Origin of the sequence: Gordonibacter sp. RACS_AR68, assembly GCF_030418485.1 — a bacterium.
In the GTDB taxonomy this organism is placed as follows: Bacteria; Actinomycetota; Coriobacteriia; order Coriobacteriales; family Eggerthellaceae; genus Gordonibacter; species Gordonibacter urolithinfaciens.
In genome coordinates, this window is record NZ_JAIPUP010000003.1 from 399,075 (window position 1) to 449,362 (window position 50,288).

Sequence of the window (50,288 nt, forward strand, 5' to 3'; positions counted from 1 at the left end):
GGGCATCATGTGGCCCGAGAGCGAGGTGGACTCGGCTCGCAAGAACTTCTACTCGGTATGGTCGCATCTGCGCCGCGCGCTCTCGGGACCGTCGGGCGCTTGCCCCTACCTCGTGCGCCAGCAGAACGGCTGCCGGTTGGACGAGCGCCTGATCGTCACGGATGTCGCGCGGTTCGACGCCGTATGCCGCATGCTGCTGTTCGGCCAGCCCGGAGCCGACGGATGGGCCCAGCTCTATGCGGAGATCGACGAGGCGTTCGCCGACGACCTCATGCCGAGCGAGCAGGACAACGAGTTCGTCATGCAGGCGCGCAAGAACCGCCGCATGCAGCTCGTGGACGCGCTGGTGGCAGCCGCCGAGCGCCTCGTCGCGGCGGACGACGCGCAGGAGGGGCTGTGGTTCGCCCGCGCCGCGCTGCGCCGCGACCGTACTCGCGAGGACGCGTACACGGCCCTCATGCGCGCCCAGATCGCGGCCGGGCAGCGCACGGCCGCCCTCGAGACGTACTTCGAGTGCCGCCGCTTCCTGACCACCGAGTTGGGTATCGACCCGTCGCTGGCCACCATGGAGCTCTACCGCAGCATCATCGAGACGGAGGAGCCGCTGGACTGATGCGCGCGCGGCACCGCCCTTGTACAACAGGATGGTTACAAGGATTGAAAGGTGCTTTCATGGTATAGAAATTATATCGATAAGGGGTTATAATGGAATTCGAATATGACCCGCAGAAAAGCGCGCGGAATCTCGCGAAGCACGGAATAGGCTTCGGCGAGGCGCAGAGGTTGTGGGATGACGAACGCTGCATCGAGCTGGCCTCACCGTTCAGCTCGGAAGACCGCTACTTGGTGATCGGAATGATCGGCGACAAACATTGGACCGCGATCGTGACGTACCGGTCGGCTGCGGTGCGCATCATCTCGGTCCGCCGCTCAAGGAAGAAGGAGGCTGCGTGCTATGACGAAGCGAATCGACGCTGAAGAGCTCGACCGTCTGTTCGACGAGGGGAAGGAGGACATCCTCCAGTATTTCGATACCGAGCATCCCCGGATAGCTGGAACCGAGACCCGGCGCGTGAACGTGGACTTCCCCGCCTGGGTGGTGGAGGCGCTCGACCGCGAGGCGCGGCGCATCGGCATCGGCCGCCAGGCCGTCATAAAGACATGGATCGCCGAGCGCCTCGACGAGGAAGCATCCCGCCGCAGCGCCTAAGAGGCTGCGGGGCCTTCCTTCCAAGAGGGGGAAGGCCCCGCCCCTCGGCGAGGCTCGGTCCGGGGCTTAAGGTACCAGCCCCGCTACTCCCTGCCCAGGAGCTTGGCGATGCGGTCGGAGTATTCGAGCTCGGTGAGCCCCGCCTCCTCGGCCAGGTCGATGACCGGGGCGTCGTTCCACAGGGCCTCCAGACGGTAGTACTCGCGGGTCTCCGGCTGGAACACGTGCACCACGATGTCGCCGTAGTCCAGAAGCGACCACGTGCCGTCCTGCGTGCCCTCGCGGTGCAGCGGCTTGCAGCCGCCCTGCACGCGCTCGGCCTCCTCGATCTCGTCGACGATGGCCTCCACCTGGCGGTTGTTCGCCGCCGTGGCGATGACGAAGTAGTCCGTCACGCCGATGAGGTCGCGCACCTCCTGCACCATGATGTCGGTGGCCTTCTTCTCGTCGGCCGCGCGCGCCGCGATGAGGGCGCGCTCCCGCGAGGTCTTCTCTTCCATCTTCTTCGGTTCGCTCACGCTGTTCCTTTCCTCCCTTTTCGTTCGTCCGCCGCGTCGTGCGAGCGGGCGAGGTAGTAGTTCCATATCTCGATGCTCTGCGGATGGATCCGCTTGCGCCGCTCCACCAGGCTCAGGAACACGTGCCTGAACGTTGCCAGGTACAACTCCTCGAGCGGCACCCGACCTACAAGCGCGCGGATATCGTCGAGCCCCGCGTAGTCGCGCCCCGGCTCGAGGGCATCGGCCACGTAGACCACCATGTCGAGGCCGGTCATCCCCACCGCGCCGGCCGTGTGCCGCGCGATGGCCTGCACCACATCGCGCGGAAGGCATGGGAATGCGCGGGCGAGCGCCGCCGCGGCCGTGGGGCCGTGCAGCAGCCAGGGCATCTCCTCGAACACGTAGGGATCCACCGCCAGGCCCAGCTCCTCCACGCGGACGCGGATGCCGGCATCGTCGTAAGCCTTGTCCCAGTCGTGCAAAAGCCCCGCCAGCCGCGCCTTGCGCTCGTCCACGCCGTAGGTGCGTGCCAGGCGCGCGGCCGTGCCCGCCACGCCGAGCGTGTGCTCGAACCGGCGGCGCCCCAAGCGCTCGCGCAGGTCGCGCTCGCGCGCCTCGAGGAACGCGTCCGACAGCGCATCGGCGCAGCAGGCTGCCTCGTCCTCCCCGCTCATCGGCACACCCCCTCCCCGGCCTCCGGGGCGTACAGGCCGTGCGCGGCGATGTAGTCCAATACGCGCTGCATCACGAGGTAGCGGATCGAGCGACCTGCACGTACCCGCGCGCGCAGGTCGCTCGACGACACGGCCAGCGCCGTTACCTCGAGGTACGTCACGTCGAAGCGGCCGTGCTCCTCGATCTCGCGCTTCCGCTCGGCCGTGAGCGCGTAGCCCGGCCGCGTGACGGCGATGAGGCGCGCCAAGTCGGCGATGGCGGCGCTCTCCCGCCACTGCACGATGTGCGCCACGGCATCGGCCCCCGTGATGAAGAACAGCTCCACGTTTCCCGGGTAGTGGCCGCGCAGCTCGCGCAGCGTGTCCACCGTGTACGTGTCGCCGCCGCGCTCGATCTCCATCGCGCTCACGCAGAACGCCGGGTTGCTCGCCACGGCGAGGCGGCACATGGCCAGGCGGTCGGCCGCCGGCGTGACGGCGCGGTCCTTCTTGAACACGGGGTTGCCGGCCGGCACGAACACGACGGCGTCCAGCCCGAAGGCCTCGCGCGCCTGCTCGGCCGTGGCCAAATGCCCGATATGGATGGGGTCGAACGTGCCACCCATGATGCCGAGGCGGGCCGGAGCGCCGTCCTCCCCCAGGTCGTCGAACCGCTCGCAGACAACTGCCACTACGCGCGCACCTGCCCGTCGCCGCGCAGCACGTACTTGTACGACGTGAGCGCCTCGAGCGCAAACGGCCCGCGGGCGTGGAGCTTCTGCGTGGAGATGCCGATCTCGGCACCCAGGCCGAACTGGCCGCCGTCGGTGAACGCCGTGGAGGCGTTCGCGTACACGGCGGCCGCATCGACACGCGCGAGGAACGCCTCGATGGCCGCGGCGCCCGCCGGGTCGGCCGGGTCGGCCACGATGGCCTCGGAATGCTTCGTGCCGTAGCGGTTCACATGGTCCACGGCCTCGTCCACGCCGGAAACGCACCTCACGGCCAGCTCGGGCGCCAGGTACTCGGTCTCCCAGTCGTCCTCGGTCGCCGGCTCGGCCTCGATGCCGTGCGCCGCCGCCACGGCGCGGGCGCGCTCGTCGGCGTGCAGGACCACGCCCTGCTCGCGCAGGTCGGCCAGCACGGCGGGCAGGAGCGCCTCGGCCGCCGCCTCGTCCACGAGCAGCGTCTCGGCCGCGTTGCACACCCCGTAGCGGCGGCACTTCGCGTTCACCACGATGGCGCGGGCCCGCTCGAGGTCGGCGCTCCCGTGCAGGTACACGTGGCAGTTGCCCGTGCCCGTTTCGATGACCGGCACCTTCGACGTCTCCACGCAGTGGCGGATGAGCCCCGCGCCGCCGCGCGGGATGAGCACGTCCACCGTCCCATGCAGCCCCATGAGCTCGTCGGCCGCCGCGCGGTCGGTGGAGGCAACGAGGCCGATGCACCCCTGCGGCATGCCGGCTCCCTCGGCGGCGTCGGCGAGCACGCGGGCCACCGCCTCGTTCGAGCGGGCCGCCATGCTCCCGCCGCGCAGCACCGCCGCATTGCCGGACTTCAGGCAGATGCCCGCCGCGTCGGCCGTCACGTTGGGGCGCGCCTCGTACACCACGGCCACCACGCCGAGCGGCACGCTCACGCGCTCGAGCCCGATGCCGCTCTCGAGCGTGCGCGCGTCCTGCACCCGGCCGAGCGGGTCGGGCAGCACGGCCAGCTCCTCGAGCGCGGCCGCCATGTCCTCGATGCGCCCCTCGTCGAGCATAAGGCGGTCCACCAGGCTCTCCTTCGTGCCCGCCGCGCGCGCGGCCGCCACGTCCTCCGCGTTCGCCGCGACGATCTCCGCCGCATGCGCGCGCAAGGCCGCCGCCATGGCCGCCAGCGCCGCGTTGCGCTCCCCGGCGCTCGTCTGCCCTAGCGCCCCGCTCGAGGCCTTCGCCGCCTCGGCGATGCGCCGCACCTCCTCGCGCATGCTTTCGTCGCCCATGCGATCTCCTTTCCCTTGCGCTCCCGCGCTTCACGCGCAGCGCGAAAAACACCTTGCTGGTCCGCCAACGTCGGCGAGGGACGTTCCGGTGCCCAAGATTCACGGGAAGGCGGAGGCCAAGCGTACTTCAGTACGCGAGCCTTCGCATTCACGCGAAGATCGGGTGCCGGAACGTTCCGCAGCGTCGGCACGTTCCGCCGGCCGTCAGGCTGGCGGAACCATCACTCGAACACGATCAGCTCGTCGCGGTGGACGAGCGGCTTGTCGGCCAGGCTTGCGAGCAGCCGGTTGCCCTGCAGCTCGGCGCGCGTGCGGCCGATGGCGAGCGCGGCCTCGTCGCACGAGAACGCCGCCTTGCCGCGGGCGAACAGGTGCCCCGAGGCGTCCTTGATGTCCACGACATCGCCCGCCTCGAAACGTCCTTCCACCGCGCTCACGCCCACCGACAGAAGCGAGCTCCCCCGGCCGACGAGCGCCGCCTTCGCGCCGTCGTCGACCACGAGCGCGCCGCGTGCCGCGTCGCCGAGGGCGATCCAGAGCTTCTTCGGCGTGATCTCGTGGGGCTTCTTCGCGGCGACGAAGCGGGTGCCCACGTCCTCGCCGCGCGCGGCGGCCACGATAGCACCTGCGCGGCGCCCGTTGCACACGACCATGGGGATGCCCGCCACCATGAGCACGCGCGCGGCCTTGATCTTCGTTATCATGCCGCCCGAGCCCACGGTGGTGCCCGCCCCGCCCGCCACGGCCATGATCTCCGGGCCGATGGCCTCCACGCGACCGATCAGCTTCGCCTCGGGATCGAAGTGCGGGTTCGCGTCGAAAAGCCCTTCGATGTCCGAGAGGATGACCATGAGGTCGGCCTCCACCAGGCACGCGACGAGCGCCGCGAGCGTGTCGTTGTCGCCGAAGCGGATCTGCTCCACCGACACGGTGTCGTTCTCGTTCACGACGGGCACGACGCCCAAATCGAGCAGCCGGTCGAACGTGTCGCGCGCATGCAGGTACGCCTGGCGATCGGCCGTGTCGCGGCGCGTGAGCAGCACCGTGGAGGTCACGATGCCGTGGGCGGCGAACGCCTCGGCGTAGGCGGTCGAGAGCGCGCTCTGCCCCACCGACGCGGCCGCCTGCAGGCTCGGCATATCGTGCGGCCGCTTCTCTATGCCGAGGCGCTCGAGGCCGCAGGCGATGGCCGCCGACGTGACCACGACCGGATGCCATCCCGCCTCCTTGGCCTCGGCCATCTGCGCGGCCACCGCGGCCAGGTAGCCGTAGTCGATCTTGCTCTCCGACGTGGTGAGCGTCGACGAGCCTATCTTGATGACCAGGCGCTTTCCGCGCCCACCCTCTTCAGCCCTCATCACAGGTCGAGCTCCTTGAACATATCCTCCGCCGTGCGCGCCGACTCGAAGCCGAACGCGCGCCCGACGATGCGAATCTCGTCGCCGTCCACCGCGCCGGCGCGCTCGAGCGCCGTCTCCACGCCGAGGCGCTTCAAGCGGTGCTGCAGGAAGGCGATGGCCTCCTCGTTCTCCCAGTCGGTCTGCACCACCATGCGCTCAACCTGCGGGCCTGTGACGCGGAACACGCCGCCGCCCAGGTTCAACACCTCGAAGCGCTTGTCGCGCATCTCGCGCTTGTGCTCCCACACGTGGTCGTACTGCACGTCGGCACCCAGGTCGGCCCGCGCGGCCTCGCGCAGCTCGTGCACCTTCGTGGCGATGGCGGCCTTGAGGCCGTCGACCCCCTCGCCGGTGAGCGCGCTGATGCGGTAGAGCTTCGGGTCGACGGGGCTCGGGGCGAACTCGTCGCCGCCCGCGGCCGCGATGGAGTCCTCGCGCACGCGCGCCGCCAGCCTCTCGGCCGCCTCCTCGGTGCCGGGCACGTCTATCTTGTTCGCCACCACGATGCGCGGGCGCGCTGCCAGCTCGTCGGCGTAGAGCGCGAGCTCGCGGTTGATGATGTCGTAGTCTTCCAGCGGGTCGCGCCCCTCGTAGTCGCCCGTCAGGTCCACCACGTGCACGATGAGCGCCGTGCGCTCTATGTGGCGCAGGAATTCATGTCCCAGGCCGCGCCCCTCGTGCGCGCCCTCGATGAGGCCGGGGATGTCGGCCACGACGAAGCTGTAGTCGCCCGAGCGAGCCACGCCCAGGTTCGGCACGAGCGTGGTGAACGGGTAGTCGGCGATCTTCGGGCGCGCCGCGCTCATCTTCGCGATGAGCGACGACTTGCCCGCCGACGGCATGCCCACGAGGGCCGCGTCGGCCATGAGCTTCATCTCCAGTTCGATCCAGCCCTCCTGCGAAGGCTCGCCCAGCTCGGCGAACGCGGGCGCGCGCCGAGTCGGCGTCACGAAGTGGATGTTGCCGCGGCCGCCCATGCCGCCCTCGGCCACGGTGACGCGCTCGCCGTCGTGCGTGAGGTCGGCGATGAGCTCGCCCGTCTCCTTGGATTCCTCGAAGTACTCGCGCACCACCGTGCCCACGGGAACCTTGAGCACGAGGTCCTCGCCCGTGGCGCCGTGCATGCGGCTGCCCTTGCCGTGCGTGCCGCGGTCGGCCTTGAAGTGGTGCTTGAAGCGGTACTCGATGAGCGAGGACAGGCTGGCGTCGGCCTCCACCACCACGTTGCCGCCATGGCCGCCGTCGCCGCCGTCGGGCCCGCCCTTCGGCACATGGGCCTCGCGTCGGAACGACATGCAGCCCGCGCCGCCGTCGCCGCCCTTCACGTGTATGCGAACTTTGTCTATGAACACCTGGGTACCTCTATCTCCGTTCCGGCTCCGCATCAAGGGGAACCGGGGGACGGATTCCCTGATCTCGCAACTCGGATTGTATATGAAAAGTGCCCCCTGACGAGCAGGGGGCACGCGAAAACAGATAACGTTACGCAGTCGTGGAGCAGGTGGCTTTGCCCCTAAGCTTCGGGACGGACGTGCACCTTGTGCTTCGCGCCCTTCGTGAACTCGATCTTGCCGTCGCACAGGGCGAACAGCGTGTCGTCCTTGCCGCGGCCGACGTTCTCGCCCGGATGGATGTGCGTGCCGCGCTGGCGAACGATGACGTTGCCCGTGTGCACCTCCTGGCCGCCGAACAACTTCACGCCGAGACGCTGCGCGTGGGAATCGCGGCCGTTACGGCTGGAACCGAGACCCTTCTTGTGTGCCATGGTATTCCCTCCCTTGCTTTATTCGGCGTCGACGGACGCGGGCTCTTCGGCCTTCTCGGCCTTCTTCGGGGCGGCCTTCTTGGCAGCCTTCTTCTCGGCCTTGGCCGAGCCGACGGACTCGATCTCGACGCGCGTCAGCTGCTGGCGATGACCGCGCAGCTTCTTGTAGTTCTTGCGCTTCTTGAACTTGAACACGAGCTGCTTCTCGCCCTTGAACTGCTCGAGCACGATGGCCGTGACCTTCGTGGCAGCGGCCTTGGCCGGATCGGCCTCGACCTTCTCGCCGTCGACGATGCAGATGGCCTCGAGTTCGACCTTCGCGCCGACCTCGGCATCGAGCTTCTCGATGTTCAGCTTGTCTCCGGGGGCAACCTTATACTGCTTGCCGCCCGTCTTTACGATTGCGTACATGAGTGTCTCCTTGTATGAAATAAAACGCAAGGCGATAGCTTACCAGCGGGATCGTAGCAAGTCAAGGTGATCTTATGCACAATCTCCGCGTATCATCGCACTCTTTCCGATGCCGTGCCTCCACAAAGCACAACATTCATATGATAGCAGAAAATCATAGCCACACGCGGTGGCGTGGCATGTTTTTTCAGAATCTCACAGGTCCGACAAAGTCAGCGAGAAGCGCCGGGGTGTGACAGGGGGACGGAACCTCAGTGCGACTCCGCCCAGCTTGCCCCCCAGGACACGTCGGCCACGAGAGGGACGCGGAGCTCCGCGACGCCCTCCATCACTTCCCTCACCATAGCGGACAGCGCCTCGATCTCGGCCTCGAGCACGCTGAAGTCCAGCTCGTCGTGCACCTGCAAGAGCAGCCGGGCCTTGAAGCCCTCGGCCATGAGGCGGCGCTGCACCTCGGCCATGGCCAGCTTGATGATGTCGGCGGCGCTGCCCTGCATGGGGTGGTTCATGGCCGTGCGCTCGCCGAAGCCGCGCGTGGCGGCGTTCGACGCCTTGAGCTCGGGGATATGGCGCTTGCGGCCGAACATCGTCTCCGCATAGCCCTTCGCCTTCGCCTCCTCGATCGTGGCGTCCAGGTAGGAGCGCACGCCGGGATACGCCGCGAAGTAGCGCTCGATCATCTCCTTCGCCTCGCCGAACGGGATGCCCAGGCTCTGCGACAGGCCGAACGCCTGCTGGCCGTACACGATGCCGAAGTTCACGGCCTTCGCGCGGCTGCGCAGCTCCGGCGTCACCTCCTCCACCGGCACGTCGAACACGCGCGCAGCCGTGGCGGCGTGGAAGTCCGCGCCCGAGCAGAATGCGGCCACGAGATGCTCGTCGCCCGAGAGGTGCGCGAGCAGGCGCAGCTCGATCTGCGAGTAGTCGGCCGACAGGAACCGCTCGCCGGGCGCGAGCGGCACGAAGCTCTCGCGTATCTGGCGGCCGAACTCGGTGCGCACGGGGATGTTCTGCAGGTTAGGGTCGGACGAGGACAGACGGCCCGTGGTGGTAACCGTCTCGTTGAAGCAGGTGTGCACGCGCCCGTCGCCGGCGCGCATGCGGGGCAGCGCGTCGATGTAGGTGGACTTGATCTTCGCGAGCTCCCGGTAGCGCAGCACGAGGGCGGGCAGCTCGTGCACGGCGCACAGCTCCTTGAGCACCGCGGCGTCGGTGGAGTAGCCGCGCTGGTTCTTCTTGAGGGGCGTGAGCCCCAGCACCTCGAACAGGATGCGCGAGAGCTGCTTGGGGCTGTCGAGGTTGAACGTCTCCCCCGCCATGTCGAAGATGCGCGCCGAGAGCTCGTCGAGCTCGGCCTGCGTGCTGGCGCCGAGCTCCGCCAGGCGTTCGCAGTCGACCACCGCGCCCGTGCGCTCCATGATGGCGAGCACGCCCACGAGCGGCAGGTCGATGTCGAAGTAGGCGCGGGTGCTGCCATCGCGCTCGAGCGCCTCGGTGAGCGGGCTCACGAGCGCGCGAGCCGCGGCGGCCTGCGCGCAAGCCAGGTCGGCTTCGGCCTTCGTCTCGGGCAGCACGCCGCCGCAGTAGGCGTCGAGCAGCGCGTCGTAGGAGTACTCCGTCACCGACGAGTTCAGCACGTAGCCGGCCAGCCCCAGGTCAAATGCGCGCATGCCCATGAGGTCGTCGTCGGATGCGAGCGCAGGCTCGGACGTGTCGGCCGGGTAGACGCGGTGCACGGCGTGTTTCACGTCGAGCGCCGCGAACGAACCCGCGGCCACGATGCGCGCGAACGCTGCCGGGCCTCCCTCGTCCTCGTAGAGCGCCGTGCCCTGCGTGGTGGAAACGGCGCACGTCAGGTCCACGTTGAAGAGCGACGCCTGCTCGGGCTCCACGAACGCCACGCCCACCGTCTCGCCGCGCGCGATGGCCGCGTCCACGAGGGCTTCGGCCTCGGGCCCAGTGGCGACGGGCTCCCAGGCAAGCGGGGCCGCCTTCTTCTCCAGCTCGCGCCCCACCAGCTTGAGCACGCGGCTCAGGTGGGCGTTGAACTGCACCTTCTTGAACGCCTCCGTCACGCGCTCCGGGTCGAACGACGGGAAGCAGCACTCCTCGAGATCGAGAGGGAAGTCCAGGTCGCACACGATGGTGGCCACCTCGCGGGAGAGGAACGCCATGTCCTTGTTGTCGACCATCCTCTCCTTCTGCTTGCCCTTGAGGTCGTCCACGTGCTCGTAGATGCCCTCCAGGTTCCCATAGGCCTGCAGAAGCTTCGCGGCCGTCTTGTCGCCGATGCCGGGCACGCCGGGGATGTTGTCGGACGAGTCGCCCTTGAGGCCCAGGAAGTCGATGAACTGGTCGGGGCGCACGCCATAGCGCTCCTCCACCTCGGCGGGCCCATAGATAGCCACGTCGGTGATGCCCTTCTTCGTGGTGACGATGCGCGTCTTGTCGCTGGCCAGCTGGTAGGCGTCCTTGTCGCCCGTCACGAGCAGCGTCTCGAAGCCCAGCTCCTCGTCGCGCGCGGCCACCGTGCCCAGGATGTCGTCGCCCTCCCAGCCCTTGATGCGCACGACGGGCACGTCCATGGCCTCGAGCAGCTCCTCGATGATGGGGAACTGCACCTTCAGGTCGTCGTCCATGGGCGGGCGCTGGGCCTTGTACTGCTCGAGCGCCTTCATGCGGAAGGCGGGGCGGCCCGCGTCGAACGCGCAGATGATGGCGTCGGGGCTGGCCATGTCGATGAACTTGAGCAGCATGGCAAGAAAGCCGAACACGGCGTTCGTGGGCGTGCCGTCGGGGGCGTTCATCGTCTGCGGCACCGCATGGTAGGCGCGGTGCATGAGCGAGTTGCCGTCGATGACGGCGATCTTCTTCGGCATGGGCTTCCTCCGTCGCTTGAGTTTCAGATGGATTAGTATAGCGCATGCGGGCTGTCCGCTCCGGGGATGGGGCCGTGCCCAGTCGCTCGGGCAGTCCTGCTCGCGCAAAACGCCCACAGGGCGTTTTGGCTCGTGCGGAACTCGCTTGGTGGGCACGGCCCCATCCCCGGAGCTGCTTGCATCTCCTTGAAAGCATCATATGAAGCTGTATGCGAAAGGGAGGTTGCCGCTGACAGAAATCAACCAGGGAGGGGCAACTCGCTCGGTACCTTGGTGAGAGGTTCAACCTGCGAGGATCGGGTAGCTGCGAGAGTGCTTTGCCCTACGACACCGCCGCTGCTTCAACCACCGGCCCCTAGGCGCTCCAAAGATAGCCCACGCCTCGAACCGTTTCCAGGTGCTGCGCGAGGTCGGGGCCGAGCTTGGCACGGACGCGGCGGACGTGGACGTCCACGGTGCGGCTGCCGCCGTAGTAGTCGAAGCCCCACACGCGACGCAGCAGGGCGTCGCGGGAGTATGTGCGGCCGGGGTGGGTCACGAGGAAGGCGAGCAGGGCGTACTCCAGGTACGTGAGGTCCAGGGGCTCGCCGGCCACGTTCACCTGATAGGTGGCCAGGTTGATGGTCAGGGCGTCCACGGCGACGAAGTCCGACGCGGAGCTCTCGTTGCCGGGCCACAGCAGCTGGCGGATGCGCGCCGCGCACTCGTCCGGGGACGCGCCGTGCACCACGAAGTCGCTCTTCACCTGCACGGGCAGGCGAAGCTCGCCCAGCTGGTCCTCGCCCACGATCACGAGCAGGGCCGCCGAGCCGTCCTCCAGAAGCAGCGACTCGACCTGGGCCACCCTCCCCAGCGCCTCGCCGCGCGCCTCGTAGACGACCAGGTCGTAGCCGGGATGCTGCACCAGCAGGTTCTTCAGCTGCGCCGACGATCCGGCGGCCACCTCCACGTCGAGGCCCGAGAGCACCTGCTGAAACTTGTGGGCGTTGTCCAGGCTGTCCGCCACGAATATGACCGATTTCCTCACGCTATGGCCTCCACCCATCCGTCGCGTCCACGGCTACAGCACCGCCAGGTAGCGGTCGCGCTCCCACGCGCTCACGTTGCCCTGGTACTCGTTCCACTCGGCGCGCTTCGCGGCCACGAGGTAGGAGTGGATGTGCTCGCCCAGCGTCGCGCGCATGAGCGCGGACCCGGCGAACAGCTCCACGGCCTCGCCCAAGCTCTCGGGAAGCGTCTGGATGCCCTGGCGGCGCAGATCCTGGCGCGAGAGCGCGAACAGGTCCTGGTCCTCGGTGGGGGGCTGCAGCTCCAACCCCTCCTCGATGCCCGCGAGCCCCGCCGCCAGCATGGCGGCGAAGGCCAGGTAGGGGTTCGCGGCGGGGTCGGGGCTGCGCAGCTCGATGCGACAGGCGTCCTCGCGGTCGGGCCGGTAGCCGGGTATGCGCACGAGCGTGGAGCGGTTGCGGCTCGCCCACGACAGGTACGTGGGGGCCTCGCCCCCGCAGACGAGGCGCTTGTAAGAGTTCACGAACTGGTTCGTGACCAGGCAGAACTCGGGCGCGTACTTCAAGATGCCCGCGATATAGCGCTTCGCCACGTCCGACAGGCGGTAGCCCTGGGGGTCGTGCGCATCGAAGAACGCGTTGTTGCCGTCGAGGTCGAACAGGCTCTGGTGCACGTGCATGCCGCTGCCCGGCTCGCCCGCCATGGGCTTGGGCATGAACGAGGCGTACACGCCATGCTTCAGCGCTATCTCCTTCACCACCAGCTTGTACGTCATCACCGCGTCGGCCATGGACAGCGCATCGGCGAAGCGCAGATCTATCTCGTGCTGCGAGGGCCCGTTCTCGTGGTGGCTGTACTCCACGGGGATGCCCATCTTCTCCAGTGTGAGCACCGTGTCGCGGCGCAGGTCGGAGGCGTAGTCGAGGCTCGTGAGGTCGAAGTAGCCGCCGCGGTCGAGCACCTCGGTGCCCTCGGGCCCCTTGAAGTAGTAGAACTCCAGCTCGGGGCCCACGTTGAACACATAGCCCATCTCCCGAGCCTTCCCCACCGTGCGCGCCAGCACCTGGCGCGGATCGCCTTCGAACGGCAAGCCGTCGGGCGTGCGCACGTCGCAGAACATGCGGGCGACCGCGTTGGACTCGGGGCGCCAGGGCAGCACCTGGAACGTGGAGGCGTCGGGATACGCGAGCATGTCGGACTCCTGCGTGCGGCAGAATCCCTCGATGCAGCTGCCGTCGAAGCCCATGCCGTCGGCGAGCGCGTCCTCGAGCTCGCCCGGCACGACGGCGAACGACTTCATGGCGCCCAGCACGTCGGTGAACCAGAAGCGCACGAAGTGCACGTCGCGGCTCTTGATGGTCTTGAGGACGAAGTCCTGGTCGGGGTTCGCGGTCATGGGCGCATCCTTTCTCTCAAGGAACCATTATAACCCGCGATGTTTCGGTCTCGTTACGCAACGCCCCGGCCACGCGGCGAGGCGGCGGGAGTCCTTCGCCCCCTTGCCTGCCTTTCGCGAACCGGTCGGTAACGCGCGCGTGACGAATGGAAGGCGCGCCCCCTTCGCCATGCTGGAAGGTTATACTTTAGAATCTGCCTGCGGCCATCCGCCCCAGGCGGAGCAGGCACGCGAAACGAGAGGCAAAACAACCATGATGGCAGAATACGCGGAAGCGTTGAAAAGAAACGGCATTGACTACGACGGGCGATGGAGCGCTTCGGCGGCAACGCGGCGCTTTACGAGCGCCTTGCCCTGAAGTTCCTCGACGACGCGCACTTCGCCGCACTCGAGCAGGCATTGGCCGACGGCGACGTGGACGCGGCGGTTCGCGAGGCACATACGCTCAAGGGCGTTGCAGGAAATCTTTCGTTCACCGCATTGTACGAGGCGGCGAGCAAGGTGAACGCAGCCTTGCGCGAGCGCGACCTCGCAGAGGCGACGGCGCTCATGGATCCCGCCCGCAATGCGCACGTGGCCGTCATCTCCGCTTTAAGCTCGCTGCGCGACGAACGCTGACCTGCGATTCCACGAAAGGTGGCCCCGATGAAGTTCTCCAACATCCTCGTACCGTTCGACAAGTCCGCACACGCCGTCCATGCGCTCGAGATCGCCAAGGGCCTCGCCGAGGAGGACCCGACCATCCAGCTGCACGTCGTCGGCATCATCTTCCTCTCGGAGATGCCGCCCTCCCTCGGCCTGGAGGCGAACCCCTACCAGAGCGTCCCGCCGCTCACGGTCGACCCCGACCTGTACAAGCAGCTCGTCGAGGCGGCACTTACCCGCGAGAAGGAGGACATGGGCGCGGCGATCGGCACCCTGCTCGACGGGCTGCCCAACCCCGTGCAGGTGCTTGCCGTGAACGCCCCGTCCGTCGTGGACGGCATCAACGACTACGCCCACGATCACGGCTGCGACCTCATCGTCATGGGCTCCCGCGGCCTGGGCGTGCTGCGCGGCATGCTGGGCAGCGTGAGCTACGGCGTCCTGCGCTCGGCGGACGTGCCGGTGCTGATAGCGAAGGAAGCTGAGAAGGAGTAGCGGCTCGAACGTCCACCCACGAGCCCGCCCGAGTCGCCCCTTGAGGCAGCTCGCAGAAACGGGCAACAGCCCCGACGACAACCTTCTCCCCTTCCGGCCGAGCCCTTGCGCTCCTACAACCGCCTGCCCGGCGTTCCGAACCGCCTGCCGCGGCTGCCCGGGCTTTCTGTTCTTGTGGAGCAGCCGGCCGCCTTGCGGGTTCTCGGCCGGCCTTTCGCCCTCCCTTGGTATAATGGCCCGGTTATGGATACCTTGACCCAGCAGAAGAAACCGGCGGAGAGCGCCGCGCGCGCACCCAAGCGCATCGCCGTCGTGACGATGGGCGTGAAGCTGGGCGACGAGACGCGCGGCTACACGCGCTTCCGCTTCCTCTCGGAGCTGCTCGCGCGCGAGGGCTTCGCCGTCGACCTCGTCACGTCCACGTTCCAGCATTGGGAGAAGGCGCAGCGCGATTGCTCGAAGCCCTGCTACCAGGGCCTTCCCTACCGCATCGTGTTCATCGAGGAACCGGGTTACACGAAGAACCTCGACCTCGGGCGCATCCGCAGCCACCGCGTTGCCGCCAAGAACCTGCGCGAGCACTTCGCGGAGAACGCCGGCACCTACGATCTTGTATACGCGGAGATCCCGCCCAACGACGTCGCGCGCGTCTGCGCCGAAGCAGCCGAGGCGCAGGGCATCCCCTTCGTGGCCGACATCAACGACCTGTGGCCCGAGGCCATGCGCATGGTGGTGGACATCCCCGTGGTGAGCGACGTGGCGTTCTACCCGTTCGCACGCGACGCGAAGCGCGTCTACCAGCTGCTCTCCGGCGCCGTGGGCACCTCCGACGAGTACGCTGCCCGCCCGGCCAAGGACCGGCAGCGCCCCTACCCCCACGTGACCGTCTACGTGGGCAACGACCTGGCCGCTTTCGACGCGGGCGCGAGCCGCTTCGCCGACGCGATCGAGAAGCCCGCCGACGTGGTCTGGGTCACGTACGCGGGGACGCTCGGCGCGAGCTACGACGTGGCCACGCTCGTGAGGGCCGCCGCACTGCTCGAGCAGGAACGGCTCGCTCGGATGGGCGCGCCGGCCGGCCCGGCAGGGCAGGCGATCCCGCCCGTGCGCGTGAAGGTGCTCGGCGACGGGCCCGACCGCGAGAAGCTCCAGGCGCTGGCCGCCGAGCTGAACGCCCCCGCCGACTTCCTCGGCTACCAGGACTACGCGCACATGGCGGCCTACCTGTGCGCGTCCGACATCGTGGTGAACTCACTGGTGAAGTCTGCCGCGCAGAGCATCGTCACGAAGATCGGCGACTACCTGGCCAGCGGCAAGCCCATGGTCAACACGGGCTCGAGCCCCGAGTTCCGCTCGAAGGTCTCCGCCGACGGCTTCGGCGTGAACGTGGAGGCGGAGAATCCGCGTGCGCTCGCCGACGAGATAGCGAAACTCGCCGGGCACGCGTCGCTGCGAAAGATCATGGGAGCGAAAGGACGTGCCGTGGCCGAGCGCGAGTTCGACCAGCCGCGCTCGTACCGCGCGATCGTGGATTTGCTGCGCACGCTGCTGTGATTTTGGTTGAGCGCCTCGCCAAAACGGCGGCGGCGCGCGAGAATATGAGTTTCGGCACGCCGCTGGCAAGGGCGCGCTTGCCGTGCCATGAAGCAAGGAGCGATATCTTGACCGAGCAGAGACGCGTTTCGTTCTCCCCGCCTGACATCACGCAGGCCGAGATCGACGAGGTTGTGGACACGCTGACAAGCGGCTGGATAACCACCGGACCCAAGACGAAGGAGTTCGAGCGCGAGCTGGCGGCCTTCACGGGCGCCGATCGCGTGGCCTCGTTCTCCTCGGCCACGGCCGCCCTCGAGTGCGCGCTGCGCGCCCTGGGCGTGGGGCCGGGCGACGAGGTCATCACGAGCGCCTACACCTACACGGCCTCGTGCTCGGTCATCTGCCACGTGGGCGCGACGCCGGTTTTGTGCGACGTGGCCCCGGACTCCTACGAAATGGACTACGACGCGCTGGCGTCGCTCGTGACCGAGCGCACGCGGGCGGTCATCCCCGTGGACATTGCCGGGCGCATGGTCGACTACGATCGGCTCTTCGCCGCCCTCGAGAGCGCGGGCAGCCGCTGGACTCCCGCCACCGACCTGCAGCGGGCGATCGGGCGCGTGGCGGTGCTGGCCGACGGGGCGCACTCGCTCGGCGCCATGCAGGACGGGCGCCCCTCGGGCTCCGTCGCCGACTTCACCGCATTCTCGTTCCATGCAGTCAAGAACCTCACCACCGCCGAGGGCGGCGCGCTGGCATGGCGCGCGGGCGCCTTCGACTCCGACGAGCTTTACAACCAGTTCATGCTCATGTCGCTTCACGGCCAGACGAAGGACGCGCTGTCGAAGACGCGCGCCGGCGCCTGGGAGTACGACGTCGCCTATCCTGGCTGGAAATGCAACATGACCGACATCCAAGCGGCCTTGGGGCTGGCGCAGCTGCGCCGCTACCCCGCCCTGCTCGCGCGCCGGCGCGAGCTCGTGGGGCGCTACGAGAACGGTTTGGCCGACCTGGGCGTCGACGTGCTGCAGCATTACGGCGAGGACTTCGCCTCGAGCGGGCACCTGATGCTCGTGCGTCTGCCCGGCAAAAGCGCGACGTTCCGGAGCGCGCTCATCGAGCGGCTTGCCGACGCCGGCGTATCGGCGAACGTGCACTACAAGCCGCTGCCCATGCTCACCGCCTACCGCGACCTCGGCTTCGACATCGACGACTTCCCAAACGCCCGCGCGCAGTTCGAGAACGAGGTCACGCTGCCCCTTCACACGCTGCTCTCGGATGACGACGTGGACTACGTCGTGGGGGCCTTCCACCGCGCCTGGGACGCGCTTGAGGCGGAGGGTATCCGCTGATGTACGCGAAGTTCGGAAAGCGCGTGTGCGACCTGGTGATCGGCGTGGTGGCGCTGCCGTTCGTACTGCTGATCATAGCGGTGCTGGCACCGTTCATCCACTTCGAGGACAAGGGGCCCGTGTTCTACAACGCGCCGCGCGTGGGGCTTGGCGGCCGCGACTTCAAGATGTACAAGCTGCGCTCCATGCGCGTGAACGCCCCCGACCTGGTCATGGAGGACGGCTCCACCTACAACGGCGCCGACGACCCGCGCATGACCCGCGTGGGCGCCTTCATGCGCAAGACAAGCCTGGATGAGATGCCCCAATTCCTGAACGTGCTGAAGGGCGACATGAGCGTGGTGGGCCCCCGCCCCGACCTGCGCCGCGAGACCGAGCTCTACGAGGGCGACGAAGGACTGAAGCTCACCGTTAAACCCGGCGTGACCGGCTACGCCGCCGTCTACGGCCGCAACTCGCTGCCCTGGCACGACCGCCTCAAGATGGACGTGGAGTACGTGCGCGCCATGAGCTTCCCTTTGGACGTGAAGATTTTCTTCAAGACGTTCTCAACCGTGTTCAAGCAAGAGGGCGTGTTTGTGGAGGATGGGGGAAAGTAATGCAGTTTCATCGAATTGCCGCACGAATTAATTAACAGCAGTCCCACGTGTAATGTAGCGCTCGAAGCTTCAGAGCGTGTACAACAAGCTTAAACGAGTTTTTACCGCCACACACTCCGAATTATGCAGACTCACCTAATCCCAAATACGTACGCCAAAATGCTTCTGACGTTAACCACGGCATAGCATCACGATAAGCGTGCGCCACTTCGTCCTTACGCGAGGCATACTCTTGCATAAGGCGACGATAACGCTTCCTGAGCGACTGGTAACGTGCACGGTCCAATGTCCGGACATGCGCATTCTTGCCCGAAGCATCGAAAGCGACGAGCGTCCTACGGCGCATCGTCTTCCATCCTGGATAGGCACCTCGGCTATAGTAAACAGCCGCAGGTTCATCGGAGAGCAGCATATCCGGCAAAAAATGCCGATCATGCGGTAACATCTCTAAGAGCTTCAAGACAGGTCCACGCATATCCTCCCCACCCAAGTAGTTGTCATCGGGCTTCGTTTTGCTTATAACTGCCGAGTCTAACTCGGACAATGGAACTAGGCGTTCATTCTTCGCACCGTTCAATTTCATAAGCTCTTCGCCATTCGCTGATGCTAAAAAACTAGGCCCTTTCAGATAGTCCTCTAAACCATCGAGCAAAAGCTCGGCGCTTCCATAATTAAGAGAACGTAGGTAAATGTCGAATGTGCGCTTCAAGCGAAGCATAAACATGCGCTCCAAATTCATTTCGTCAGCGGCTAGCATGATAAGAAAGTTGCGCACGTATTGGTAGCAGTCTACGGAAGCGCGAAACCGACCCTCGAAGCTCGCATGCCATACGCAAATGCCGCCCATGGTCATGATAATGGGGCGGCAGCGCATTCCGTATTCAACATCATCACAGCGGACAAATACGGGAAGCGGCAAGCCATACTCGCGAATCATCTCGACCGGAATGCAACAATACCACCACGCACCGTAAGCATTCTCCACCTCGACATTGATCACTTCGTTCTTTACCACATCGACCATTTGACTAACATGCAGATCTGGCTTCACCTTGTCATATATACCGTCTTTTCGCACAAACCCTACGTCTTCGTACTGCAGGTTAGGCTCCTCAAGCGACAGCATCGCCCCATTAAGGAACGCCTGCTTATAGCAGTTCTTCACAAGAGAAAGAAGATTGTACGTACGCTTAAAACTTTCGGGCGACACATGCACGTCATCGTCCATGAGCAGCACATGAGTAGCACCTCCGGCAAGTGCCTCGAGCATTCCACGGGCAAACCCCCCCGCACCTCCAACGTTTGGATTGGGAACGATAGTCACTCCATCGTCAGAGAGCGTTTCGACATCGAGCGTGCGACCGTTATCCACCACATACATATGAAATCCGTCAGCAATGGGCTCGTTTCCGGCTAGCACTTCACGCCTGACTGTCTCGATATTCGGTACGACATAGTCTTCTTTCTTGAATGTTGTCGTACACAGAGCAAGACGCACTGGTCGTACTAAGGCGTCATCGACCTCTGTATAGTAGTATGCTGCTTTTACGCGCGTTGTTCCCTTAGAATGCAACACAAACGACACAAGGGGAGCATCACTTTCGGGCAAGCGCAAATCAACCGACGCGAAACCCTCATGGCTCTCTCCAAGCATAATCGGTGTGCTATTAATATGAGCAGCAGAAACCCCCTCTGTTAACTCAACAAACAGAACGCTGCATTCGTCTCCAGCAAATTCAAGATGCAAAAAAATCGGGCCCACATTGGTGTATCGGCACCATTTACGTAAAGAAAACGCATTGAAGTATGTTGAAAAATCTATCTCCCCAACAAACGCAAGGGCCCTCAAATTGTTATCATATTCGGCCCTATCGGCACGATAATACAGCTCAACGTGGCCAGCAGCAAAGTCATCAGGGATCAACAGCACATTTGCCAAAGAAAAGTCTCGCACAATAATCCTGCTCTCTTGCAAAACATTCAATCATTATAAAATAACCGGAAAACAATCGATACTGAAGTATTGGCTAACACGAGCGTTTAGACAACTACATTATCACGACAGCCTGCGAACCCAACACCGAGTATATCCAACCAAACGACCCGGCATCCCGGCTTACATACCCCGATATCGAATCAGCCACAAGTACAGTTCCGTTATTTTTATCGAAACCTTTTAGCACGACAGTGTGGGTTCCGCCATATAGACGATACGGCGTTCCATCATGCCATCGCGTATCAGTCGACAGCCCAGGCAAACCCATATCCACCGTATTCCACACAATAACAGGATAGCCTTGCGCGATATAATCATACAAATTGCTAAAGGAAGTACCTGTAATGTTGTAGGCGCGCAGAGAGCTACCATGGGCACCAAGATAGTTATTTGCAGCAATACACAGTGCAGGCGCGCAGCAGGAATTCCAAGCGCCCCCACCCCAGCTGTATGGGTTTCCTTGATATGCAGTGACCCAATCCCAGCCACTTCTAGGCAACCACCTGTCTACTATTTCATATTTTGATAATGAAAACCCGTAATACGTCAGAGCATTGCTAAGTGCCACGGCTTCACAACCCGTTGGAAGCTCAGGATATTGAATCATGCACATCATCGATAAATCAACATAGGAAATGGGTAGCCCAAGTTGATACCCAATATGCATTCTTAAACGCTCGGATATTACCGAGGTGCCTCCAAAAAACCGAATTTGTGAAATACAATTCTTATTCGCCTTAGCCACTCCAATTGTGGAAGATCGATCGTCCCCAACCAATAGAAGAGCTGCGCCTGTCTTTGCTTGGAGCACAGCCCCCGAAAGGGCATCGTAAGGAGATCCCCCGGATGCAAAAGCTACATTATCCCAAGAAAGGATATGCGATGTCACGGACCAATTCGCCACCGCCGCTGAGGTATCGAATAGAGTATTGCCCCAAAGATGTACGAGCGAACCTCCTGCATACGTAGAAATTCCGTCCAAAAACCCTTTCGTGAGACCAGATATGACGTTGCGGCCCCCTATAAGCAGAACATCCCGAAGCTCACCTTTGGTAGCAAGTCGAGACAAAGCAACTTTTTGCTCGTCAGATAAATTATGTGTTGAATCAACCAGGAAAATTGGAGCTTTCTTTGCAAAGGCTATTGGGGAAGCCGAGAGAGCGTCCGCAAAATCCGTGCCTGTGGCGACAATCGCCAAATCCGCATCCCATTGGTCGAACCACTCGTTAAAGACGGCCATTTGCGTATCGAAAGCCGTTTGCCCCCATATACGACTCCAGGAAACTCCTATCTCGTCTAGCTGCGCCAAAACCCGATCGGAAACTACATTTTGTCCACCAACTACAATTACATTACTTACCCCAAGCCGATTTAACTCGTTTGCCGTGCAATTAGGCAGTTGCGAAGACTGACTAAACAAAATTGGACAATCGAGAAGCCCTGCTAAGCTGGTAGCAGACAGCGCATCGGGCCACCCGCCCTCACCGACAAGAATAGCCGTTGCGCTACCGTTGGGGAACGCGGCGGATGATTGGCTTACAGCCGTTTCGAACAAGGTTGGTCCCGCATAACTTGATACAGAAGAACCGGAGAATATCACCGTCCTGCTCTTTTGATCGCCTAACGCCTTCGCCGGCACAGCCGCAAAAGTCAACACCAAAGCGACAATGCCAGCGACTACGCGTAAAAAACCCGGGAGAGAGACCCCTTTCGAAACAGCCATTCTTCCGACACATCTCCCATCATGCTAACGCGGCCGCCAACACCACAACGGATAGTCACACCATCCGGCGGGCGCGACGCTTTTATCTATACTGCGGCACATCAAAGAGCAAACCTGATGTTGCCATTTCCAAACCGATAAACCTGTAACAATCGCTCATGACATTCGCTATGCCAGTTGCCCACGTTCTGCCCGTAGCATACTGGTGCCAAACGGTATTTTCGTTTGCCGCTTGAAACACGTTCCATTTCATCTTATACAACGAATCTTGGCTCCAGCTGCCTAGCACATAATTATTTGACACCCATTTCGCCGCACCTAGAATCGCATTGCGAGGGGTACTCCATCCTTGGATAACAGCCATTTTACGACCCCCGCTTAACGGCGAGTTATCGTAAGCTCCGATACCGAAAAAATTATAGTATCGTCCGGCAGGGTAATACGATCCGTCAATGTACCCGCCTTCATAATCAAAGCCCATCGCAAGCTGCGATCGCCCCCAATCGCTTTCCAAAATCGCATGCGAAAGCAGATAGACCTCGTTGACTCCATAAGTCTGCGCCGCCTCAATAAAGGCAGAACCCATACCCGCAAGCTTCCCATTGCTGCCATATTGCGCTATGAATGCGTTGAGCTGATCTGCCGACACTTTTCCCGAATAGCCCCCATTAATTCGAGCAAATTGATAAAACGTTGACTGGTTGTAACTAAAATTATCAGGATTGAGGCTTTCTAGGATCTCTGTTTTAGAATAATTTTGATAGCCTTTTGAAGCTTCTACCTCCAGATCGCTCATAGCGTTCAAGGATATGTCAAAATCGGTATAAATCAGGGATCCTATAAGCTCGGTAATTATCGCGTTGCGTACATTATTGTGAACCACGTTGCGCCCGCCGAAGAAGCGCACGGACGACACGTCGCCCGCATGGGACGCGGCGGTGCGCACGGTGGCGTCCTGCGGATCGTCCACCAACAGCAAGACCGACCCGCTCTCGCCCTGGAGGACGGAGCCGGCGAGGGCGTCGTAGGAGTCCCTCCCGGTCGCGAAGGCGGGCGCCGCCCAGCTGAACCCTTGGGTGGACACCGCCCATTCGGCCACCGCCGCCGACGTGTCGTAGAGCTCGGCTCCCGCCAAGCGCACACATCCCCCCGTGCGCCCGGACGCAAGCACGGTGACCGCGTCCATAAAGCCCTCCGTAGCCTCGGACACCACGTTCGTTCCGCCGGCTATGGCGGCGTTCGCAAAGGAACCGGACCTGGCGGCGTCCATCAAAGCGGTCTTCTGCTCCGGAAGAAGCCCCCCTCCGGAGACAAGGAACACGGGCGCCTTCTTTGCGTAGGCCACGGGGGCGATGGACAAGGCGTCGGGGAAGTCCGCGCCCGTCGCAACGATCACGAGGTCGCCCGACCACTGCCCGGCGCCCCTCTCGTACACGGCCATCTGGGTGTCGAAGAGGGACTCGCCCCAGATGCGCTCCACCTCCGCCCCCGTCGCCGAGCCCAGGGCGTCCAAGCCGCCCTGGGACACGAGGTTGGGGCCGCCGACGAGGAGGATGTGGCTAACCCCGAGTCTCGCCAACTCCGAGGCCGTGGCTGCCGGAACGGAGTCCTTCTCGGTGAACAGGATCGGGCATCGGTACACGCCCGCCAGACTCGTTGCGGAAAGGGCGTCGGGCCATCCGCCGCGGCCGACGACGATGGCGTACTCGGAGGACGCGAAGGCTCCTGCGGACTGCGCGGCGGCGGTGTCGTAGAGCTCGGCGCCGGAGTACTCCTCAACGCTCTTCGAAGAACTAGAAGCCAACAAGCTAGAAGTATTTATCGGATTGTAGCCATTCGTCTCGATCCCCGAGGACTGTGCAACAACTCGCTCAATTTCATCATCGGAGATTGAGCTGAACACCTCATCCTCAACAATGGAATCATCCGCAGGAATGTCTTTACTAGCGTCACCATCTTCATTTTTCCAAGTACTAGATGAGTCTTGGCTTTGCGCAAACTCACTCGAGGAATCACTATAATTATCTTCAGCATAGGATATATTGGGATAACAAAGAGTTACCACCAAAACGGCAGCTAAAGTGCACTTTACATAACCCCGTCTTTTAATCATTGCATTCCTTACTCTACAATCCCGGCAGCAATTTCATAGGCGATAGTCACTTTTCGAGCCTGATATTGATTCATATCGGACTGGCTATCAATAAAAGCCACCTCTAACAACGTTGCGGGAAGCGGGCCGCCCAAAATCGCAACCTCTTGGCGCTTCATTCCCCTGTCGTGCAATCCAGTCCCAATAATCAGGTGAGGGTGTATCTGGCTCTGCCATGAAGGAGAGAGACCGGCAGCATTGTATTCGTGTATCAAAGACTCAGTGCCTGATCCTCCGCCCGCATTGAAGTGAATAGAAACGATTGTATCGCATTTTTGCGCCACTGCTTCCGCATGACGCAATTTATACCAACCACCATCATCATTGAGATATACCGAAACACCGTACTCGTTCCTCAAAATGTTCGCAACCATTCCAGCAAGTTCTTTAGCCAGGGTCGCCTCCTGGTAGCCACACCCCGTAGCTCCAGAGTCGTACACACCATTGTTTGAATCATTCCAACCATGGCCCGCGTCTATATAAACTCTAAAGCCGGGCAACGAAGCGTAGGAGTACCCGAAGGAATCGGCTATCCCCATACGGACTGCAGAAGAAACCACGTTGCGCCCGCCGAAGAAGCGCACGGACGACACGTCGCCCGCATGGGACGCGGCGGTGCGCACGGTGGCGTCCTGCGGATCGTCCACCAACAGCAAGACCGACCCGCTCTCGCCCTGGAGGACGGAGCCGGCGAGGGCGTCGTAGGAGTCCCTCCCGGTCGCGAAGGCGGGCGCCGCCCAGCTGAACCCTTGGGTGGACACCGCCCATTCGGCCACCGCCGCCGACGTGTCGTAGAGCTCGGCTCCCGCCAAGCGCACACATCCCCCCGTGCGCCCGGACGCAAGCACGGTGACCGCGTCCATAAAGCCCTCCGTAGCCTCGGACACCACGTTCGTTCCGCCGGCTATGGCGGCGTTCGCAAAGGAACCGGACCTGGCGGCGTCCATCAAAGCGGTCTTCTGCTCCGGAAGAAGCCCCCCTCCGGAGACAAGGAACACGGGCGCCTTCTTTGCGTAGGCCACGGGGGCGATGGACAAGGCGTCGGGGAAGTCCGCGCCCGTCGCAACGATCACGAGGTCGCCCGACCACTGCCCGGCGCCCCTCTCGTACACGGCCATCTGGGTGTCGAAGAGGGACTCGCCCCAGATGCGCTCCACCTCCGCCCCCGTCGCCGAGCCCAGGGCGTCCAAGCCGCCCTGGGACACGAGGTTGGGGCCGCCGACGAGGAGGATGTGGCTAACCCCGAGTCTCGCCAACTCCGAGGCCGTGGCTGCCGGAACGGAGTCCTTCTCGGTGAACAGGATCGGGCATCGGTACACGCCCGCCAGACTCGTTGCGGAAAGGGCGTCGGGCCATCCGCCGCGGCCGACGACGATGGCGTACTCGGAGGACGCGAAGGCTCCTGCGGACTGCGCGGCGGCGGTGTCGTAGAGCTCGGCGCCGGAGTACTCCTCAAAATGCGATGCCGACATAGTGGCTCGACTATTAGCATTCAAGCCTGAATCACCCGAATCAACCTGCGTGTCTACTGCCCCAGCAGAAATCGCTGCAAGCAGTTCATCGGCGGTCAAAGAGGTCTGATCTTCATCCTCGATAGTGGCCCAGGCCGAATAAGGAAAAAGCATAGAAGCCATTAGTAGAATTAAAAGAGCGATCGACATGTTTTTAGAACACTTGGCTAGGACGCCCGACATAAGCTCACGCCTTCCCGATTATTTGCACTGCCACATATCATAATCACTATACTTTTCGTCCGAAATCGCGAAACCATCTAGGAACGGCCGTGAAGACCGACCCGATTCTCCATGTCGTAGAATCGTACACAGCTGCCAACTCGCGCCCTGCATCCTTCAACCTTTCCCAAGCGTTTTCTTTGTCGGCGCGCTCCGCTAAAACAGCTCCATGCAAATCCTGAATATCTTTGTTCCATTTCTGGGCATTGGCAACTTGCTGCTCCATAGGTTTCAACAACAGAAACCCATCAACAACACGACCTTGAAAAGACGAGCTGAGAAGTTCCGGGGAGACTTCTCCATTTGCACGCACAATCGCCGAAAAAACCATTTCGTCGATAAGCGACCAATAGAAAACACCGGCATATTCTTCTTCTATTCTGCGAACAGTTAGCTCGTGAAGGTTTTTCAAGCGATGGATCCTTGAATACCGTAAATTATCCGACAGCCCTTTAAGCAGATCAACCTGAGCGGAGCTATCCCAAACAACTTGCTTATAGCCAACTCGAGCTTGATACACAACATCAGGAATTGCGTAAAACATCTCCAAATACCCTAATAAGGCTACCAAAAAAGGTGGGTCTTCAAATCGGGAATATGGAGCAAACCTGATACCGCTATTCTTTATCTCTCTCGAACGAAACATAAAACGCGTGAATCCATAATCGAATTGGTAATCAAGGAAAGAAACAAAACCCTCCCTCTTGAAACTTTGACCCCAAAGAAGCCCGTCGAAATCATATCTTACCTCGTTGTCTGTCTCGTCAAAAATACTATACGAGCCAGCTACCGCCTTGGCATCATGCTCAACTCCAGCGCAATAAAGCCGTTCTATTATTGCAGTATCAGGATATATATCATCAGAATCGCAAAAGATAAGATACTCGCCTCTCGCCTGATCGATCGCACGATTTCTACAAAACGATGCTCCTTTGTTTTTTTGACTGATGAGGCGTAGCCGATCATCTCTCGCCGCATACTGGGCAAGTATGTCACCGGTGCCATCCGTCGAACCATCATCTACGCAAAGCACTTCTATATCAGACAAGCTTTGCGACAACACCGAGTTCAAACATGTTTCTAAATATTTTTCTTGATTGTAGCATGGAATAATTACAGACACTTTCGGCACGATAGTCCCTCTTTTTTCATACAGACAGGCCCGGCTGATGTCCTAAAGAATGCTCACCAGCTTTCGCCCTCTTTGACAGAAAAATCATATTTTTATGCATTGGTCCTACCCCGTACCTAAGGACGATACACAAATGCCCGCAACTATAAGCATCAGTGCAAACATCTTTTTGCGATTAATTTTCTCACCGAAAATCAGAACGCCAAAAACCGTAATATACAGATAGCTCGTAGCCTCCAGGACAGGACCAAGGGATAGGGGTATTCCACGATAAGCCAAGATACTAAGAAAGGTTGTTCCGAAGAACAATACGTAGGCGAAAATAACTTGAGGGTTCAGATATTCATCGATTGGTCTATCGTATTTTTTCATAGCAGCTTTTTTTAGAAGCACCTGAGAAATCGCGCTCACAAAAACGCCAGAAAGTAGAACGAGCGAATAGATCGCAACCGTTTCATTCATTGGACATATCCCCTGCGTCTTGCCCAGAGGCACCATCTGAACGCGCATAAACAACAACGCCTGCGACAACCAACAACGCTCCGGCCACTTTAAGCGCATTAATAGATTCCCCAAAAAAAAGAAAACCCCAAACAATGCCCCACACGACCGTAATCGCCTTGTTTGCAAACGCGGTTGTCAGAGGAAGTCTCTTGATAATCTGTTGCCATGCGATTGCGTACACGCCAAGGAGAAAAATTATTCCAAGATAATATGCGCAGAACTCAAAACTGAAGAAATCTTTCGTAGACGCAATTTTACCCAAAATTCCCGTTATGGAATACGCTACAAGAACAAAGTGTAAAACAATAAGTGTCTTCGTTGAAGACTTAACACCTGAGAACATGTCTATTCCCAAATACCGCAAGGAGGTCGAACGAAAGAGGGCTGACGCTCTATCTCAATTATGTCCCCATCCTTAATGTAAACAGCAGGGGGGCATTTGATGAACATGTTCGGAGTAAATGCCATGGAATATGCACCAGCATTGTTGACGACGACAATATCGCCAGGAGATAATTCTACAGCGTCAACCAATTCGCAAAGTCTATCGCTATCCATACAGGTATATCCGCACAAAATCTGCGACGGATGAGTATCAGACGATACGGCATGCAACGTTAGATTATATGACGTCTTCTTCATTTCATGATCAATGTTAACGCGCGAAAGCTCCGTAACGACATAGCGCTCATCGAGTATGTCCTTAACGTCTACGACTCTTCCGACATAATAACCTGGGGTGCAAACGACTGCACCACCGGGCTCTACGATCAACTCGACCTTGTCCGGATCGCAAACTTTTCCAAGTTCCGACTCGATAGTGAATACGTATTCTTCATAAGCGCCAACGTTGAGCGGACCGCCACCGAAAAAACCACCGCCAATATCGACGTAATCCAGGCTGAGTTCGCATTCCTCCACTATGCGTGCAGCATAACGCGCGAGCATCCGGTAGACGTTGTTTGAGCGACTGCGCGTCGTGGCATGCATGTGAAGTCCCGACACCACAATATCCCCCTCATCGAACGCACGCAATTCGTCCACAACGCGCGCAAAATCGCCCCCCTCGAAAGAAAAACCGAAACGCCCATGGTGCTCTTCAAACAAAGTTTCACCCGGACAATACTTTTCCAATTCTATGTTTGCGCGTACGCCGACCTTCACAAGACGCGATGTTGCTGCAGCATATTCTTTTACCCATTCGATTTCTCGACGCGAATCCAAATTGACGTAAGTTCCATTGTTAAGAGCAAAGTTAAGCCAGTCTCTGCTCTTGATTGGACCGTTAAACACGATCTCGCAAGGGGCGAAACCTTGGGCAAGTGCCAAGTTAAATTCTTCATCGGAAACAACTTCCGCGAGACAGCCAGCAGTTCGCGCTTTTGATAAAATCCAGGGGAAAGGGTTCGTTTTGACCGAGTAGGCAACATGAGATTTGTCTGACCATTTTTCTTCAAGTGCGTGCCTGAAATCATCGAAGTTCTGTCCGAGCTCTTGAGCGTCCAGCACAAAGCACGGCGTCTCTAATTGATCAACTTCAGCGAAGTTCAACATGTCACTCTCCCGCCCCCTCATGAACACGCTCGTCAATCAAGGTCTTCTTCACATACTGCGGTGCATTATTAATTGTCATGAATAAGCGCCCGAGATATTCACCAATCAGCCCCATAAACACCATTATCGCGCCCGAGCAAATTAGCACAGCCACCATAAGAGAGCTCCATCCAAGCTGCATATCTTCGTTGAGAAGACGCTGGACCACCAAGAAGATAGCCCCAACTATACCGCCTCCGCCCATCAGCATGCCGATAGCGGAGCAAAGTCGTAAAGGCAAAAGAGAGAAGCCGAGAACCGTTGACCAAAGTCGCAGCAACGTCTTAAATGTGTAGCCGGACCGCCCTGATTCCCGTTCAAAATGCCGAACTTCAACATTGCCTATATTCCAGGTTGAGCGAAAAATCAAACCCTGGATATAGACATAGGGACCGCGGTATCTGATGATTTCCTCGGCAATATACTTTCGCATAACGAAAAAGCTGCTTGCCGCTATACCTTTGGGGCGCTGGGTCAGCACGCGCATAGACCACACCGTAAACAGAGAACCTAGGCGCCGCCACCATGCCTCTTTATGCTCCGGATAGCAAGCAAACACAACATCGTAGCCGCCGTCCATGGCCTCGATAAGCTTAAGGCACTGCGACGGATGCGTTTGCAAATCGTCGTCCATAACCATAATCAAGTCCCCTGAAGCATAATTGAGACCAGCGATAATTGCACTATGCTGTCCAGAGTTTTTTGCAAAATCTATTCCGACAACTTTGTGATCTTCTCGACACAACGTCTCAATTTCCTGAAACGTTCTGTCAGTCGATCCATCGTTAACGAGTATGAATTCGTAGTCAAAGAACTTTTTGACCAGCTCATCTCGCGTTTGATGCACAACTTTTGCAATAGTAGCCTCGGAGAAGTAACAAGGAATGACAACGGAAACTACTGTACGCGCCGTACATTCCACTTATTTTTCACCATACTTTTCTTTGAAGAAGTCCGCAAAACGGTCATCTTCCATTTCTTTTTTATAGTCGACAAGGAATGCTATAGGATCATACTCGGGAGAGTATCCCAACTCTACTTTCGCCTTATCAACATTCATGTAGTAGTTGACGCAATCATGCTTCTCTGGACAATAGACAATTTCCGAAGGTCTGTCCTTTGGAGAAAATACTGTGATGATGTTTTTCACCTGCTGTTCCAATGAGGTCATCACGCCAGTACCCACATTATATATACCGCCCTCATTTCGGTCGACAAACAAAGCCTTTTCCATCATTTGGCAAAAGTCCTTAACGTAAATCAAATCCATGCCTTTTTCTGGATCGCCCCAAACCTCAAGTGGCTTTCCCGCTTGCGCTTGGTCTATCATATATCTATAAGAGCTTGTGGCCGGCTTGCCATCTCGATAAAGAGTTTTGCTATCATGCATAAAACAGTAGATGTTTGGAAGCCTGAATGCAAAACACTTGACACCGTAATTAGCTTGATAGTTCCAGCATAGCTGCTCGGCAGCAATCTTTGTAATCGCGTAAACCGAATGGTCACCGGTCATAGGAGGACGACGTGGCATGTCGTCCTTCAATTCCACCAACTCTTCAAAATAGCCTGCATAATCGGAGATGGTTTGCGTGTACAAAATCCTGTCCGCACCCGCTCTGTGAGCATAATCGAGAACGTTGAGCGTCCCAAGCACATTCGTATTAACGTACTGCCACGGATCATACCCCTTCATATAGGCAGGCAAGGCACCCGCAAAATGGATGACAGCGTACACATCTTCCTGCGGCAACATAGCAAACGACTCCCTGTTCGCTATGTCTGCAGAAATGTAGCGAACAGCAGGCGCATATCGGTCAAAAAAAGTGAGATCCTTTCGCCCAGAAGCAATAATCTCCCACTCAGCACTGTCTAGTCGCTCGACAAGATAATCGGTCAAGTAGAGGCCCAGCGTTCCCGCCGCACCAAAAATAACTATCTTTTTGCTCATGTCGCCCCCTTCTCGGCATTCTACCAGCACTCATTCGTAGCTTGGCAGTTCATTATGATACACTATACTTTTTCCGTTCTCATCGCACACATCAAACGACCGGTATAAATCAAATGTCGAATGATCCAGTGAATCATAATTCTCTGCGCATAGGTATATCCTGGCGACGTAGGGCTTTTCTCCAAATCCATGCCCGACGCGCTCGCCTTCACGATAGTACATAAAACTTTCGCAGACAGAATCCCCCGCATTCCCTATAGCGGCAACCGCTCCGTCCATCGAACCAATCACTGCCTCGCGTCCGTGAAAGTACAAGCCACAACAGCAGCGAGAAAAAGAATCAATATCGTGGTCCTCAAGCCGGCACCGAAGCGATTTCTTGTCGTAAACGGTATCTAGCAACAAATCTTCAACACGCAGGCCGCTGCTATAAAACAACAACTCATGTTCGTATCCGAAAACCCTTCCCGCAATCTCGCAAACCTGAAGGCCCCTCTTGGCGCTCCAGAAAAATTGCATGCAAATCGGACCGTTTCGCAGTCCCACATAAGCGGAAACTCGCTGAACAATCGCGAGAGCCTCTTCTCGAACACTGTCTTGAAGCCGACTCGGGTAAACAATCCTGCTCACATGAGGAACCTCCCAAGATACTTCCGAACTCTTCTCACGATCCGCTATACTAACAGCGTGCACGGCACCGTCCGCGACCCATGCGATCATATTAAATTCGTAGTCTGGGTTATATTCTTCCATAATAGCTTTCCCTTGGGATGAAACGCACTCGGCCTCGACAACACGAGCTCGAGCTTGCGCTTCATCCTCAACCACGAATACACCGCGTGAGCCATATCCTGCTACCGGCTTGATAACGCAGGGGTAATTTACAACTGGGAAACTTTCATCTTTTGAGGACACAACGAAACTTTGAGGCGTTGGGATGGAGAGATCCTCGAACATCTTCTTCATAAGCGTCTTATCGCGAAGAAAATTCATGCCCGCAGAAGGGCAGTAGCTTGGAATGCCCGTAAGATCTGACAACCGACAGAGACACTGAAAAAGTATGTCGGAATACGCGGTAATGATTCCGTCAACTCGCTCCCGTTTGCACACTTCAGCGAGAGCTTTGGCATCGGTAATGGGAATGTCGTACTTTGCGTCAGCGTATCGCTTTGCCGGACCATCTGCATATCCATCAACCACAATCGTGCGATAACCGCGGTTCCGAGCGAGTTCTACCAATTCGACGAATTCATCCATGGAGCCTAGGATAAGAAGATTATGCGATTGATTATTCATCGACTCTCCCCACCAGAGCACTCGTGTCGTAGAAGTTTTTGACCGCCTCGATAACCTCATCTTGCTCGGATAAGGAAAGGTTAAAATAAAGGGGCAATCTAACTAAACGCTCGCTTTCGACAGTCGTATAGACTTCGCTTCCGTGAAAACGACCAAACCGCACGCCTGCGGGCGCAGAGTGCAGCGGAACATAGTGAAAAGACGCTTGTATCTCTCGAGCCTTCAAAAAGGCGATCAGCTCAGACCTCTCCGAAAGGTTGCGACACTTGAGGTAAAACATGTGAGCATTGTGCGCACAATCGACGGGCACCGTCGGCAGCTCTACCATCCCCCCATACGCCAAGGACTCGAATGCCGAACGATAACGCTCCCACTGAGTAAGGCGCTTGTCGTTAATGCGGGTAGCTTGCTCAAGCTCGCCCCATAAATAAGCAGCGTTAAGATCACTGGGAAGGTAGCTACTTCCGTAATCGACCCAAGTATACTTATCGACTTGTCCACGGAAGAATCTTGCACGATCCGTACCTTTCTCACGAATGATTTCGGCTCGTTCGCTGTACGCAGGATCATTAACAAGCAGCGCGCCACCTTCACCCATCGAGTAGTTCTTCGTCTCGTGAAACGAGAGACAGCCAAAGTCGCCGATGGTTCCAAGAGGGAGTCCTCGATAAGTGCTCATCACTCCTTGCGCCGCATCCTCGACAACCTTCAGTCCATACGTGCGAGCGATGTGCATAATTGCATCCATGTCGCAGGCAACGCCTGCATAATGAACCGGTACTATTACTTTAGTTTTCGACGTTATTGCAGCCTCTATTTTTCGCTCATCAATATTCATAGTATCGGGCCGAATGTCAACAAACACTATATTTGCGCCCACAAGCACGAACGCATTGGCAGTTGAAGAGAATGTATAGCTTGGCATGATGACCTCATCGCCCGGCGCGAGATCGCAAAGAATCGCAGCCATCTCGAGCGCAGAGGTTCCACTCGTCGTCAAAAGCGCCTTATGGCAACCGAAATTGTGCTCAAGCCAGCCATGGCATCTCTTGGTGAACGGTCCATCACCGCATGTTTTTCCACCTCTCACTGCTTGAGCAACATAGTCAAGTTCAGTGCCCACGAAAGCGGGTTTGTTAAAAGGAATCATCGATCCTCCCCTTGCGACAACCGGTTGCGATCGCCATACATCGCTTTATAATAATTCTGGTAGTCGCCACTCGTGACACCTTCAACCCAAGACTTGTTTTCGAGATACCAAGCGATCGTCTTCTTTATACCATCCTCGAAAGGAGTATCGGGCATCCACCCCAACTCATTTGAAATCTTCTTTGGATCGATGCCATACCTGCGGTCATGTCCCTTCCGATCCGAGACATATTCAATTAAATCGCGAGAAATATTTTCGTTAACATTGCACGAAAGATAATCGAGAATGGTTTCGACTATGGCCAAATTCGTCCGCTCATTATGCCCCCCCACGTTGTAGACTTCCCCTAGTCTACCTCGCTCGATAACCACGTCGATAGCCTTGCAGTGATCCTCTACATAGAGCCAATCGCGAATATTCAAACCATCGCCGTAAATCGGCAGCTTCTTACCATGCAAAGCATTATTGATCATGAGCGGAATAAGTTTTTCGGGAAACTGGAACGGGCCATAATTGTTCGAGCATCTGGTAATGTTAAAGGGGAAGCCATATGTGTCGCCGTAGGCTTTCACGAACAAATCCGCAGATGCTTTGGAAGATGAATATGGGCTATGAGGATCGAGCGGCGTATCCTCGGTGAAATAACCATCCACGCCCAAGGATCCGTACACTTCGTCGGTCGAGACCTGCAAGAACTTCTTGCTCCCATACGACCCATCGTCAAGCTCCCATGCCCTCCTTGCCGCATCAAGCAGGGACACGGTGCCACACACATTGGTGTTGACGAACACCCGAGGGGTCTCAATGGATCTATCCACATGAGATTCTGCTGCAAAGTTCACTACAAAGTCGACATCGAACTGCTCAAACAACCTGTCAACAGCTCTTGTATCGCAAATATTCACTTTTCGAAAATGATATCGATCGTCATTTTCGACAGCAATCAGGTTCTCAAGGTTTCCCGCATACGTAAGAGCGTCCACATTGACAACGCAGATATCCTCATAACGCTTTAAGAGGTAGAGCACAAAATTGCTTCCGATGAAGCCGGCTCCCCCGGTAATTAGATATGTTTTCATTTTGTCTCCTCCGCTATTTTTGTGCGCCGAACACGCCCCACCACAACAATCGCGCCCAACATCACCAGCCCGACCAAGGAAAGCATCGCACCGGTTTTAAGCCCGGGGGTTTCATACCGCAGCTCTACTTCATGCCGCCCACCATCAAGCTCTACGCCCATGAATGCCACATTGGAGTGCTTTATCTCGACAGGATTGTCGTCAACGTAAGCGCTCCACCCACTTGAGTAAGGTATTCCAAAGTACAAAAGCTTCGGCGACCCTTCTGCATCTGCCGTACAAGAATAAGTCGATCCGTTAAAAGAGGCGCCGTGAATCTTCGCCGAAGTTGATTTGAGCTTCTGTATCTGATCAGCATAAGCATCGATTGGTTGGACAACTATCTGCAGATCCTCAAGGTCATACACCCCAGCAGACGAAAACGTTACTTCTACGTCTTTGCGCTCTTCATCAGAATATCCCAAGTTCACCAGCCAAGAATCCTTTCCACCATACAAATGACTCGATGCTGTGGGATTCCAAACCTGTTGGCTCACGTCATCGAGCTTAACGTCAAGCTTTACATCCTTCGTCGGCGAACCGTAGAACACATCGTCAAACAACGCGAGCTCTTTGCTATACAAGCTCATACTCTCCCGCTGCGCCTCGGTAAACCTACTTGATGGGGGCACGTCGGAATACTTAACCCCTTTGATATAAAGATAGGCCTCGACATCAGCTGGTATATCGGCTTTGAGCACAATCGTTGCACCGGAACGCACCACGGTAAACTTCGTACCATCTATCTCGATACCCTGTTCTTCGAACGCATCATTAACATCATCAAAAGACTGCTCCTTATCCAGCTTCGGGGCAATCTCATAAGACACCGCCTGGTCAGTAAACCGCAGATCCGCATTCTTCGCAAGAGACGAAGGTTCCTCGATCACAACGCCTTGCAGGAGCGCCTGCTGCCTTTGTGCGGGAGTCATCGCCTCGAAATCAGCTTCGTCAATCACCTCGTCGTAGAAAAAAGTGGTGGGCAAGTAGTCATCCGTCCCATAGGCGATATATTCCGTCCCATCGTACACTCCGCAAGCCGCCTTATGCGTGAACAACGGGGGGAGCATACCAGTCTGCCCTTTCGGTACAACAAAATACTTCACGCCGGCTAGAGCCTCGAGGGGCGTGCGAGCATCAAGGCCGGTGTACGAGAAATTCATCGACGACGAGATGAGTCCCATATAGGAATGATAACGATCAACAAGATCGTTGTAGTAGCTGCTGTAGAACAAAAGAGCGTTTTGATGTTGAACCATATTGCTGTTTCTGAACATAGGGACGCGAGATCCGTCGTAGCGCCAAAAAGAATCATCAACTATCTCGGAAACGACATTGCTGGGATTGTTATTTACAAGAAGTTCATAAGAACGTCCTATGCCGACTTGACGGGAGGCGGCATGAGGGCCACCTGAAGTAAAGATCGATCCAAAGTTATTGAACACAAACGCGATACAGACAAAGGTAGAACCTAAGATAGCGAGCTTTGCTTTCTGCTTTGCGATGTCCTTCGCATTGCACAGCAGAAATGCTAAACCGATCAGCACGATACAGGAGAACAGCACTTCCTTGCTTGCAAACGGCAAGAAAACCAGCCCCGTAACCAACGCATACGCAATCGACCCGATTACGACAAAGCGCTTTTGGCGCACATTCAGAGCGAGCAGTCTAGGCATCACCGCAACAACAATATAAGATACGCAGAGCGCGTAAGCCCATACCCACCTGTTATTCGGATAAGCAAAACCGTTGAAAACCTTTCCAATGGCTGGCAGACATAAGAACACCGTCAAGACAATGAACATGATTTTCATTATTCCGTCTACGCTACCAGAGACGTCCCTCGACTTCTTCGTGCCGAACAATGCGAAAACCGCGATGAGGGCAATTGCAGCAAACCCATACGAGCAATCTGCACCAACATCGGTTCCAGCGAGAAAGCCAGCAAGTAACTTTATGTAATACAAGGGTTCGTAGAACAACGCCTCGGGCCGATCAACTCCTAGCCGGCCTTGCCCAAGTATTGCCATTGCGTTAGGAACGAAGAAAACCATGCCGATAAGGGCACCGATCATCGTGTAGCCAGCTATTTTGAAAACCCATTTCGCAAACCCCCGTGGTGTTTTCTTCTCATCGAGATGCCAATAACGGACGAGACAGTACACCAAGAGTAACAGACAAATCGAATACGAAAATGTCACCGAATTCAAAAAGCAGAGCGCTATTGACGCAATGAACAGGACTGGATTTTTTCGGTCGAATACCTTATCGATACCCCAAAGCACTAAAGGACCGTACACGAGACAAGCCAACATGAACACCTGCGTGAAAGCAAGTAACGTGAACCCACTAAACATAAAGACTACTGCACCAATAAGCGTTCCGAATCTTCCATTTCCCTTGTACAGGCAATAAAATGAGAATATCAAACCAGCGAGGTACAGGTGGATCGCCACCGTCATATTCAAGGCTAAATCTGCATATTCAAGAGGGAAAAACACAGAAATCAGATTAACAGGATCTCCGATGCAAGAGAACAGCGTCACCAACATGTCTCCGCCATAACCAATTTCCGTCGACCACATTGGCAATGCAAAACTATGCTCGACGAAAATTGTATTAAGTATTTGGCGAAGCCACTCGCCTTGCGCAGCAAAAAATACGTACTGCTGTTCAAGCCCGTCGGTCAACCATAAAAAGCCTTTTCCCGCCATCAAAAAACTAAAACACATGACGATGAAAAACGCTAAAAATACCACACTGAATACGACAACGTATGAACGCTTGCTTGTTGAACACTCAAAGCGTTCGATCAAGTTTTCCCCTTTTTGCATCATATGATATTAGTTTTCGCCACCTTAATCATTGATGATTTAATCGTGCTCACATACCTAGATATCTTTTCCAAAACCCTTCGGAGCGTAGATGTTTTGCTGCGGCAGCATATTCAGCAATCACAGCGTCTCTTTTGGTTCTATACGCACCAAGGCACCTCTTATAGCGCTTCATTATCTGGCGAAATCTAGTCCTGTCCATTGTACGCAAGCTGCCCAGTTTACCATCGGAATCAACCGCCAACAGAACTCTATGCATACGCATCCGTTTGGCGGGATACGAAAAACCACCAGCGGGCACAACCGCAAATCCATCTTTCAACATGACATTTGGTAAACGATGTCCGTTGAAGGTTGCGTAATCCACTAATCGCTCCAAGATGGTTCGCCCCCCGTCCTCAGCTATCTCTTCCAAAGAAATAGCTGCGTCGGAAACGCCAGGGAAACCAATTTTTGACAACGGTATAAGCTTTTCATTTTTTGTTGAATTTCTCTTGACAGTATCCTCTCCCGATACTTCTTCTATGAACTTAGGACCCCTTAGATAGTCCTCAAATGCATCGAGAAGGAGATCCGCGCTATCATAATTAAATTTCTTCAATTCCAGCTGGATATTGTCCCAAAACCTTTTTATGAAAATGTTCTGCAAAGCAGGATCCACCGATGCGGTAGCAATCATAAAGTTGCGAGTATATTGGTATAAATCAATAGAAGCTTTAAAGCGTCCCCCGAACGCGGAATGCCAGACACAAATCCCGCCCATCGCCATGATGGTTGGCTGACAGCGCATACCGTATTCGACATCATCGCACCTTACGAACAAGGGCAACGGGAGTCCGTTTTCCTCGATAACATTCATCGGAATGCAGCAATACCACCAAGCACAGTAAGCGTTGCGCTTTTCAACATCTATAGTCTCATTGAGCACAACGTCCGAGATGTCCTCCATATCGAGATCGGGTTTAACGCGATCATAGAGCGCATCTTCGCGGACGTAAGCGACATCCTCAAACTGCATATTGGGCTTCTCCAGCTTAAGCATCGCTCCGCTGACAAAAGCATCAATATAGGCTTCGCGACGGATGGAGAGCAATGCGTAGGTGCGTCTAATGCTTTCGGGAGACACCGACACATCATCGTCCATCAACAGCACATGGGTGGGCTTGACCTTCTGGTGAATTGACTCAATCATACCGCGAGCAAACCCACCTGAGCCACCGACATTGGGATTGGGATGAATAAACACCCCTCCCCCAGAAAGCCCCTCGACATCGAGCGAACGACCATTGTCCACTACATGAACTGTCAAACTACGAGCGATCTCGTCGCCAAGCGAAAGTAGCTCTCGCTTGAATAACTGAATGTTCGGTATTACGTATTTTTCGTTGTTAAACGTTGTCATTGCGACAGAAAGCCTTACGGGAGAAACCTCTTCATCGGCCACGTGTGTAAAGTAGTACGAGTTTTTGATATGACATGTTTTGTAAGTCACAATTTCAAATGCCAGCAATATATCGCTTGTTTCGGGAAACTCGAATTCTATTACATCGAACTCTTCGTTTTCGAACTCAACACGACCGACCATCGTGCGAACCGTTGAAAGTGAGGTTCGAGAAACGGTTTCAAACCTCACTTCTCCGCTGCCCTTCAATTCGAGATGAAGAAAAAATTTTTCCGCATAAGTATACTTCTTATATTTCGCACAAGAACAGGTGTTGAAGTACGTACCGAAATCATATTTAGCATACGGCATCAGTTGCGCAGCGAACGAACTATCTTTATCCGGGATGATCGGGGATGCCGACCGAGCGTAAAGATCAGGATGAAAATCCATCCTTGGTCCCGACTCAAGAAGGATGTTGGATAGCTTAACTTTTTGCATCCTAGCCCCTTATGGCTTCATGACGAGCTGATTCAATGACTTTATAAAGATATTGCCCATATTCCGCTTTGCCATATTTTTCAGCTGCCTCAAGTACTTGCGCTTCGGCAATCCAACCTTGCGTGTAAGCAATTTCCTCGAGCGAGGCAATTTTGACACCTTGGCAGCTCTCAACCACTCGAATAAACTCACTGGCATCGAAAAGAGAGTCCACCGTACCTGTGTCGAACCATGCGAAACCACGGCCCAACGTAACAACGTTTAAATCCCCTTCATCAAGATATATCTTGTTGAGGTCGGTTATTTCGTATTCGCCGCGCTCAGAAGGCCTTACACGCTTTGCATATTCGCAAACGCGCTCATCGTAAAAATAAAGACCCGTCACACAGTAGTTCGACTTTGGATGCCTGGGTTTCTCTTCGATAGAAAGAGCCTTGCCGCTCGCATCGAACTCAACAACGCCGAATCGCTCTGGATCCTCCACTCGATAGCCGAACACCGTTGCTCCCCGTGCACGTTGCACCGCAGTTGCAAGATATCCGCCCAAACCACTTCCGTAAAAAATATTATCACCGAGAACAAGAGCGCAAGCTTCACCATTGATAAATTCTTCTCCGAGTACAAACGCCTGCGCAAGGCCATTGGGCGTTGGCTGCACTTTATAACTCAAATTCAATCCCAGATGCTTTCCAGACTTGAAAAGCCGTTCGAAATTCGGCAAATCATCGGGCGTCGAAATAATTAAAATGTCGCGAATGCCTGCCATCATCAGAACTGAAAGCGGATAATAAATCATGGGTTTGTCATACACGGGTAGCAACTGTTTCGAGGTGACGGTCGTCAAAGGATTGAGACGAGTACCCGAGCCCCCCGCCAATATGATGCCCTTCACAGTGATTCCTCCATCAATTTAGCTGACATGTAAAGCTAGGATTATCCTTGTACTTTATCGTTTGCGCAACCAGCACAATGACCAACTGAGGTCAATCCCACCCGAAAACCATAGGCATTTACGCAATCGAAAGTGATGCGAAAAGTTAGCACTCTTTTTCTGCACAATGGCCAGCCACGAAATTCGACCCTCTTGCTGTATCGCTCTTGCATCGTTTTGTAGCGAAGTTGATATTTTCATGCATTGCTGCACTCAAGGAACCTTCGGGAGTATAATAAAACTTTGTTGTCTCAAAACAACACGAGACTAGCGCCAAATCTAACCGCAAAGGAACCCATGGCACGTACAATGGCCGCTAAAGGCACCATGAAACGGAATTGGTTCATTATCACTTCTCTCGTCAGCAAAGATTTTAAGCTGAAGTACCGGCGAAGTATCCTTGGCGTACTCTGGTCAGTGCTCAATCCTTTGCTTATGATGTGTGTGCTAGTTGCCGTATTCAGCAACATTCTCAAGTTCGGCGACGAGATCGAAAACTTTCCCCTGTATCTAATTTTGGGCAATATCCTATTCACCCTCATGGCAGATTCCACCAGTAGCGCCATGAACTCCATTATCGAATCTGCTCCTCTTATTAAAAAAATACGAGTTTCGAAATTTATTTTTCCTCTGGAAAAAATACTATTCCAACTAGTTAATTTCGCAATTTCGCTTATTGCCGTAGTCATCGTCATGATGTTCTTTCGCATTTCTCCGACTTTGAGTTTGCTTGCTCTCCCTTTATTGCTTTTGTTTGTGGCAATATTTTGTGCTGGCCTCGGCATGCTTTTGGCTGCTTTAGCTGTTTTTTTTCGCGACATCTGTCATCTTTGGGGGGTCATCATTACCGCATGGACATATGCCACGCCCCTGTTTTACCCAATCGGTATCCTTCCAAACTGGATGCAAGCTGCAGAGCAGTTTAACCCTATGTACCACTACGTAACATACTTTCGAGACATCGCCATGAATCAAATCGTACCGGGTATTCAAGAGCAATTTATCTGCCTTGGCATGGCGCTCTCAACATTCATAATCGGATTCGTAGTATTCAAAGCAACCGAGAAAAAATTCATCCTCTACGTATAAGGCGGCCAACATGCCCGAAAACGTTAATACTGCCCCATTAATCATGCCTTCAACTCATACAAAACCCGAAAATGGGCGCTCCGCTGTGGTATCAGTAGACAATGTTTCGATGATTTTCAACATGGCAAGTGAGCAATTGAACAGTCTGAAGGAATACGCGATCGCCATCGCGCGCAGAGAGCTTATGTTTAAGGAATTCAGAGCTCTTGATAGCATTTCGTTCGAAGTAAAAAAAGGCGACGTTTTTGGCATCTTGGGAACAAACGGATCAGGAAAATCGACTCTGCTTAAGATTGTCGCCGGGGTTCTCGAACCCTCCGAAGGAACATGTACCATAAACGGCAACATTGCGCCCCTTATCGAATTGGGAGCAGGATTTGACATGGAGCTCACCGCTCGAGAAAATATCTACTTGAACGGAGCCTTACTTGGCTATTCACGTAAGTTCATTAATCAACATTTTGATGAAATAGTTGATTTCGCCGAAATAGAAGCCTTCCTTGATATGCCCATGAAAAACTACTCATCTGGCATGATTGCTCGCATCGCCTTTGCTATTGCGACGGTAATTGTCCCTGAGATACTCATCGTAGACGAAGTGCTTTCTGTCGGCGATTTTATGTTCCAGCAAAAATGCGAACGGCGCATCACGCAGCTGATTAAAGAGCATGAGGTAACCGTCTTGATCGTTTCTCACAACAATGACCAGATCGAAAGACTGTGCAACAAGGCGATTTGGTTAGAAAAGGGGCATATCCGAACTGTTGGATCCGCAACAGAGGTGTGTCGCATATACCGTGCACTGGGAGGTCATTTGGGCAGCCCTGAGTCGGAAGAGAAAGTATTCAATGTTCTTTCGGAAAGCGTTAGCATCCCCGAGGGAACGCTAACGACAATATCTGGCGACGATCGTTATGGCACGGCGGTAAAACTACTCGAAAAAATCGAGTCGACCGAATTAGATCGCAGCACCAGGATTATCATGACTTCCGGGGAATCGGATTCTATGTGTCTTATCGCAAATTCTTTAGCAGGCTTGCTAGACGCCCCGATCCTGCTCGCAAAACACGACTCCTTGCCTGACGTAACGTCGCAAGCGTTGAAACGCTACGCTCCGGAAGAAGTAATTGTTATTGGATCACAAAAACAAGTTTCTAATCATGTTACGAATGAGCTAACAGCAAATACTGAAATAGCGGTTTCACGCATCGACGGAAAAAACCTTGCCGAAACAGCAAGAGAGGTATTTAGGCAAGGATCAAAAAGAGGGGCATGGGGCTCAACGGCGGTTATCTCTTACGATGGTTGCACCGGAGATACTATTTCGCTTCTGCCATATATCTGTGAAAAAAAGGCACCTCTATTCTTTATTACTACATATTGCACCATAGAGCAAGAGACGATTTACGCCATCCTGTCAGGCTCTTTTGATCGCCTTATTGTTCTTGGCGGACAAGCGTCTTTTCCGGACAGCTGTTTAGAGCCTTTTCGAAATGCAGGCATGGAGATCGTTCGTTTTTGCGGCACGACCCCTTATCACGCAAACGAGCTTATCAATAACTGGACATCCGACATGCTCAAAACTGACAGCTACATCGAAAGCGGGAATTTGATTGTATCGCCACTTGGAAATCCAGTTGACACCTTCGCGGTAGGTCCATACGCAAAAGCAACCCATTCGCTCATTCTCATAGTCGAACCGCAGGACCTTGACAGCGTCGCCCACGCTTTTGATTTTATCAAAAGCAGAAAGGGGGCCATAAAGAGTCTTATATTTCTCGGAGACTCAACCCGTTTCAGCAAACTTGACAAAGAAATTCTGGGCAAAGTGGTTACGCAAGCACTCGCTTTATAAATTTTTTCAAAACAAAAAGACATCACGCGCGGAGTCGCATACTATCCATCTCTTGATTGGTCAGTCTCTCATAGCCGGTTCGAAAGCCGAACGCGTCGCGCAAAGCATCGATCACCTCATCATGGGTGAACTTACTTTCGGATGCAACTCAGTCGCAAAGCAACCTCGCCAGAGCCACGTCCTCTTCGACGCAAAGCAAGGATGAAACCCTCCTCATGCATCCCATCATGATTGTCGGTTTGACTGTTAAACTATGGCAGGCTAGCAGGGACGCAGCCTTCGTATAGGGCACTTGCGTCGATGCCTCCCTTAAAAGGTTGCGCCAGAAAACACCCGCGCACAGTAGGGAATGTCCGAGTGCATCCGTAATTGGGTAAGCACCAAATCCGGACTCGTCGCTATAGCGCCCGACGGAGAAGACCAATCTCCCAACTCGGTCGCAAGCATACGCGGCCAAAAAACCCTAGCTAAACAGGAATGGTAAAAGAACGAAGCGGGAAATCATGCTTTAGGCATCAAAGCCCCAGAACCAATCAACCAAACTGGTACCTTAAGCATATAATTATCATCATAGTTTACCTAATGTCATATAATTGCTATATTGTTTATACTTTGCTTACGGAGAAGCGGTGGCAGCATGCGTAGGTTCACAATCACTTTCTTGGTTTTGCAGGTACTTTGTCTATTCGCCATTATCGTTCTCGGATGGAACGGCTGCACTAGGGATATTCCTGATCTACTCATGGCTCTTTGCATCCCCCTGATAACTATGTCCGCCTCACTCGCCATCTTGTATAGGAAATGCGGTCTATATCTGAAGCAGCAGCGTTCGTCCTCACGAATACTTGTAATAATTTCTTATTTTGTAGTAGCCATCATCGCCTGTGCTCTTCTTTTTTTCTTCAGCGCATCTTGGCAAACACTAAATGATCCAACGAACTCGCCGATAGGTATAGTCTCAATTTTTTTAATTTCCGTGACGATAGGACTCGGTGTTTTTCTTCCTCAAAAACGGGCTGAATCATCTAAAAACCTGTCAAGCTCATATACACAGCCGCAAGAGCAACGATGGCTCAACCTATTTGACGACACCCCTAAATCTCGTGCGCAACTACGAAAACTCATCCTCCTTGATCTTGCCTTCTTTCTTGTGGCCAGTGCTAGCGTTCTAATTCTGGCTATCGTGCTCGTTGTAATAAATTCGAAATGCCTTGTGTTCGGGCCAATCTTGATGGATTTTGCGATTGATATGCTTTTTCTTGCATGGCTTATGGCGAAGGTGATCTCCGCCTCAAACAAGTATTTTTTCAAAGATGTAGCTCTTTCCTGCACCCTCCAAAGTCAGACCGATAAGTTTGTTCTGGAACCTTGCAGTGTGGAAAAATACTTGAGAGAGGATGCGGAAAATCGGGTGCACCTGATGATTTACAAAGGTGAACTTCCATCTTGTTACTCAATCATGATATCTGAACCCTCTCAAGAAGAACTCAAATCGGAAAACGCAGTGACTCTTGGTTTCAACGATTCGAAATCTCGCGTTGTCGATAATTAGGTCAATTGGGGGTTTCCTTTTGGGGCGCACGTCAAAAGGCTCGCGCGCTTTAAGCTGGCCAAGAATGCCTACGAGTATCATTACGCAAGGGATGGTCCGCCCTGCAAGTATGAGGCCGTCAAAGAGGCTATTCTCGACATCTTTGAGCAAGGTTGCCAAACGTATGGTTGTCGTCGGGGCAAAGGTGATGCTAAAGGGGCTGTGGCATCGTCTTGTCGGGAAAGACGATGAGGAAGCTCATTGGAGATCGCCCACTCCTCATCTAACGAAAAAGGGGTGCTGCAGTTCCTGCAAGAAGTAGCACAACTCACCAAAGCCGGACATTCCTAAAGCGCAACTTCAAAAGCTTTCGAGGTATACATGAAGATGGTGAGCGATGTCGCCGAGTTCTAGGTCGCTGGACAGAAGGTTTATCTGTCTTCCCTTATCGATCTGCTCAAAAGTAAGGTCGTCAGGCGTTCCGTCTCGACATCACCGACTGTCGCGTTTGCCGATGCCATGATCGACGTCATCGGCGAGAAGGCGCCAACGTGGGCTCTTCCGATAGTGCATACCGACCAGGGGCTGCAACACTGGGATAAAGACTGAGGACAATTAGTCTTCGAATAATGTGATTTGCGTGCGATAATTGATTTATGTGCGATAAGAAGCGAGCAAGGAGCTGTATTGGATTTATCGGTTATCATACCAGTCTACAACACGGAAGACTACTTAAAGCAGTGTCTTGAAAGCATTCCGCGATCGGATATTGATCTAGAGATTCTTTGCATGAATGATGGATCGACCGATGGTTCTCTTGCTATTATGCGGACTGCTGCTCAGAGCGATTGTCGAATAGAGGTAATTGATAAAGAAAATGAAGGATATGGAGCTACAGTTAACAAAGGTATTTTACGGGCCAAGGGGCGTTACATTGCCATTTTGGAGCCAGACGATTACCTTGATGGTGATATGTATACTGTTTTGTTTCGCCTTGCACAAGACTTCGACTATCCCGACATTGTGAAGTCTGCCTATTGGAATGTGGATGAAAGCGCGACTAGGAAAAAGAATTGCAGGTATCGAGGACGTATTCGATCGTCCATGCCGTTTCGTATACAGGATGAGCCGCTACTTCTTCGTTACCATCCGTCGATATGGTCTGCTGTCTATCGAAAAGCTTTTCTCGTTGAGAATAATATTCGTTTTAAGGAAGTTGCAGGCGCTGGGTGGGTTGATAATCCGTTTTTGGTGGACACGATGCTCAGGGCCGAAAACATCGTGTACACCGACGAGGCGTTTTACTGTTATAGAGAGCAACGCGTCGGTTCGTCTACCTCCGCAATGAAAGACATGCACGTACCTCTTGACCGGTGGCATGAAATGACTGATATACTAGAAGATCTAAATATCAAAGATGAAGCTATTCTTAATATTCATGCTTATCGGGCTTTTTACAATTTAAAGGTGGCTCGCTATGCTCAAAACTATACCGAAGAATTATGGCTTGAGGGCGCCAAAAGAATTACCCACCGTTTGGATCCATTGATCGTGGCACACTCTCCTTTCGTTTCGCTGAGAGACAAAAAGCTGTATGAACGATTGGAAAATAGGCGGCTAGAAAGTTTTCGGGTCATTGCCCATTGTCGAACTTTGATTACCGAGAGTTACTGGCGACTATTCGGATGAATCGGCTGTTAAATTACTATCTTTGGGATTATCTTTCGATCCCGTTAGTGCCACCCAAGAAGGAACGAGCCATCCATCAGCCCAATATCCTCCAATCAGATCTCTGTAGTATATTTCAGCCTCATCTTCATTGTCAGAGTGCGTATCTCCATTTGTGATCTCTGCTAATGAACGAGTGAGGGGGGTTCTGCTCATAAAACTCGAGTGCAGTTTAACCTTGTGGAATAATGCGACGAGGATTCCGAGAAAAATTAGGTATTCTACTAAGACAAGTGTTGCCCATAGGAATATCTGTGGGAAGAAGTTGAATCCAGTGTCAGGATTGATAATTGATAAATAGATGACATTTGTAAGCCCTATTAAAGATGAAAACATAGTGATAGATGCCGAAACCCAAACCCATTCTTCCGATCGCTGACCACTTAATGATTCCCAGACAGACATCAGTCCAGCAAACGTCATCACCGAGAAAAAGATAGCGATGATTTGCATGTCATTGTGAAGACACGGGGATGGTGATTCATTCAGAAAGGGAAATACATATTTGAAGGCCGTGAAGCAAATCAGTGCAAGGCAGATGGCTGTAGAGACACAAATTGTTTGCATTGCGCGATGACTCGTGTCTTCATAGCTAGCCGAGAGGGCCATGTTGTGAAAGCCGTGTCCGTTTTTGACGAATAGGCGTGAGTCGCTTTGATCGCATCTGCAGGTTGCCGTCATGCTTTCCGCACTCACTGTGGACTGATTCGTATTTACTTTCATTAATTCAGATTCGGCGTAGTAGGTATTTTCGGGTCCTGAAATTGACAAGTGATAGCTGTTGGCTCTATCGGCGTTTGCTAAGCTGAAATAGAAAGATTTCCTTTTCTTAGTAAGTCGTCGCTGAAGCCATCTTCCTCCCTTCGTGATACTCTCGGATGCGGTATTCCATACGCGAATAAGGGGAATATTCTGGCTTGTGCGGATAATAATGCTGGAACAACCTATGGCTATTTTCTCAAGAGCTGAATTTGCGCATTGAGAGTGATTCGTCGGTTTGGCTTTAGCTCGAACCAAAATAGGCTTGACTCGCCAATAGCCATTAAGCAGCGCTAATACAAGGGCTTCGAGCTCATCATGTTCTTCAGGCTTGCTTTTGCTGTTGCGGCAAAGGATAGCTAGATCGGCTTTAATTATCTCGCTTGTTTTCTGTATGTTGGCATCTCTCTCGTGAGGTGTACGGGTTGAGTTCAGTATGAAACTCGCTATCGTGTTTGAAATACGAAGAGCATCGGATTTCGTGCTACCAACTAGGCATTTGATTGCTATTGCAAGGGAATGAGTAATATATTGCTTAGCTTCGGTATCCTTTAGTCTTTCAAGTGTCTGCTCGTGCTCGTCGGTGTACTTGAGAGCAAATGTCAGCTCTCGCTTGTCTTGGATCGCTGCCGGTACAACTACGGTCTCCCCTTGAAGTATTGGAGGAACAGTGATCTCGTATTCTGTTTCTATGTGGAAGAATCGCCCGCTTGAGCGAATGGATTCGTTAATGCGTTTTGTTTGTTTGGATGGGTTGAGAAGTGCGGTAAGCAGCAAAAGACTCAGGGCTTCATTTTTTGTTTTTGCGGGGGCGAGTCTGTCTAGTATTTTATCGATCTTGGGGCAAAAGGTCTAAATCTTTACGCCGCCCTTTCCGAGGATCTCGCTTTTCTAGGAATACTGCTTGATCAGTTGATGCAAGGGGCCATGCCTATAATTAAAGCCTGGGAAAATACTTTACCGGTACTTGGTCGTGATAACCGACAGGCTTTAACAAGGCTAATTCCTCTTCCCTTGAGCCTGCTTCAGATGCTAATAGATTTCGAAAATGAGTTTGGCGAAAAAGTGCTCCAAAAATTGCCGGAAGATATGCTTGAAGAGGCGTCAAAACAAGTCTGCCCGTTTGATACCAAGGACACGCTCAAAATAACGTTTTCCAGCCTTACCATTCGCGATGTGCTTTATTCTTTTAGGAAGGTTTTGTTCATCAGTAATGCTTTTCAAAGCAGACAATGCCCTGTCAGAAACACCCTGATCAAGGCTTGAGAAATAATAATCAATCATTAATTTAGAATCGTATGAGTTTTCAGAATAGAAGCCCCACGATGACGCCAATCAAATCGATGTATTTATTTGGTAGAAGTATTCTTTTTCGCTGCTTCTCTGGAAGCGCATAGTAGGCCTCAAGCAGAGCTGACTTTGCCTCAAGAGTGTCTACTTCGACTTTCGTCAACTGTCCTCCCTACGCGTATTCACAATAAGTATTGCAGCCCCAGCAATTCGCTATGACTTCCGGTGCGAACAGCCGTAAGAATCAGCTCACCATCATCAATCAGATAACCAGCAGCCAGTCTGGCTCAATATAGCACTCTCTATGACCACCATAGTTTCCAGACAATAAATGATCATGCATTTTTTCTGTTGGCCACCTCCGATGAGCGAGCGTATTAAGCGCTTCATAGAGCTTGGAGATATCCTTGCCTTGCTTCTTTGTCCTCTTGAAATCTTTTAAATTTTGTAGTGAACTTGATTTCGAGCATCAATTAGTTCTTATCAAGCTTGGCAAACATTTCATCGATGTTCTCATAAGGACCAGGCAGATTATTTCCGCTAGAGGCATCATTCATCGCTGAATGCGTTTCCGCATTAAAGCCATACGAATTCGACAGGTCAAAAGGAAATCCTCCGCGCTTATTGAATACAGAGACGAACATTCGAATTGCGTTGCTTGGCGCGGCACCAATGCTGTCACAGATTTCAGCAAATGTCGCCTTTCCCCCATCGAACCCGACGCAGGTTTCCTTTCCAGCCTCCATGATGGTATCCTCTCCCCATGTTGGCTGGAAAGGAAACCTGCGTCGGGTTCGACGTCGGGAAGTCAGCGCATCGGGCGTGCGCCGTCTCCCGCTCCTCCGGCAAGGTTCTGTTCGACGTCCCCGTGGACAACAGGGCGGATCCCATCGACGGGATCCCGGCGCGCGGGGGCCGAGGCCCTCGTGATCGTGGACCAGAAGCGCAACATCGGAACCCTCGTGCTTGAGCGCGCCCGCGCGGCGGGCATGGACGTCGCCTACCTTCCGGGCCTGTCGATGAAGCGTGCGCGCGACATGTTCCCCGGCGTCGCGAAGACCGACGAGACAGACGCCGAGGTCATCGCGCGCACCGCCGTCGGGATGCCCTGGGCGCTCCGGCCCGTCGCCGACGAGGGCGACGCGGGCGCGGAGATAAGGCTGCGCTCCGTCCTGCTGGAGGCCGACCCCGCTTTCGAAGCGGCCGTCGACCTGGGGCTGGCGTGGCAAGTGGGGGTTCTTGCCGAGCTCAGCGGCCCCGTCGGCATCGTCGCGGGCGGCAGGAGGCGCTACCGCCGCCTCGCCGTGGACAAGGCGGGCGCACCCGCCGCGAGGGCCGACGAGCTATGGGGCGCGGCCAAGGCGTCGGCGGAGTCGGGAGGATTCCGCACCGCGTCTGTCGACGTGGCGGCCGCGACGCTCGCCAAGCGGATATCCGACGATCTCGCGAGCGCTGCGGCGGTCGAATCAGCCATAGGCTCCCTGCTTTCCGGCAACGCCGTCTACCGCTCGCTTCTGAGCGTCCCGGGCATCGGGCCCAAAACGGCCTCGGCCCTCGTCGCGGGAGTCGACATAAGGCTGTTCGAGAGCCACGACAAGCTGGCATCGTTCACCGGGCTCGCCCCCTGCAACAGGCAGTCGGGCTCCTCCCTTGACTCGGCGTCGTCGTCGAGGGCCGGGAACAAGGAGCTAAAGAACCCGCCCATCTTCTCGTGCAACTCGCTCGTCGGCACGAAAGGCGAGTTCGGCCGCTACTACGACGCATGCCGCGAGCGCGGCATGCGTCACAACAAGGCCCTCAAGGCCGTGGCCAGAAAGAGGCTGAAGGTCATCTACGCCGTCATGAGGGACACCCGCCCTCACGTTCGAGCCTGAACGCCGGCAACGCCGTTTCCGAAAAGCTCTGTCGCCGGAGCTTGGTCGCCCATGCTCAAAAGCCGTTGATCAAATTCGAAAAACCAGTTGACAAAACCATAGAAACACCCCTCTGAACACCGCAGGCCCCCGGGCCAGCACGCTAATGCTGGTCCGGGGGCCTGCAGAAAGAAAGCATCCTCCGCGAGCGCGACGCCCTATCCTCCCACGGACTGGCTCCGCAGTACTTTCGGCGATGGCGGGCTTAACTTCCGAGTTCGGAATGGGATCGGGTGATCCCCGCCTCCATGGTCGCGCTCGCGGGGGATGCTCCCGCGGGCATTATAGCCCCGCCCGG

At 55.7% G+C, this 50,288-nt stretch carries 44 protein-coding genes and 1 rRNA gene (1 of these 45 only partly in view); 14 read left to right on the top strand and 31 right to left on the bottom strand.

The window, feature by feature from the left end:
• The 3 genes from K9U15_RS08960 to K9U15_RS08970 all read left to right on the top strand — a co-directional run.
• On the top strand, positions 1-613 hold the final stretch of the coding sequence (locus tag K9U15_RS08960; RefSeq protein ID WP_301155904.1) for a BTAD domain-containing putative transcriptional regulator. Its footprint begins 2,015 nt before the window's first position; 613 of the gene's 2,628 nt are visible here — the last part of the coding sequence; the start codon falls outside the window, past its left edge; its stop codon occupies positions 611-613.
• Positions 614-705: 92 nt separating this feature from the next.
• Positions 706-978: a BrnT family toxin gene (locus K9U15_RS08965; RefSeq protein ID WP_096226841.1), complete on the top strand. Its 273-nt coding sequence runs from the start codon at positions 706-708 to the stop codon at positions 976-978.
• Positions 956-1,210 carry a CopG family transcriptional regulator gene (locus tag K9U15_RS08970; RefSeq protein ID WP_087190808.1) on the top strand — a complete coding sequence of 85 codons (255 nt, stop codon included), beginning with the start codon at positions 956-958 and terminating at the stop codon, positions 1,208-1,210. Before K9U15_RS08965 ends, K9U15_RS08970 begins: the two co-directional genes overlap by 23 nt.
• A gap of 83 nt (positions 1,211-1,293) precedes the next feature.
• On the opposite strand, the gene rsfS is transcribed toward K9U15_RS08970, so the two are convergent.
• The 11 genes from rsfS to K9U15_RS09025 form a co-directional block, all read right to left on the bottom strand.
• Positions 1,294-1,710 (bottom strand): ribosome silencing factor, encoded by a 417-nt coding sequence (gene rsfS, locus K9U15_RS08975; protein WP_096228551.1) that lies wholly within the window; start codon positions 1,708-1,710, stop codon positions 1,294-1,296.
• A 14-nt stretch (positions 1,711-1,724) separates the two neighbouring features.
• A complete protein-coding gene (gene yqeK / locus K9U15_RS08980; RefSeq protein ID WP_096226842.1) occupies positions 1,725-2,384 on the bottom strand; it encodes a bis(5'-nucleosyl)-tetraphosphatase (symmetrical) YqeK in 660 nt (219 codons plus the stop codon).
• A complete protein-coding gene (nadD, locus tag K9U15_RS08985; protein WP_096226843.1) occupies positions 2,381-3,055 on the bottom strand; it encodes a nicotinate-nucleotide adenylyltransferase in 675 nt (224 codons plus the stop codon). Before nadD ends, yqeK begins: the two co-directional genes overlap by 4 nt.
• The gene (locus K9U15_RS08990) at positions 3,055-4,347 is read right to left on the bottom strand and encodes a glutamate-5-semialdehyde dehydrogenase (RefSeq protein WP_301155905.1); all 1,293 of its coding nucleotides are present in this window, start codon (positions 4,345-4,347) and stop codon (positions 3,055-3,057) included. Before K9U15_RS08990 ends, nadD begins: the two co-directional genes overlap by 1 nt.
• A 221-nt stretch (positions 4,348-4,568) precedes the next feature.
• On the bottom strand, positions 4,569-5,705 hold the full coding sequence (proB, locus tag K9U15_RS08995) for a glutamate 5-kinase (RefSeq protein WP_301155906.1): 1,137 nt from the start codon (positions 5,703-5,705) through the stop codon (positions 4,569-4,571).
• Positions 5,705-7,099 carry a GTPase ObgE gene (gene obgE, locus K9U15_RS09000; RefSeq protein WP_087190803.1) on the bottom strand — a complete coding sequence of 465 codons (1,395 nt, stop codon included), beginning with the start codon at positions 7,097-7,099 and terminating at the stop codon, positions 5,705-5,707. Before obgE ends, proB begins: the two co-directional genes overlap by 1 nt.
• 161 nt (positions 7,100-7,260) lie before the next feature.
• Positions 7,261-7,512 (bottom strand): 50S ribosomal protein L27, encoded by a 252-nt coding sequence (gene rpmA / locus K9U15_RS09005; protein ID WP_015538608.1) that lies wholly within the window; start codon positions 7,510-7,512, stop codon positions 7,261-7,263.
• A gap of 18 nt (positions 7,513-7,530) precedes the next feature.
• Positions 7,531-7,923, bottom strand: coding sequence for a 50S ribosomal protein L21 (gene rplU, locus K9U15_RS09010; protein ID WP_087190802.1), 393 nt, complete (start codon positions 7,921-7,923; stop codon positions 7,531-7,533).
• 251 nt (positions 7,924-8,174) lie between these two features.
• The gene (gene polA, locus K9U15_RS09015) at positions 8,175-10,802 is read right to left on the bottom strand and encodes a DNA polymerase I (protein WP_301155907.1); all 2,628 of its coding nucleotides are present in this window, start codon (positions 10,800-10,802) and stop codon (positions 8,175-8,177) included.
• 355 nt (positions 10,803-11,157) lie between these two features.
• Complete coding sequence (locus K9U15_RS09020; RefSeq protein ID WP_301155908.1) at positions 11,158-11,829, bottom strand: winged helix family transcriptional regulator; 672 nt, start codon at positions 11,827-11,829, stop codon at positions 11,158-11,160.
• Positions 11,830-11,862: 33 nt separating this feature from the next.
• On the bottom strand, positions 11,863-13,206 hold the full coding sequence (locus K9U15_RS09025) for a glutamine synthetase family protein (protein WP_301155909.1): 1,344 nt from the start codon (positions 13,204-13,206) through the stop codon (positions 11,863-11,865).
• Between the two features lie 309 nt (positions 13,207-13,515).
• On the opposite strand from K9U15_RS09025, the gene K9U15_RS09030 reads away from it, so the two are divergent.
• The 5 genes from K9U15_RS09030 (at position 13,516) to K9U15_RS09050 (ending at position 17,833) form a co-directional block, all read left to right on the top strand.
• Positions 13,516-13,824, top strand: coding sequence for an Hpt domain-containing protein (locus K9U15_RS09030; RefSeq protein ID WP_301155910.1), 309 nt, complete (start codon positions 13,516-13,518; stop codon positions 13,822-13,824).
• A gap of 27 nt (positions 13,825-13,851) precedes the next feature.
• A complete protein-coding gene (locus K9U15_RS09035) occupies positions 13,852-14,346 on the top strand; it encodes a universal stress protein (RefSeq protein WP_301155912.1) in 495 nt (164 codons plus the stop codon).
• Positions 14,347-14,589: 243 nt separating this feature from the next.
• Positions 14,590-15,900 (top strand): glycosyltransferase family 4 protein, encoded by a 1,311-nt coding sequence (locus K9U15_RS09040; protein ID WP_301155914.1) that lies wholly within the window; start codon positions 14,590-14,592, stop codon positions 15,898-15,900.
• 107 nt (positions 15,901-16,007) lie between these two features.
• Positions 16,008-17,234, top strand: a complete 1,227-nt coding sequence (locus K9U15_RS09045; RefSeq protein ID WP_301155915.1) for a DegT/DnrJ/EryC1/StrS aminotransferase family protein — start codon at positions 16,008-16,010, stop codon at positions 17,232-17,234.
• Complete coding sequence (locus K9U15_RS09050) at positions 17,234-17,833, top strand: sugar transferase (RefSeq protein ID WP_301155916.1); 600 nt, start codon at positions 17,234-17,236, stop codon at positions 17,831-17,833. The genes K9U15_RS09045 and K9U15_RS09050 overlap by 1 nt, the downstream gene beginning before the upstream one ends.
• A 121-nt stretch (positions 17,834-17,954) precedes the next feature.
• Here the strand turns inward: K9U15_RS09050 and K9U15_RS09055 are convergent, their stop codons facing one another.
• The 16 genes from K9U15_RS09055 to rfbA form a co-directional block, all read right to left on the bottom strand.
• Entirely contained in the window at positions 17,955-19,808 is a 1,854-nt protein-coding gene (locus tag K9U15_RS09055) for a glycosyltransferase (protein WP_301155917.1), read from the bottom strand.
• A gap of 73 nt (positions 19,809-19,881) precedes the next feature.
• A complete protein-coding gene (locus K9U15_RS09060) occupies positions 19,882-21,552 on the bottom strand; it encodes a cell wall-binding repeat-containing protein (RefSeq protein WP_301155918.1) in 1,671 nt (556 codons plus the stop codon).
• An 82-nt stretch (positions 21,553-21,634) separates the two neighbouring features.
• Complete coding sequence (locus K9U15_RS09065; protein WP_301155919.1) at positions 21,635-23,665, bottom strand: cell wall-binding repeat-containing protein; 2,031 nt, start codon at positions 23,663-23,665, stop codon at positions 21,635-21,637.
• A gap of 8 nt (positions 23,666-23,673) precedes the next feature.
• Positions 23,674-25,398, bottom strand: a complete 1,725-nt coding sequence (locus K9U15_RS09070; RefSeq protein WP_301155920.1) for a cell wall-binding repeat-containing protein — start codon at positions 25,396-25,398, stop codon at positions 23,674-23,676.
• A gap of 46 nt (positions 25,399-25,444) precedes the next feature.
• Positions 25,445-26,569, bottom strand: a complete 1,125-nt coding sequence (locus tag K9U15_RS09075) for a glycosyltransferase family A protein (protein WP_301155921.1) — start codon at positions 26,567-26,569, stop codon at positions 25,445-25,447.
• A 105-nt stretch (positions 26,570-26,674) separates the two neighbouring features.
• Positions 26,675-27,031 carry an EamA family transporter gene (locus K9U15_RS09080; RefSeq protein WP_301155922.1) on the bottom strand — a complete coding sequence of 119 codons (357 nt, stop codon included), beginning with the start codon at positions 27,029-27,031 and terminating at the stop codon, positions 26,675-26,677.
• Entirely contained in the window at positions 27,024-27,416 is a 393-nt protein-coding gene (locus K9U15_RS09085) for a transporter (protein ID WP_301155924.1), read from the bottom strand. Before K9U15_RS09085 ends, K9U15_RS09080 begins: the two co-directional genes overlap by 8 nt.
• 2 nt (positions 27,417-27,418) lie before the next feature.
• Positions 27,419-28,627, bottom strand: coding sequence for a hypothetical protein (locus K9U15_RS09090; RefSeq protein WP_301155926.1), 1,209 nt, complete (start codon positions 28,625-28,627; stop codon positions 27,419-27,421).
• Between the two features lies 1 nt (position 28,628).
• A complete protein-coding gene (locus K9U15_RS09095; protein ID WP_301155928.1) occupies positions 28,629-29,588 on the bottom strand; it encodes a glycosyltransferase family 2 protein in 960 nt (319 codons plus the stop codon).
• Complete coding sequence (locus K9U15_RS09100) at positions 29,589-30,614, bottom strand: NAD(P)-dependent oxidoreductase (protein ID WP_301155930.1); 1,026 nt, start codon at positions 30,612-30,614, stop codon at positions 29,589-29,591. It abuts the gene before it with no gap.
• A gap of 30 nt (positions 30,615-30,644) precedes the next feature.
• Positions 30,645-31,910: an ATP-grasp domain-containing protein gene (locus K9U15_RS09105; protein WP_301155932.1), complete on the bottom strand. Its 1,266-nt coding sequence runs from the start codon at positions 31,908-31,910 to the stop codon at positions 30,645-30,647.
• Positions 31,903-33,060 carry a dTDP-4-amino-4,6-dideoxygalactose transaminase gene (gene rffA / locus K9U15_RS09110; protein ID WP_301155934.1) on the bottom strand — a complete coding sequence of 386 codons (1,158 nt, stop codon included), beginning with the start codon at positions 33,058-33,060 and terminating at the stop codon, positions 31,903-31,905. The genes K9U15_RS09105 and rffA overlap by 8 nt, the downstream gene beginning before the upstream one ends.
• The gene (rfbB, locus tag K9U15_RS09115) at positions 33,057-34,139 is read right to left on the bottom strand and encodes a dTDP-glucose 4,6-dehydratase (RefSeq protein ID WP_301155935.1); all 1,083 of its coding nucleotides are present in this window, start codon (positions 34,137-34,139) and stop codon (positions 33,057-33,059) included. Before rfbB ends, rffA begins: the two co-directional genes overlap by 4 nt.
• Positions 34,136-36,994, bottom strand: a complete 2,859-nt coding sequence (locus K9U15_RS09120) for a YfhO family protein (protein ID WP_301155937.1) — start codon at positions 36,992-36,994, stop codon at positions 34,136-34,138. Before K9U15_RS09120 ends, rfbB begins: the two co-directional genes overlap by 4 nt.
• Before the next feature lie 67 nt (positions 36,995-37,061).
• Positions 37,062-38,894 carry a glycosyltransferase gene (locus K9U15_RS09125; RefSeq protein WP_301155938.1) on the bottom strand — a complete coding sequence of 611 codons (1,833 nt, stop codon included), beginning with the start codon at positions 38,892-38,894 and terminating at the stop codon, positions 37,062-37,064.
• A 1-nt stretch (position 38,895) separates the two neighbouring features.
• Complete coding sequence (rfbA, locus tag K9U15_RS09130) at positions 38,896-39,786, bottom strand: glucose-1-phosphate thymidylyltransferase RfbA (RefSeq protein ID WP_080143481.1); 891 nt, start codon at positions 39,784-39,786, stop codon at positions 38,896-38,898.
• A gap of 336 nt (positions 39,787-40,122) precedes the next feature.
• On the opposite strand from rfbA, the gene K9U15_RS09135 reads away from it, so the two are divergent.
• From K9U15_RS09135 to K9U15_RS09150, 4 genes are all read left to right on the top strand, one after another.
• Positions 40,123-40,914, top strand: coding sequence for an ABC transporter permease (locus K9U15_RS09135; RefSeq protein WP_301155941.1), 792 nt, complete (start codon positions 40,123-40,125; stop codon positions 40,912-40,914).
• Positions 40,915-40,924: 10 nt separating this feature from the next.
• Positions 40,925-42,769 (top strand): ATP-binding cassette domain-containing protein, encoded by a 1,845-nt coding sequence (locus tag K9U15_RS09140; RefSeq protein ID WP_301155942.1) that lies wholly within the window; start codon positions 40,925-40,927, stop codon positions 42,767-42,769.
• A gap of 637 nt (positions 42,770-43,406) precedes the next feature.
• Positions 43,407-44,321 carry a hypothetical protein gene (locus K9U15_RS09145; protein WP_301155944.1) on the top strand — a complete coding sequence of 305 codons (915 nt, stop codon included), beginning with the start codon at positions 43,407-43,409 and terminating at the stop codon, positions 44,319-44,321.
• Positions 44,322-44,987: 666 nt separating this feature from the next.
• Positions 44,988-45,989, top strand: a complete 1,002-nt coding sequence (locus K9U15_RS09150; RefSeq protein WP_181813792.1) for a glycosyltransferase — start codon at positions 44,988-44,990, stop codon at positions 45,987-45,989.
• Here K9U15_RS09150 and K9U15_RS09155 read toward each other — a convergent pair.
• Entirely contained in the window at positions 45,978-47,564 is a 1,587-nt protein-coding gene (locus K9U15_RS09155; protein ID WP_301155947.1) for a hypothetical protein, read from the bottom strand. The genes K9U15_RS09150 and K9U15_RS09155 overlap by 12 nt on opposite strands.
• A gap of 150 nt (positions 47,565-47,714) precedes the next feature.
• On the opposite strand from K9U15_RS09155, the gene K9U15_RS09160 reads away from it, so the two are divergent.
• The gene (locus K9U15_RS09160) at positions 47,715-48,053 is read left to right on the top strand and encodes a hypothetical protein (RefSeq protein WP_301155949.1); all 339 of its coding nucleotides are present in this window, start codon (positions 47,715-47,717) and stop codon (positions 48,051-48,053) included.
• 286 nt (positions 48,054-48,339) lie between these two features.
• Here the strand turns inward: K9U15_RS09160 and K9U15_RS09165 are convergent, their stop codons facing one another.
• Together K9U15_RS09165 and K9U15_RS09170 are read right to left on the bottom strand one after the other, a co-directional pair.
• Complete coding sequence (locus tag K9U15_RS09165) at positions 48,340-48,480, bottom strand: type II toxin-antitoxin system mRNA interferase toxin, RelE/StbE family (protein ID WP_301155957.1); 141 nt, start codon at positions 48,478-48,480, stop codon at positions 48,340-48,342.
• A 70-nt stretch (positions 48,481-48,550) separates the two neighbouring features.
• Positions 48,551-48,823 carry a type II toxin-antitoxin system RelB/DinJ family antitoxin gene (locus K9U15_RS09170; RefSeq protein WP_301155950.1) on the bottom strand — a complete coding sequence of 91 codons (273 nt, stop codon included), beginning with the start codon at positions 48,821-48,823 and terminating at the stop codon, positions 48,551-48,553.
• Positions 48,824-49,009: 186 nt separating this feature from the next.
• Here K9U15_RS09170 and K9U15_RS09175 point away from each other — a divergent pair, with 186 nt between their 5' ends.
• On the top strand, positions 49,010-49,951 hold the full coding sequence (locus K9U15_RS09175; protein ID WP_301155951.1) for a transposase: 942 nt from the start codon (positions 49,010-49,012) through the stop codon (positions 49,949-49,951).
• A gap of 184 nt (positions 49,952-50,135) precedes the next feature.
• Here K9U15_RS09175 and rrf read toward each other — a convergent pair.
• Positions 50,136-50,250: ribosomal RNA gene (gene rrf, locus K9U15_RS09180) — 5S ribosomal RNA — on the bottom strand.
• Between the last annotated feature and the right edge of the window lie 38 nt (positions 50,251-50,288).

Coding starts and splice junctions, on each gene's coding strand:
- K9U15_RS08965 (WP_096226841.1), top strand. CDS start 706: ATGGAATTCGAATATGACCCGCAGAAAAGCGCGCGGAATCTCGCGAAG.
- K9U15_RS08970 (WP_087190808.1), top strand. CDS start 956: ATGACGAAGCGAATCGACGCTGAAGAGCTCGACCGTCTGTTCGACGAG.
- rsfS (WP_096228551.1), bottom strand. CDS start 1,710: ATGGAAGAGAAGACCTCGCGGGAGCGCGCCCTCATCGCGGCGCGCGCG.
- yqeK (WP_096226842.1), bottom strand. CDS start 2,384: ATGAGCGGGGAGGACGAGGCAGCCTGCTGCGCCGATGCGCTGTCGGAC.
- K9U15_RS08990 (WP_301155905.1), bottom strand. CDS start 4,347: ATGGGCGACGAAAGCATGCGCGAGGAGGTGCGGCGCATCGCCGAGGCG.
- proB (WP_301155906.1), bottom strand. CDS start 5,705: ATGAGGGCTGAAGAGGGTGGGCGCGGAAAGCGCCTGGTCATCAAGATA.
- rpmA (WP_015538608.1), bottom strand. CDS start 7,512: ATGGCACACAAGAAGGGTCTCGGTTCCAGCCGTAACGGCCGCGATTCC.
- rplU (WP_087190802.1), bottom strand. CDS start 7,923: ATGTACGCAATCGTAAAGACGGGCGGCAAGCAGTATAAGGTTGCCCCC.
- polA (WP_301155907.1), bottom strand. CDS start 10,802: ATGCCGAAGAAGATCGCCGTCATCGACGGCAACTCGCTCATGCACCGC.
- K9U15_RS09025 (WP_301155909.1), bottom strand. CDS start 13,206: ATGACCGCGAACCCCGACCAGGACTTCGTCCTCAAGACCATCAAGAGC.
- K9U15_RS09030 (WP_301155910.1), top strand. CDS start 13,516: ATGGAGCGCTTCGGCGGCAACGCGGCGCTTTACGAGCGCCTTGCCCTG.
- K9U15_RS09035 (WP_301155912.1), top strand. CDS start 13,852: ATGAAGTTCTCCAACATCCTCGTACCGTTCGACAAGTCCGCACACGCC.
- K9U15_RS09040 (WP_301155914.1), top strand. CDS start 14,590: ATGGATACCTTGACCCAGCAGAAGAAACCGGCGGAGAGCGCCGCGCGC.
- K9U15_RS09050 (WP_301155916.1), top strand. CDS start 17,234: ATGTACGCGAAGTTCGGAAAGCGCGTGTGCGACCTGGTGATCGGCGTG.
- K9U15_RS09060 (WP_301155918.1), bottom strand. CDS start 21,552: ATGGCTGTTTCGAAAGGGGTCTCTCTCCCGGGTTTTTTACGCGTAGTC.
- K9U15_RS09065 (WP_301155919.1), bottom strand. CDS start 23,665: ATGATTAAAAGACGGGGTTATGTAAAGTGCACTTTAGCTGCCGTTTTG.
- K9U15_RS09070 (WP_301155920.1), bottom strand. CDS start 25,398: ATGTCGGGCGTCCTAGCCAAGTGTTCTAAAAACATGTCGATCGCTCTT.
- K9U15_RS09080 (WP_301155922.1), bottom strand. CDS start 27,031: ATGAATGAAACGGTTGCGATCTATTCGCTCGTTCTACTTTCTGGCGTT.
- K9U15_RS09085 (WP_301155924.1), bottom strand. CDS start 27,416: ATGTTCTCAGGTGTTAAGTCTTCAACGAAGACACTTATTGTTTTACAC.
- K9U15_RS09090 (WP_301155926.1), bottom strand. CDS start 28,627: ATGTTGAACTTCGCTGAAGTTGATCAATTAGAGACGCCGTGCTTTGTG.
- K9U15_RS09100 (WP_301155930.1), bottom strand. CDS start 30,614: ATGAGCAAAAAGATAGTTATTTTTGGTGCGGCGGGAACGCTGGGCCTC.
- K9U15_RS09105 (WP_301155932.1), bottom strand. CDS start 31,910: ATGAATAATCAATCGCATAATCTTCTTATCCTAGGCTCCATGGATGAA.
- rffA (WP_301155934.1), bottom strand. CDS start 33,060: ATGATTCCTTTTAACAAACCCGCTTTCGTGGGCACTGAACTTGACTAT.
- rfbB (WP_301155935.1), bottom strand. CDS start 34,139: ATGAAAACATATCTAATTACCGGGGGAGCCGGCTTCATCGGAAGCAAT.
- K9U15_RS09125 (WP_301155938.1), bottom strand. CDS start 38,894: ATGCAAAAAGTTAAGCTATCCAACATCCTTCTTGAGTCGGGACCAAGG.
- K9U15_RS09135 (WP_301155941.1), top strand. CDS start 40,123: ATGGCACGTACAATGGCCGCTAAAGGCACCATGAAACGGAATTGGTTC.
- K9U15_RS09140 (WP_301155942.1), top strand. CDS start 40,925: ATGCCCGAAAACGTTAATACTGCCCCATTAATCATGCCTTCAACTCAT.
- K9U15_RS09145 (WP_301155944.1), top strand. CDS start 43,407: ATGCGTAGGTTCACAATCACTTTCTTGGTTTTGCAGGTACTTTGTCTA.
- K9U15_RS09160 (WP_301155949.1), top strand. CDS start 47,715: ATGCCTATAATTAAAGCCTGGGAAAATACTTTACCGGTACTTGGTCGT.
- K9U15_RS09170 (WP_301155950.1), bottom strand. CDS start 48,823: ATGGAGGCTGGAAAGGAAACCTGCGTCGGGTTCGATGGGGGAAAGGCG.